Here is a 47511-nt window from a genome sequence, read left to right on the forward strand (position 1 = left end):
CTCGGAGAGCCGGTCCACCACCGGGGACTCCGGGTCCCGGCGCCGGGCCAGCTCGGCCCGCAGGATGTCGATCCGGCCCTGGAGCAGCCGCCGTACGTACGACAGATCGGCCTCGTCCCGCTGCGAGTCGCGCCGCACCGCCCGCAGCTCGGCGAGGCTCAGCGCGGGCAGGTCGGGTGTGGGGGCGGCGGGCAGCTCGGGGCTGTCGACGCGCTGCACCGGCGTCCGGGACAGGCCGGGCAGCCCCGTGCTCGGCGTGTGGTTCATGGGATGCGCGTGCGTATCCATGGGCTGTGTACCGTCCCCTCGACCGGACCGACGCCGTGCGCCCCTGGCGCACCACGTGGAAGCATCGTGCCACTCCGGGTGGCCGCTTCGCGCGCGTTGCCCCATATCCGCCCCGGATGGGGGGTTCGGGAGGGCGTCCGAACGGGTAGGGGCGGCACGGCATGATGACCGTATGCGTGCAGTGGTGCAGAGAGTGGACGGCGCGAGCGTCGTCGTGGAAGGCGAGACGGTCGGCGAGATCAAGGGCGAGGGCCTGTGCGTCCTCGTCGGGGTCACGCACGAGGACACGAAGGAGAAGGCGGCCCAACTGGCCCGCAAACTCTGGTCGATCCGGATGCTCGGCGACGAGAAGTCGTGCAGCGACATCGACGCGCCGCTGCTGGTGATCAGCCAGTTCACGCTCTACGGGGACGCCCGCAAGGGCCGCCGGCCCACCTGGAACGCGGCGGCGCCCGGCCCGGTCGCCGAGCCGCTGGTCGACGAGGTCGTGGCGCAGCTGCGGGCGCTGGGCGCGACGGTGGCGACGGGCCGGTTCGGGGCGCAGATGCGGGTGTCCCTGACGAACGACGGCCCGTTCACCGTCCTGCTGGAGATGTGACCCGGCAGGTCAGGGCTCGACGACTACTTCCTGGGCGGCGGCCGTGGTCTCCGCGATCAGCTCCGCGTCGACCGGCACGTTCCGCTTCACCAGGGCGAGGGCGATCGGGCCCAGCTCGTGGTGGCGGGCCGAGGTGGTGACGAAGCCGATCTTGCGGCCCTCGGGGCCGTCCGACGCGAGCCGCACCTCGGCGCCGTGCGGCGGCAGGTGCACCTCGCTGCCGTCGAGGTGCAGGAAGACGAGGCGCCGCGGCGGCTTGCCCAGGTTCTGGACGCGGGCGACGGTCTCCTGGCCCCGGTAGCAGCCCTTCTGGAGGTGGACGGCCGAACCGATCCAGCCCAGCTCGTGCGGGATGGTGCGGTGGTCGGTCTCCAGGCCGACGCGCGGCCGGTGCTGCTCGACGCGCAGCGCCTCGTAGGCGAGCAGGCCCACCGCCGGGCCGTTGTCCGACGCGTACGACTCCAGGTCGGCGCGGGGCAGGAACAGGTCGCGGCCGTACGCCGTCTCGCGCACCGCCACACCGTCCGGCACCGGGGCGATGGAGCCGGCGGGCAGGTGGACGACGGCGAACTCGTCGGTGCGGTCGGCGACGTCGACCCGGTAGAAGAACTTCATCGACTCCAGGTACGCGAGGAGCTCCTCCCCCGTGCCGGGCTCGATGTGCGCCCAGGTCGTCGTGCCGTCGTCGACGAGGTACAGGGCGTGCTCGATGTGCCCGTTCGCGGACAGGATCAGGGCCTCGGTGGCCTGGCCCGGCGGCAGGTCGCTGACGTGCTGGGTGAGCAGCAGGTGCAGCCAGCTCAGCCGGTCGTCGCCGGTCACCGTGATGACCCCGCGGTGGGAGAGGTCGACGACGCCCCGGCCGTCGGCGAGGGCCCGCTGCTCGCGGAACAGGTCGCCGTAGTGCGCGGCGACGCCTTCGTCCCGGCCCTCGCCGGGAACGGCGCCGGGCAGGGTCAGCAGGGGGCTGCTCGTGGAATGTCGCTGCATGGTCACACAGACTACGACGACGGCCCGGACCCGCTTATTCCTGCGGGTCCCCCGGATCCTGGGCGGCGGCGCGGGCCGCGCAGTCGCGGCAGCGGCCGAAGATCGCGAAGTGCTTGAGGTCGGTGTCGAAGCCGTGCTCGGCGCGCAGCTTGGCGGTGAAGTCCTGGGCCGCGTCGACGTCGACCTCGATCACGTTCGTACAGTCGCGGCACACGAGGTGGATGTGGTGGTGGCGGTCGGCCAGGTGATAGGTGGGGGCGCCGTGCCCGAGGTGGGCGTGGCTGACCAGGCCGAGCTCCTCCAGGAGCTCCAGGGTCCGGTAGACCGTCGAGATGTTGATCCCCGACGCCGTCCTGCGCACTTCGCACAGGATGTCGTCGGGGGTCGCGTGCTCCAGGGTGTCGACGGCTTCGAGGACAAGCTGACGCTGCGGCGTCAGCCGGTAGCCGCGCTGCCTCAGGTCGCTCTTCCAGTCGGTGCTCACCACACCGCCGAGTGTAAGACCTGGCCGCCGAAGACCTGGAGGTCCTACTTGAAGAAGGCGATGCCGTCGTCGGGCATGTCCGGGAGGTTGCGGGCCATCTCGGCGACGTCCTCCGGCGAGACGACCTTCTTGAGCTGGGCCGACATGTAGGGGCGCAGCGGGACCTCGGGGGTCGCCTTCTCGCCGACCCACATCAGGTCGCTCTTCACGTAGCCGTACAGACGCTTGCCGCCGCTGTACGAGCCGGAGGCCGCCGTGCGGGCCACCGCGTCCGTGACCAGGTCGATCTGCGGCTTCTTGTCGGCCAGCTCGCCGTACCAGACCTCGACGACGCCGTCGTCGCGGACCATCACGACCTCGACCTTGCGGTCCTTGTCGATCCGCCAGAAGCCGGACTCGGTCTCGAGCGGCTTCACCTTGTTGCCGTCCTGGTCGAGGATCCAGGTGCGCGAGTGGTACTCGAGGAAGTCCCGCCCGTCGTGGGTGAAACTGACCTCCTGGCCGAAATTGGCCTTCTCGGCGCCGGGGAAGTCGGTCACGCCGGCTCCCGCCCAGTTGCCCAGGAGGAAGACGAGCGGAACGAGCTCGGGGTTCAGGTCGGACGGGATCTCGATCATGATCTGGGGCTTTCCTCGAAGGGGGTCAGCGCTGGCCCTGGTACAGCTTCTTCACGGTCAGACCGGCGAAGGCGAGGACGCCCACGCAGACCAGGACGAGCAGAGCGGAGAAGAAGGCCTCAAGCACGGGTGCTCCTCGGTGAGCGGCACTAGCGGACTAGCGAACGTAAGCGGACAGAGCCGGACCCCACTCTATCCGTGCGGGATCCGGCTCTCTCGGCGAGGTCGGCTGCGCCGTCAGCCGAGCAGTTGGTTCTGCAGGGCGACCGTCTGGTGGAAGGGGACGGCCGGGGTGTGCCCGTCGTCCGACTGCACGACCAGGGCCATCACGTCACCGGCGTCGATGTACGCGAAGCGGACGCGCTCCTTGCCGTAGGGGCGCTGCTCGCCGAAGACCCGCAGATAGGTGAAGCGGACGGCGGTGGTGTTGTTCCGGAGCGCGTGGTCCGGGTCGACGCGCTCCACGCCGGCCGGGAGCGCCCCGCTGCTCGTGAGGGTCCTGCGGTAGTCGCGGGCGAAGGCGCCCGTGTTGAAACGCAGCAGGTAGACACGGGTGCGGGTGCCGTCGGGCATGGTCCAGCCCCGGGCGGCGACATGGCGCAGGCCGCCGTCCTTCAGGTTCTCGGCGAGCTCGCGGCGGTGGTCCTTGTCGTACTCCGCGAGGTACCCGTCGGTGTCGAGCCAGCCGTCGCGGCCGGTGAGCTTCCGGTCGGCGGTGGCGCCCTTCGGGGCGGGCAGCACCAGGGCGCGCAGGTCGGCGAAGTGCTCCTCGCGGAGGTTCTCCTCGGCGAACGGCGCGGGGGCGCCCTTCGGGAGCGGGGGCCGCTCGATCCGCGGGTACTCCCAGCGGCCGTCGCTCTCGGTGGCGAGTCCGGGCAGGTCGCCCCGGTCGCTCTCGACGACCCCGTACGCGCTTGCGGCTACGGCGGCGGCGAGGACGAGCACGGCGGCGGTCCAGCGCAGGACGGCGCGCAGGACACGGCGGTCCTTCTTCGGGGCGGGCGCCTCGGAGTTCTCGGCGGGCACCAAGGGGATCTCGGAGTTCTCAGGGGTCTCGGTGAGGTGGGTCATACGAGTTCCCCCCGGGAGGAGATGTGGTCGAGCTGCCGGGCGAGGAGGTCGGCCACGGCCTTGGTGTCGAGGGACTTGGGGCCGTACGCGGTGACGGAGACGAGCAGGTCGTCCTCGTACGCGCTGCAGGTCAGCAGGTCGAGGCCGTCCTTGCCCTCTCGGGGCGCGAGGAAGCAGTCCGCGTTGCGGTGGCCCTTGATCTTCGGGCCCTTCTTGAAGACGCCGAGGGCGCGCAGGAACTCGGACTGGAAGTCCTTCAGGCCCCGGCCGACCTGCCGGTTGCCGATCTCGGCGAGCCGGGTCTCGATGACGAGGTCCTCGTCCTCGGAGGCGTAGCTGCGCAGCGCGAGGCCCTTGAGCCGCAGCTTGTCTACGGCCTTGCGGCGCTCCTCGCGCTGGCGGGCCGGGAGGTCGTCGGAGCCTGCCTTGAAGCGGTCGACCGCGTCCTGGCCGGTGATCACGTGGTCGTTGCCGAACTCGTCGATGTCCGGCCCCGGTACGTATCCGTCGGGGACGGGCAGGAGGCGTTCGCGCAGGTCACCGCCGGGGTGGCGGCCGGCCCGCTGCTTCGGTTCCTTCGCGTCGCCCCACACGGTGGTGGGGGCGGTGCGGTCGGCGTCCCGCACGGTGACCGCGGTGAAGCCGACACCGCCGGCGACGGCGAGCAGCACGACGCCGGCGACCAGGACGGTGGTCCACCGGCGGCGGCGAGGCGCGGGCCGGTCCTGGATCTCGGGCACCTGCTGCATCTCAGGTCCCTGCGGCATCTCGGGCTCCTGCGGTATCTCGTCACTCACAGGCGCTCCAACTGCCGCTCGGCCAGGCTCATGACCGTCTTCATACGGATGGGTCTGGTGTCGTAGATCTGGATGTCCAGGGCGATGTCGCCGCGCACGGCGAGCGCCCGGGCCGAGTACATCGGTACGTAGCCGGGCTGGCTCTTCGGGTGGTCGGACACGAAGGCGCGTCCGTTGGAGCTGTGCGGGATCGGCTCGCCCGCGTTGCCCGCCCATTTGTCGCCCGGCATGTAGGCGAGCTGGCCCTCCAGGAAGGAGAGGGAGCCGCGTTCCTCGGCGTCGCGGAACTGGACGAGCTGGACCGAGGTCGTGGCGTTGCCCTTCTCCCAGACGGTGACGGCGGCCCGGCGGAAGCCCTCGTCGGACAGCTCGCCGAACATCGGTCCCGGCTTCTCGAAGAAGTACTCGGCGAAGTCGTGCTGGTCGACCCAGCCCTGCTGCGCGTCCGACTTCCGGGTCCCGGCGGGTCGGGGCACGAGCAGTCGCCGCAGGTCGCCGTCGGTACGGACCCGGTGGTCGGCGGACGCGGACAGCGGCGCGGGCGCCTTGCCCTGGCGGGCCTGGGCGATCTCCGGCTGGGCGAGCGGCGGCAGCGGATCGGGGTCGCGCTGCACCTGGACGGCGTAGCCGGTGCAGACGCCGGCGACGACGCCCAGTACGGCGGCGCAGGCGATCAGGGCGACGGTGCGGCGGGAACGGCGGCCCGGCTTCTTCTCGGCGGCCGGCTCACCGGGTGGCGCCCCGGGCTCGGCCGATGGTGCGAGTACGTCTTCCAACGGGTCCCCCCAGGAACTCGAGGCGCGGATTCCGTATCCGCGCGCACAGGAGACCCGCGACAACTCCTCGGGGTTGCCCGTCAGTCGATCACGAAACAGCCACGTTCCAGCAGCTCAGCGGCGAGGTTCAGGGGCGGCGCTTCTTGCCGTCCAGTTCGTCCCACCACTCGTCGGACTTCTGGTCGCCGGACGGGTCGTCCCACCAGCGGTCGTCGGGGCCGCGCCGGTTGGCGACCATGGCGGCGAAGGGCGGGATGACCATGGCGACCACGCACATGGCGACGGCGGCCGGTACCGACCAGAGCCGCACGACACTCCAGGCCAGGACGAAGAGCGCGATACAGACGCCCATCATGGCGAAGTAGATGTGCTTACGCCGCGCGAGCATGTTTCCAGCGTAGATCGTGCGGGGGCCGGGGCCCAGCCCTGAAAAGCGCCGCTTCACCCCAGGCCGGCGGACGGAGTCCGACGCAGCGGCCCGAAGCCTGCGAAGCAGTGCGAGAGCCGCAGAAAGAAGGCGCGATGTGCTTACGCCGCGCAAGCATGTTTCCAGCGTAGTCCCGGTGGAGCGGGCTCGGGCATGCCGGAGGGCCGCACCCCGTACCAGTGGCGTCCAACCCCCTGGGGTGCGGCCCTCCGGCCGTCAGGTGATCGCTCAGACGGCGATCGCGACCTCCGCGAGACCGCCGGTCTGCGCGACGACCGTGCGGTCGGCGGTGCCACCGGGGATCAGGGCGCGGACGGTCCAGGTGCCCTCGGCCGCGTAGAAGCGGAACTGGCCCGTGGCGGAGGTGGGGACCTCCGCGGTGAACTCGCCGGTCGAGTCGAGGAGACGGACGTAGCCCGTCACCGGCTCGCCGTCGCGGGTCACCTGGCCCTGGATGGTGGTCTCACCGGGCTTGATCGTCGAGGCGTCGGGGCCGCCGGCCTTCGCTCCACACATACTGAACTCCTTGAGAGGTAAAGGCCGTTGGTTACTTGTTGGCGCCGAGCTCGATCGGCACGCCGACGAGGGAGCCGTACTCGGTCCACGAGCCGTCGTAGTTCTTGACGTTCTCGACGCCGAGCAGCTCGTGCAGCACGAACCAGGTCAGGGCCGAGCGCTCACCGATGCGGCAGTAGGCGATGGAGTCCTTCGCCAGGTCGACCTGCTCGGCGGCGTAGAGCTCCTTGAGCGCGTCGTCCGACTTGAACGTGCCGTCGTCGTTGGCGTTCTTCGACCACGGGATGTTGCGGGCGGACGGGACGTGGCCCGGACGCTGCGACTGCTCCTGCGGGAGGTGCGCCGGGGCGAGCAGCTTGCCGGAGAACTCGTCGGGGGAGCGCACGTCGACGAGGTTCTGGGTGCCGATCGCGGCCACGACGTCGTCGCGGAAGGCGCGGATCGAGGTGTCCTGGGCCTTGGCCTTGTACTGGGTGGCCGGGCGGTTGGGGACCTCGGAGCCGTCGACCAGGTCGCGGGAGTCGAGCTCCCACTTCTTGCGGCCGCCGTCGAGGAGCTTCACGTCCTGGTGGCCGTAGAGCTTGAAGTACCAGTAGGCGTAGGAGGCGAACCAGTTGTTGTTGCCGCCGTAGAGGACGACGGTCGTGTCGTTGGCGATGCCCTTCTTCGACAGCAGCGCCTCGAAGCCGGCCTGGTCGATGAAGTCGCGGCGGACCGGGTCCTGGAGGTCGTCGGTCCAGTCGATGCGGATCGCGTTCTTGATGTGGTTCTTGTCGTACGCCGACGTGTCCTCGTCGACCTCGACGATCGCCACGTTCGCGTTGTCGAGGTTCGCCTCGACCCAGTCGGCGTCTACCAGGACGTCGCTGCGGCTCATGCTGTATTCCTCCGGGGCAGTTGCGGGGGCATGCGGAAGGGGTGTGCGGGGGTGCACGGATGACCCCGAGTCGTCTCGAGGGGTCCGGGGGGAAAGCGGGGATTCGGCGGCGTCGCCGCACGGCCCGCTCAGACGGTGCGACAGAGCATGGCGGCGACGCGGCACAGGTCCACTGCCCGCCGCTTCGTGAATTCCGCCTGTTGCATCATGCGTCCGATCGTAAGGACGCTCAGGGCCGCCTGTCACCGGTGTATCGGATTATGAGACGGGATCATCCACTATCTGGGATGTGAAACGCCCCGGAGGCGCTCGCGCGGGCCTCCGGGGCGGGGAGTCTTCCCTGCTCTTCTACTGTGCGGACGGCGCCGTCTCGCATCGCGGACAGGCGCCCGATTTCCCCTCGTTCGAACGGCTATCCGACCAGCTATCCGGTGAGCTGGCCGGCGAGCTATCCGATGAGCTACCCGATGAGCTTCAGGTCCGAACCCTTCACGGTGATCTCGACGCCGTCCGTGACCGCCTCGACCTTGTCGAGCTCGATACCGGCCGGCAGGTCGTCGATCGCCTGCTGGAAGTCGGTCACGGCCCGCACCCGCCCCTCGGCCATGTCGAACGCGCCGACCTTCGGCAGGCTGTCCGCGCGGGCCGAGACCTTGCCGCCCTTGACCTGCACGGCGCTCATGACGGTCGGGTGCAGCGTGCCGAGCGGGGTCTTCACCGCGAGCAGGACCTTGATCTTGTCGCCGCCCCCGTAGGACAGGCCGTCGATCTTCGCCGTGATGCCGGGCGCGACCGGCGCCGGGTCCTGCTTGCGGACGGCCTTGAGCAGCTCGTCGTAGGAGACGCGGGCGGTGCCCGTGGCGGAGTCGGCGGTGGCCGAGGTGTAGCCGCTGTCGAAGGTCACGCCGTGCATCTCGGCGTTCAGGTCCGCGATGCGGATGGTGCCGCTGCCGCTCTTGGCCTCGTAGTCCTTGATGCCGATCTCGACGTCGTCCAGGGAGCTGCCGGCGATCTGGGTGAGGAACGGGAAGCCCTTGATGGACACGGTCGGCGTGCTCGCCAGGCCCTCGCTCGTGCGCACCTTGTCGGCCGCCTCGTCCTCGGCCAGGTTCACCGCCACCCGGTCGGCGATCACGAAGAGGCCGCCGAGGATGACGACGATGATCAGCAGTATTCGCAGTGCGCGCATGGCCCGGAAGCTCCCCCATGGTCTGGCGTCCCCCGGCTGCCTTCGGTGTCCCCCGCGCCGGAAGTGGTTCCTGCCGCGAGCGTACGTGCCGGTAATGAGAAGACGGCGGGCTCCGGCCGACTTGTTCCCAACTTGTCGATCAGAGCCCGCCGCCGTGGTGCGCGGGAGTCGGCGCGGTCAGCCCAGGGCGCGGCCCAGCAGGTAGACGGCCGGGGCGGCCGCGGCCAGCGGAAGCGCGACGCCCGCCGTCATGTGCACGAACTTCGACGGGTAGTCGTACGAGGCGACCCGGTGGCCGATCAGGGCGCAGACCCCGGCGCCGAGGCCGAGCAGCGCGCCGCCCGTGCCGAAGCCGGTGAGGGCGCCCGCCGCGAGGCCGCCCGCGGCCGCGGCCATCAGGGCGACGACGACGGACGCGGGCGTGGGCAGCGGCAGGGCGCGGGCCACGACGGTCGCCGCGACGGCGATCCCGCCGACCGTCACCGCGTCGGGGAGGGCCGCGAGGTGACCGGCGGCGACGATCGCGAGGGCCGCCGAGACGACGGTCGCCATCAGGCCGTACATCCGCTCGTCCGGGTCGGCGTGCGAGCGGAGCTGGAGGACGAGGGTGAGCAGGACCCAGACGCCGAGGGTGCCGAGGATCGCGGCGGGCCCGTGCTCCCGTCCCGCCGCGAGGAGCGCGACGTCGGCGACGACGCCGCCGAGGAAGGCGAGGGCGATGCCCTGCCGGGCGGGCCACATGCCGTTCAGCCGGAACCAGCCGGCGGCCGTGACGGCCTGGAGGAGCAGCAGCGGCACGAGCAGCGCGTACGGGCCGACGGCGGCGCCGCCCGCGAGCAGCAGCCCGAGCGCGGCGGTGAGTCCGGCGGGCTGCATGCCGGGCTCGATGACCGGCGAGCGGCCCTCGGCGCGGGCGCGCTGGGCGTCGGTGACGCGGGTGTTGCCGGTGACGGTGGCGCGGCCGTAGGCGGGCTCCCCGGAGGCGGACTGCGCGGGCGCGGGTTCGGCCTGCGGCTGCGGCTGCGGCTGCGGCTGCGGCTGCGGCTGGGCCTGCGCCGGCGCCTGCGCGCGGACCGGCGGCAGGACCTCCGTCATCGGGTCCGGCTGAGGCTGCGCGTACGGCTGAGCCTGCGGCTGCGGCTGCCCGTACGACTGCTGCTGCGCGTACGACTGCTGCTGCGGCTGCTCCTGGTACTGCGGCTGCTGGGCCTGCGCGTACTGCTGTTGCCCCGCGTCGTACTGCTGCGGCGGCAGGTACGGCTGCTGCGCGGGCTGCACCTGGGTGTCCCAGGTCTGGCCCTGCCACTGCTGGGTGGCGTCGGCGGCCTCGGGCTGCGGCGCGTACTGCTGCCCGTGGGCCTGCTGCCCGTACGGGTCGTACTGGTTGTTGCTCATCGGGGTCACCCTCCTGCGAACGGCGGGAGCACCTCGACCGTGCCGCCCTCGGCCAGCCGTACCGTCTCATGATCCCGGGTGCCGACGGGGTTCCCGTCGACGAGGAACGAGGAACGCTGCAGGACACGCACCAGGTCCCCGGGGTGTCGTGTGCGGACCCCGGCGAGCGCGTCGGCCAGGGTGTCGGCGTCGTACGGTTCCTCCGCGACTCCGGCGGCCGACTTGGCCGCCGCCCAGTAGCGGATCGTGCCCTGTGCCATGGAGACGGCTCCCTTCGTGTGTCCTGCGATGTGTCCTGCGATCCGGTCGGCGTCCTATTCTGCGGCACCCCCGGCACCGGCCTTCGCCGCCCAGTCCCCGATCCGGGCGAGCAGCTCGTCGCTCGCCGCGTGCTCGGCGTGCCCCATGCCGGGCTCCAGCCACAGCTCGGCGCTCCCGCCGGAGGCCTCGGCCAGCATCCGCGGGTGGTCGACGGGGAAGTACGGGTCGCTGTCGCCGTGCACGACGAGCAGTGGCGTCGGCGCCAGCAGGGGCACCGACTCGACGGGCGAGAGCGGCACCGGGTCCCAGTCGCGGGGGTGGATCCGGGTGCGCAGCCCGAGGCGGCTCACCATCCGGCCCGTGGGACGGGTGACCGCCCAGTGGACACGGCGCATCGGGGCGGTGCCCCGGTAGAACCAGCGGGCCGGGGCGCTCACCGCGACCACTCCGTCGGTGTGTGCCTCCGTGCGCCCCCGGTACATCGCCGCGTGCCGCAGGACGACGGAGCCGCCCATCGAGAAGCCGACCGTCACCACGCGGGTGTGCCCGAGTGAACGGGCCCAGGCCACCGCCGCCGCCAGATCGAGCACCTCGCGGTCGCCGACCGTGGACCGCCCGCCGGACCGCCCGTGCCCCCGGAAGGAGAACGTGATCACGGCCGCACGCTGGGCGAACAGCGCCGCGGCGCGCCGCACGTGGGGCCTCTCCAGATCGCCGGTGAAGCCGTGCGCGAGCACGATCGCGAGGTCGGTGCCGGGCGCCGGACCGGGCTCGTAGGCGGCGTCGATCGCGACCGCGTCCTGTGTCCGCAGGGTCGCGCGACGTGACGGTTCAGTGACCGGTCGCACAGAAGATCCGTCTTCGTCACCTGCCGGACGCCGATTCATGTGGGCTATTCTGCTGGACAGAGGACTCGGGCAATGCAGCCCCCGAGTCCTTTTGTGCGTTCTGGAGCGTTGTATACGAACGACGCTCATCACACCGGACGCGCACGGGCCCGGGGCGCGGGCCCGACCGAGTACGCAAGTACGCGCAGTACGAAGCAGTGCCGCAAACGTCCTCGCAGGGACCGAGGAGGAACCAGACGTTATGGGCGAGCGAACCGTGCACGAAGACAGGACGACCCGGGCGGGTGGAGCGCGATGAGCTCTCTGCTGCTCCTCACCAATGCCCTTCAGCCGTCGACGGAGGTGCTCCCCGCCCTCGGCCTGCTCCTGCACAACGTGCGGGTGGCTCCGGCGGAGGGCCCGGCCCTCGTCGACACCCCCGGCGCCGACGTGATCCTCATCGACGGGCGCCGTGACCTGCCACAGGTCCGCAGCCTGTGCCAGCTCCTGCGCTCCACCGGGCCCGGCTGTCCGCTGGTGCTCGTGGTGACCGAGGGCGGCCTCGCCGCCGTCACCGCCGACTGGGGCATCGACGACGTCCTGCTCGACACCGCGGGTCCCGCCGAGGTGGAGGCACGGCTGCGGCTCGCGATGGGCCGCCAGCAGATCGTCGCCGACGACTCCCCCATGGAGATCCGCAACGGCGACCTGTCGGTGGACGAGGCCACCTACAGCGCGAAGCTCAAGGGGCGGATCCTCGATCTCACCTTCAAGGAGTTCGAGCTCCTGAAATACCTCGCGCAGCACCCGGGCCGGGTCTTCACCCGCGCCCAGCTGCTCCAGGAGGTCTGGGGCTACGACTACTTCGGCGGCACCCGCACCGTGGACGTGCACGTACGGCGGCTGCGGGCCAAGCTGGGCCCCGAGCACGAGTCCCTCATCGGCACCGTGCGGAACGTCGGCTACCGGTTCGTCACCCCCGAGAAGCCCGACAAGGGCGAGAAGCCGGCGAAGAAGACGGAGCAGCAGACCGAGCAGCAGGCGGAGCCGAAGGGCGAGCCGGTCCGGGCCGACTCCTAGGTTCGGGGCTTACGCCCTGCCCAGGAGAGGTTCCATCCGCGTAGACTCCGCGCGTGGCCAAGGTGACTCGGGACGACGTTGCGCGACTGGCGGGTACTTCGACCGCCGTCGTGTCCTACGTGATCAACAACGGACCCCGGCCGGTCGCCCCGGCCACGCGCGAGCGGGTGCTCGCCGCGATCAAGGAGCTGGGGTACCGGCCCGACCGGGTCGCCCAGGCCATGGCCTCGCGGCGCACCGACCTCATAGGCATGATCGTGCCGGACTCGCGCCAGCCGTTCTTCGCGGAGATGGCGCACGCGGTGGAACAGGCCGCGTCCGAGCGCGGAAAGATGGTCCTGGTCGGCAACTCCGACTACGTGGCCGACCGCGAGGTGCACTATCTGCGGGCCTTCCTCGGCATGCGGGTCTCCGGCCTGATCCTCGTCAGCCACGGTCTCAACGATCTGGCGGCCACCGAGATCGAGGCGTGGGACGCCCGCGTCGTGCTGCTGCACGAGCGCCCCGAGGCGATCGACGACGTCGCCGTCGTCACCGACGACCTGGGCGGCGCCCAGCTCGCCACCCGCCACCTCCTGGAGCACGGGTACCCGTACGTGGCCTGCCTCGGCGGCACCGCCGAGACGCCGTCCGTGGGCGACCCCGTCTCGGACCACGTCGAGGGCTGGCGGCGCGCGATGGGCGAGGCCGGCCTGTCGACCGAGGGGCGGCTCTTCGAGGCCCCGTACAACCGCTACGACGCGTACCAGGTGGCGCTCGAGCTGCTCGCCGGGCCCGACCGGCCGCCGGCGATCTTCTGCTCCACCGACGACCAGGCCATCGGCGTGCTGCGGGCCGCGCGTGAGCTGCGCATCGAGGTGCCGGGCGAGCTGGCCGTCGCCGGGTTCGACGACGTGAAGGAGGCGGGGCTCACCGATCCGCCGCTGACCACGGTCGCCTCGGACCGCTCGGCGATGGCGCGGGCCGCCGTCGACCTCGTGCTCGACGACTCGCTGCGGGTCGCGGGGTCGCGGCGCGAACGGCTGAAGCTGTTCCCGTCCCGGCTGGTCGTGCGGCAGTCCTGCGGCTGCGAGTAGCCGCGCGCTCCTGAGCCCCGACCCGTCTTCACATCGGTCTTTATATCGGGCAAACAGGCTTCTGCCGGGACTCTCAGGGAGCACTCAGACAGCTCTCATGTCGGCGTCGCACGCTGAATGACATGACCGAGAGCTTCCGCCCCAGCGGCGAGTACCAGCACGAGTACCCCCAGGGCTCCTCCTACGGCGCCTACCCGCCCCCGCCGGCCCACGCGCCGGACGCGGCGGCCACGGCGGCCCCCGAGGCGCCGCGGCGGAAGCGGCTGCGCGGCCCGGTCGGACTGCTGGCGGCCGTGGCGGTCGCTGCGGCGGCCGTCGGCGGCGGCACCGCGTACGCCTTCCAGGAGCTGACCGGCAGCGACACCGCCGCCTCCAGCTCCACCAGCACCACCGTCGTGCCGAGCAGCCAGCGAGGCACCGTCGCCGGGGTCGCGCAGGCGGTCAGCCCGTCGATCGTCGAGGTCAACGCGGAGCTCAGCTCCGGATCCTCGACCGGCTCGGGCGTCATCCTCACGGGTGACGGCGAGATCGTCACCAACAACCACGTCATCGCCGGGGCCTCCTCCGTGAAGGTGCGCACCAGCGACGGCAAGACGTACACGGCGGAGGTCGTCGGCACCGACGCCAAGAAGGACCTCGCGCTGATCAAGCTGAAGAACGCCTCCGGCCTCAAGACCGCGACGCTCGGCGACTCCTCCGGCGTGAAGGTCGGCGACCAGGTCGTCGCGATCGGCTCCCCCGAGGGCCTGACTGGCACCGTCACCAGCGGCATCGTCTCCGCGCTCGACCGCGACGTCACCGTCTCCACCGACGAGGGACAGCAGCAGCAACAGCAGCAGGGCGGCGGGGACGGCAGCTGGCCCTTCGAGTTCGGCGGCAGGGAGTTCAACGGCGACACCGGCTCGTCCACGACCACGTACAAGGCGATCCAGACCGACGCCTCGCTCAACCCGGGCAACTCCGGCGGCGCGCTGATCGACATGAACGGCAACATCATCGGCATCAACTCGGCGATGTACTCCAGCGCCCAGGACGCCGGTTCCTCGTCGAGCGCCGGCAGCGTCGGCCTCGGCTTCGCGATCCCCGTCAACACCCTCAAGGCAGACCTCGACACCCTGCGCGCGGGCGGCACGAACAGCTGACCGCCGCGTCCCGTCCATCGCAGGAGGACCCCATGGCTTCCCCCGTCCACCCGCACCCCGCGACCGCCCACGGCCCCGCGGACACCGGCCTCGCGCTCGCCGTCGCCGCCGCCCTGAACCCACCGGCCACCCGCGCCCCCGAACTCGTCCCGACCACGACGAAGACGAAGGCCAAGACGAAGACGCAGGCGCAGGCAAAGGCCGCGCGCCGTGCCGCACGCGAGCGGCGGGCCGCCGTGCGAGGCTGAAGGCCCGTCCGTACGCCCCTCTCCCACCGACAGGAAAACGCAGCCCATGAGCCCCGCCGACGGCGACCGTGACGACCGGCACCGCATCCTCATCGTGGACGACGAGCCCGCAGTGCGGGAGGCGCTCCAGCGCTCCCTCGCCTTCGAGGGGTACGCCACCGAGGTCGCCGTGGACGGCGCGGACGCCCTGGAGAAGGCCGCCGCGTACCGGCCCGACCTCGTCGTGCTCGACATCCAGATGCCGCGCATGGACGGACTGACCGCGGCCCGCCGGCTGCGCGCCACCGGCTCCACCACCCCGATCCTGATGCTGACCGCGCGCGACACGGTCGGCGACCGCGTCACCGGGCTCGACGCGGGCGCCGACGACTACCTGGTCAAGCCGTTCGAGCTCGACGAGCTGTTCGCGCGGGTGCGGGCACTGCTGCGGCGCAGCGGGTACGCGGCGGCCGGCGCCGCGGACGACTCCGACGTGCTGTCCTTCGGCGACCTGCGGATGAACCCGGCGACCCGCGAGGTGACCCGGGGCGAGCGGACCGTGGAGCTGACCCGCACCGAGTTCACGCTCCTGGAGATGTTCCTGGCGCACCCGCGCCAGGTCCTGACCCGCGAGCAGATCCTCAAGGCCGTGTGGGGCTTCGACTTCGAGCCGTCCTCCAACTCCCTGGACGTGTACGTGATGTACCTGCGCCGCAAGACGGAGGCCGGCGGCGAGCCGCGGCTCGTGCACACCGTGCGGGGCGTGGGCTACGTGCTGCGGTCGGGCGGGGCCGAGTGAGCGGGTGGCTGCGCCGGCTGCGCGGGCTGCCCCTGCGCTCCCGGCTCGCGCTGCTCGTCGCGGGCGCGGTGGCGGCGGCGGTCGCGGCGGTCGCGGTCACCTGCTGGTTCATGACGCGGGCCCAGCTCCAGTCGCAGATGGACTCCTCGCTGAAGGGGACCAAGGTCGACAACGGCTATGTGTCGCAGCTGACCGCCGCGTGCCTGGGCAACGTGACCCAGGCCCCGTCGCCGGTCGGCAACTACACGGTGCAGCTGGTGACGGCCTCCGGCCGCACCTGCACCGGCCCCGGGCAGACCCCGATCGCCGCCGAGACGGCCGACACCCAAGTGGCCTCCGGAGAGCGCGACTTCACCCTGCACTCGGCGGACAACGAGAAGGGCGAGGCCCAGCGCGTCTACACGTACCGGCCTCCGCCCGGCGCCGCCGGACTGCTCCAGGACCGGTACGCCGTCTCCATCGCCCAGCCGTTGAGCGAGATCGACCGGCCGCTCACCTCGCTGGCCTGGATCCTGCTCCTCGTCGGCGGCATCGGCGTGCTCGGCGCGGGCGCGGCCGGCCTGTGGGTCGCGCGCACCGGGTTGCGGCCCGTCGACGAGCTGACCGACACCGTCGAGCACGTGGCCCGCACCGAGGACCTCACCGTGCGCATCCCCGTCGAGGGCGACGACGAGATCGCCCGCCTGTCCGCGTCGTTCAACTCGATGACCGCCTCGCTCGCCGCGTCCCGTGAACTCCAGCAGCAGCTCATCGCGGACGCCGGGCACGAGCTGCGCACCCCGCTGACCTCCCTGCGCACCAACATCGAGCTGCTCACCCGCAGCGAGGAGACGGGCCGCGCCATCCCGCCCGACGACCGCAGGGCGCTCCTCGCCTCGCTCAAGGCGCAGATGACCGAGCTCGCCGCGCTCATCGGCGACCTCCAGGAGCTGTCCCGGGGCGGCCTGACCGCGGACGACGCGCCGCTCAAGGTCGTCTCGCTGCACGACACCGTGCGCAGTGCGGTCGAACGGGCGCGGCTGCGCGGCCCCGAGCTGACCGTGAGCGCGGAGCTCGCGCCCTGGTACGTGCGGGCCGAACCGGCGGCGCTGGAGCGGGCGATCGTGAACCTGCTGGACAACGCCGTGAAGTTCAGCCCCGAGCGGGGCGCGGTCGAGGTCCGGCTGATGCGCGGGGCGCTCACCGTGCGGGACCACGGCCCGGGCATCCCGGACGAGGAACTGCCGTACGTCTTCGACCGGTTCTGGCGCTCGCCGACGGCGCGGGCGCTGCCCGGTTCGGGGCTCGGCCTTTCGATCGTGGCGCGCACGGTGGAGGCGATGGGCGGCGAGGTCGCGCTCGCGGCGGCGGACGGCGGCGGCACGGTCGCCACGGTCACGCTGCCGGGGGCCCCGGCGCCGCCGCCCGAGCTGCCGTAGGCGGTCAGCCGCCGACGCTGAGGCCGGCGCCGGACAGCTCGACGCGGATGCCGTCCTTCTCGACGGACACGTCCCGCAGGCGTACGTACCCGTGGTCGCGGGGCAGTTCCGGCAGCCGGAACGCGAGGGAGAGGCGGTCCGCGAGGGCGGGGCGGGTGAGCCGGGACAGGCTGTCGAGCAGGGACGGATCGAGCCCGACCTTCTTCAGCAGCCAGGGATGGTCGAGCGCGATGTCGATCAGGTTCATGCGCATCAGCTGGTGCACGAAGCGGGGCGAGCCGGTGAGCTCGGCGAGCTTCGTGTCGCTGCGCAGGGCCGCGCGCACCGCCCGGTCGGGCACGCCGACGCGGTGCATGAGCGCGGGGATGGACAGCAGCCGTTTGGCCTTGTCGGTCTCGGCGGTGACCCGGGCGACCGAGCGGCGGCTCAGGTGCAGGCCCTGGGAGGTGCCGGTGCCGGGCCGGTAGGTGGCGAGGTCGCCGATGCTCAGGCTCATGCCGTCGATGTCCGTGCTGATGCCGGTGGTGCCCAGGCGGCGGATGGTGGCGTCGGCCCGGACCTTCAGGTCGTGTCCGGCCACGGGCAGGATGCCGCGGGCCAGGACCTTGTCGCGGCCGTGCCCGGTGAAGGTGACCTGGGAGGCGCCCAGTTCGCGGTTCATGTCGGCGAAGCTGAGCAGCACCTCGCCGTTCATGGCGTCGGCCTGCGCGCCGCTGATGCCGGTCAGGCCCTCGCCGGTGATGCGGACGTCGCGCACCGTCGCGGAGACCTCGGCGAGGGTGACGCGGTCGGCGGCGACGTCGGGGACGGTGATCTTCATCTCGTCGACGCGGCGGTCGGCGAGCTGGGTGAGGAAGGGGAAGCCCTCGATCTCGACCTCGGGGGCGGCGGTCAGTTTCATCTGCCGCTTCAGCTGCTGGGCAGCCTCGTGCTCGGCGTAGAGCAGGGCCCAGCGGTCGGCGAGCGTGAGGAAGGCGGTGAGGACGAGGACGGCGATGACGCCCTTCGCCGCGAGGGACAGGCCCGCGAAGCGGTTGCGGCGGCGGCTGCCGCGCCGGTGGTTGGGCGGCGTCCAGTCCGTGTCGTCGGGGTCGTCGGGCTCCTCGTGCAGGAACTCGTCCAGCGGGTTCCCGGCGAGGGCCGCGAGCTCGTCGTACGGGTTCGCGTACGCGCGCGGGTCCGGATCCGAGGGAACCGATTCGGTGAGCGGCCCATCAAAGGGGGTGCGGCCGTCAGATATGTGGTCGTCAGCTATGCGGTGGGGGGTACGCATCGGGTGATTCCACCACACAACCCCACCCTTCGCGCAAACAACCTTCACCCCGCGCGAGTGGCCCACGGCGAAGAGCCGTGAGCCACTCGAACATGCCCCAAGAAGCGCTGTGCCGCGCCTACTTGAGGATGGTGACGCGGTCCGCCTTCGGCGGGGCGATCGGGTTCTGCGCGGAGGAGTTCGCGGTCAGGTAGTCGCCGAACGCCTTGAGGTCGTCGGCGCCGACGAACGGGTTCCTGCCCTGGCCGAGCGCCTTGAAGCCGTCGCCGCCGCCCGCGAGGAACGCGTTCATCGCGACGCGGTAGGTGGCCGCCGGGTCGATGGCCGCACCGTTCAGCTTGACCGTGTCGACGACGAGCCGGGCCGCGCCGGTCTTCGTCATGTCGAGCGTGTACGTGAGCCCGGCCGACGGCTGAAGCACCCTCGGCGAGGCCTCGTTGGAGCCGCTGACCTGCTGCTGGAGCGCCTCGATCACCTGGGCGCCGGTGAGGTCGGCGAGGTTGACCGTGTTGCCGAACGGCTGCACGGCGAAGGCCTCGCGGTACGTCACGACGCCGTCGCCCTCGCTGCCGCTCGCCTTGTGGACGAGGTCGGAGCGGACGCCGCCCGGGTTCATCAGGGCCAGCGAGGTCTTCGGGTCGAGGGACTTGCCGTAGGCGAGCTGCGCGTCGGCGATCAGGTCGCCGAGCGGCTCCTCCGGGGTCTTCGCGCCCCGGCCCAGGATGTCGGCGGAGATGTGGCCGACGGGCCGGTTCGCGACCGGCGCGGCCAGCTTGTCCCAGCGGCCGATCAGCTCGGTCATGTCGGCGGCCTTGGGCTGGGTGCGGGCCACGACGTGGTTCGCGGACTTCACCGAGGTCCGCACGATGTCCTGGGTGCGGCGGTCGTAGGTCAGCGTGGTGTCCGTGTAGACCTTGCCGAACGAGGACGCGGAGGTGACCATGCGGGGCTTGCCGGACGGGTCCGGGATCGTGCACACGTAGGCCTGGTGGGTGTGGCCGGTGACGAGCGCGTCGACCTTCGGGGTGATGCCCTTGGCGATGTCGACGATCGGACCGGAGATGCCGTCGCCGGCGCCCGGGGAGTCGCAGTCGTAGTTGTAGTCGCCCGAGGCCGGGGCGCCGCCCTCGTGGATGAGCGCGACGATCGACTTCACGCCCTGCTTGTCGAGGATCTTCGCGTACTTGTTGACGGTCTCGATCTCGTCGTGGAACTCGAGGCCCTTGACGCCGTCGGCGGTCACGATGTCCGGCGTGCCCTCCAGGGTGACGCCGATGAAGCCGACCTTCACGCCCTTGTTCTTCCACACCCAGTAGGGCTTGAGGATGGGCTTGCCGGTCTTCTCGTCCGTCACGTTGGCGGCGAGGTAGGGGTAGTCGGCGCCCTCGAAGGTGCGGCCGCCCTCGTAGCAGCCGGCGTCGGGGTGGCAGCCGCCGTTCTGCAGCCGGGCCAGCTCCTCGGCGCCCTCGTCGAACTCGTGGTTGCCGACGCTGGTGACGTCGAGGTCCAGCTTGTTCATGGCCTCGACGGTGGGCTCGTCGTGGAACAGGCCGGACAGCAGCGGGCTGCCGCCGACGAGGTCACCGGCGGCGGCGGTCACGCTGTACGGGTGGCCCTGGCGCGCGGTGCGCAGGGACGAGGCGAGGTACTCGACGCCGCCCGCGTCGATCGCCTTCGAGGTCCCGTCGGGCTGCTTCTCGGTGACCTGCCCGGAGGAGCCGGCCGGGGGCTCCAGGTTGCCGTGGAAGTCGTTGAACGAGAGCAGCTGGACGTCCTGGTAGCGGCCCTGGCCCTGCCGGTCCCGGTCCTGCTGCGTGGCCCCTGCGGGCAGCGCGGCGACCAGCGCGCCGGCGGTGGCGAGCGTGGCGGTCGCGGCGAGCGCTGCTCTGATCCGGCGTCCCGGCCGGTTCCTTTTCACGGGCATGTGTCCCCCCTGCGATTGCGGTGTCCGCGACGCTCCTGCGCGACGACGGTGACCCGGGGCAGCCTAGAGTCAACGCGCGTAGCGCGACAGGGGGTTGCAGGTTACAAGCCCGTTGCCCTTCTCCGGGGCGGGGCGGCCCGTACCCTCGTAGTCATGACCACGGACTCCGTAAACGCCAGCGATCCGGCCGTTCCGGGCCGAGCGATCGACACCCTGTCAGCTCTGTCCGCCGGGCAGGCGGACGAGGTTCTCGCCCTGCTCGCCGAGGCCGCCAGGACCGACGGCCAGCAGGCCGTGTCGGAGCAGGGGCGGTTGCAGCTGCGGGGCGGCGAGCGGGAGGGCGTGCGGCATCTGCTGCTGACCGTCGGCGGGGAGCTCGCGGGCTACGCGCAGCTCGAGGACACCGATCCGGTCGAGGCGCCGGCCGCCGAGCTGGTCGTGCGTCCGGCGCACCGCGGGCACGGGCACGGGCGGGCGCTGGGCGCGGCGCTGCTCGCCGCGTCCGGGAAGCGGCTGCGGGTGTGGGCGCACGGCGGGCACAGCGCGGCGCGGCACCTCGCGCAGGTGCTCGGCCTGACCCTGTTCCGTGAACTGCGGCAGATGCGGCGTTCGTTGAGCGACCTGGCGCTGCCGGACCCGGTGCTGCCGGCGGGTGTACGGATCCGTACGTTCGTGCCGGGGCAGGACGACGCGGCGTGGCTCGCGGTGAACGCGGCGGCGTTCGCGCACCACCCCGAGCAGGGCTCGCTGACCCAGCGGGACCTGGACGACCGCAAGGCGGAGCCGTGGTTCGACCCGGCGGGCTTCTTCCTGGCGTTCCAGGGGGACGAGCTGGTCGGCTTCCACTGGACGAAGGTGCACGCCGCGGAGCGGATCGGCGAGGTGTACGTGGTCGGTGTGGCGCCGGGGAACCAGGGCGGCGGGCTCGGCAAGGCGCTCACGACGACGGGGCTGCGGCATCTCGCGGCGGCCGGTCTGCCGACGGCGATGCTCTATGTCGACGCGGACAACAAGGCGGCGGTGAGTGTGTACGAGCGGCTCGGCTTCAGCACGTACGAGACGGATCTGATGTACCGCACAGAGTCCTGACCTGGGGTTTCACCCAGAGCTAAGACCCAGAGGGGCCGGTGTCGCTTGACGCCGGCCCCTTTCTTGCATCACCCTTTCACTACTTGATTAGTGAAAGTAGGGAAAGGGGGTACGACGTGGCAGGAGACACGGGGCCCGTCATCGAGTTCCGCATCGACCGCTCCAGCGGCGTCGCCACCTATCTGCAGATCGTCCACCAGACCGAGCAGGCTCTCCGGCTGGGCCTGCTGGAGCCCGGGGACAAACTGCCCACCGCCCGCGAGGTCGTCGAGGCGACGGCCATCAACCCGAACACGGTGCTGAAGGCCTACCGCGAGCTGGAGCGCTCCGGACTCGTCGAAGCCCGCCGCGGCCTGGGCACGTTCGTCCGCAGGTCACTGGGCTCGTCCCCCGCCGACTCGCCGCTGCGAGCCGAGCTGGAGGACTGGACGAGACGCGCGAAGGAGGCAGGGCTCGACCGCGAGGACGTGGCCGCCCTGTTCGGCAGCGCACTGGACGCACACTTCCGCACCGCGCAGGCCGGCACGACCACCGGCACCGAGCGCACCACAAGCACCACGAGCAGCACCGAGGGGACAGCATGACCACGGCCATCGAGGCGACCGGCCTCGTCAAGCGCTACGGGCGGCGAGGCATCGCCGCCCTCGACCACTGCGCGTTCCGGCTCCCGGCCGGCCGCGTCAGCGCCCTGGTGGGGCCCAACGGCGCCGGAAAGTCCACCCTGCTCGCCATCGCCGCCGGACTCCTGCGCCCCACCTCCGGCCGGGTCACCGTCCTCGGCGGCGCCCCCGGCGAGCACCGCGCCAAGGTCGCGTACCTGTCGCAGGACAAGCCGCTGTACCCGCAGCTGACCATCGCCGACACCCTGCGCCTGGGCGCCGAGCTCAACCCCGGCTGCTGGGACGCCCCGTACGCCGCGGGCATCGTCGCGCAGGGCGACCTCGACCCGAAGGCCCGCATCCGCTCGCTCTCCGGCGGCCAGCGCACCCGCGTCGCCCTCGCCCTGGCCCTCGGCAAGCGGCCCGAGCTGATGCTGCTCGACGAGCCGATGGCCGACCTCGACCCGCTCGCCCGGCACGAGCTCATGGGCACCCTGATGGCCGACGCCGCCGAGCACGGCACCACCGTCCTCATGTCCTCGCACATCGTCGCCGAGCTCGCCGACGCCTGCGACCACCTGCTCCTCCTGGGCGGCGGCCGCATCCGGCTCGGCGGCGGCATCGACGACCTGATCGGCGCCCACAGCCTCGTCACCGGCCGCGGCGACCTCAGCGGCCACACCGTCGTCGAGTCCCGCGCCTCCGGCCGCGGCATCACCGCGCTGATCCGCCGCGACGGCGCGCTCGGCGCCGGCTGGGCCGTCCAGGAGCCCTCCCTGGAGGAACTGCTCCTCGCCCACCTGCGCTCCCCCGACGCCCCGGCCCTGCTCACCCCGAGCACCGGCCCGGCCCCCGCCCCGCTGACCCCGGAGGTGTCCGCATGAGCGCCCCCGCCCCCGCTCCCGCTTCCACTTCCGAGAAGGACACCGCCCGCGTCCGGCGCACCCTGCCCGGCCCCGACGGCCTCGTCTGGACGACCCTGCGCCTGCACCGCACCGCCCTGTGGGCCTGGACCGGATACGTCGCGATCAGCCTCGGCCTGCTGCTGTGGCTGTGGGGCCCGGGCTCGTCCGAGGTCATGCGCGCCTTCGACTCCCTCGGCTACGAGGGCGCCTTCGAGGCCAACCGCCACGACCTCGGCTGGGGCTTCTACCTCAGCTTCGACTCCCTCTTCTACGATCCGCTGTCCTGGGCCCGCATCGCCGCGGTCGCCGTCGCCGTCTTCGCGGCCGGACCGCTGATCACGCGCGAACTGGAGTCGGGCACCGTCCAGTTGGCCTGGACCCAGTCCGTGTCCCCGGCCCGCTGGCTCGCCGCGAAGCTCGCCGTGCCCGCACTGTTCGTCACCGCCGGCACCACCCTGATCGTCGTCCTGTACCGCCTGGTCTGGGACGACCGCAACCACCTGCTCGTCGCCGGTATCGGCCCGCGCGACCTCGCCTTCTCCGTCGGCCCCGCGACCGTCGCCAACGCCCTGTTCGGCCTCGCCTTCGGCGTCCTCGCCGCGCTCGTGCTGCGCCGCACCCTGCCCGCGCTCGCCGTCGCCGGCATCGGCACGTACCTGGTCGGCGCGTTCCGCGGCAACTCCTGGCCCTTCCAGGGCCGCCACCAGACGCCGGAACTGCCCGTGCACAGCCGGGCCGTCACCTCCACCGGCGCCGAGATCCGCGACCCCGGCTGCACCACGCAGGCCTGCCTGGACCGGCACGACATCACCGGGTTCACCCGCCACTACCTGCCCTCGCCCGACTACTGGCCCCGCCAGCTCGCCGAGACGGGCCTCCTCCTCACCCTGACCGCCCTCGCCGTCGCCGCCGCGTTCCTCGTGCTGCGCCGCTACCAGCCCCGCCGCAAGGAGGCCTCCGCATGAGCGCCCTGACCTTCTCGCCCCGCACCGGCCTGACCTGGACGGTCCTCAAGCTGCACCAGATCGCGCTGTGGCTCTGGGTCGCCTACGTGGCGCTCTGCGCGGGCGTCCAGCTGTGGCTCATCGGCCCCGGCACCTCGGGGCTCGGCATCGCCGGGCGCTGCGTCGCCGGCGTGGCCAACTCCTGCGTCGCCCAGGGCCCGACCGCGGGCGCCTACCACTTCGCGACCCTCACCGTCGACGTCACGCTCGCCGCCGTACCGCTCGCCGTCGCGCTGTACATCGGCGGTCTCGTCCTCGGCCGCGAACTGGAGCGCGGGACCGCCCAGTTGACCTGGTCGCAGTCCGTCACCCCGGTCCGCTGGCTCACCGCGAAGCTGGCCCTCCCGGCACTGGCCCTCACCCTCGGCACCGGCCTCCTCATCGCCCTGCGCCAGGCCGTCGTCGCCCGGGCCCCCGGCCTCACCGACAACCAGTGGTACGCCGCCGGCTCCTTCGACACGCTCGGCACGGTCGCCGTCGCCCTGCCCCTGCTGGGGCTGGCCTGCGGGGCGCTCGGCGCGCTGCTGCACCGCCGGGCCCTTCCCGCCGCCGCGACCTCCGGAGTACTCCTCCTCGTCCTCTCCACCCTCCTCGGACAGCTCCGCCCGCACCTGTGGACCACCCGCACGGTCACCGGCTCCGTCGAGCAGGGCTACCGCTTCTTCGCCGGCCAGCTCACCGGTGAGGGCGCGATCACGGGATCCGGGGCGCGGGTCGAGGACCCGATGTGCGTCGACGACCGCGCCTGCCTCACCGAGCACAACATCACCGGCTTCTACCGCGAGGGCCACCCCCCGGCCCACTTCTGGCCCATGCAGCTGATGGAGACGGGCGTCGTCCTGGCCGTGGTCTCGGCCCTGACCTACGCGGCCTTCTGGCTCCTACGGCGCCGGGTCCCGTCTGCCAAGTAGCGTCGATTGCGGCCTCTCCGCCCCTAGAGGCTGAACGGCGAAGCCGTTCGCCTCTAGGGGCGCGGGGAACTGCGCGACCAGCCCCCACCGGGCCCGCACCCGGCGACGAACCCCTCGAAGTTACGGCGCGTGCGGGCCAGCCCCAGATATCCCGCACGTCATGTCGCCGTAACCAACGATTCAGACGACCTTGCGACCCTCACGAAATGCAACCCCCCGCACCCGTTCCCGACCGCCCGACGGATTCCAGCGCGCCCCCGCGCGCCCTCGCGCGGAAGAATGGGCGCATGAGCCAGCCGAACGCCGCCCAGGACCAGTCGTCCCCCAAGGCCCAGCCCTCCGTAGGCTCCCTCGCCGCCCACCGCCCGCATCCCGTCGCGGCCGGTGACTTCGACGCGAAGCTCGCCGGGATCGTCGCCGACATCGATGCCGATCCGGACGACTACGAGGAGGACTACAGCGGCCGCGCGGAGGGCGACGAACTCCCGCAGGGACGTTTCCTGGACCGCGAACGCAGCTGGCTGGCGTTCAACGAACGGGTCCTGGAGCTCGCCGAGGACCCGAACACCCCGCTCCTGGAGCGCGCGAACTTCCTGGCCATCTTCGCCTCGAACCTCGACGAGTTCTTCATGGTGCGGGTCGCGGGACTCAAGCGCCGCATCGCGACCGGCGTCGCCACCCGCTCCGCCTCCGGCCTCCAGCCCCGCGAGGTCCTGGAGCTGATCTGGAACCGCTCCCGCGAGCTCATGGCCCGGCACGCCGCCTGCTACCAGGAGGAGATCGCCCCGGCGCTCGCCGACGAGGGCGTCCACATCGTCCGCTGGCACGAGCTGACGGAGAAGGAGCAGGCCCGGCTCTACACGCTGTACATGCAGCAGATCTTCCCGGTTCTGACCCCGCTGGCCGTCGACCCCGCGCACCCCTTCCCGTACATCTCGGGCCTCTCCCTGAACCTCGCGGTCGTCGTCAGCAACCCGGTCTCCGGCCACCGCCACTTCGCCCGCGTCAAGGTCCCGCCGCTGCTGGCCCGCTTCCTGGAGGCCTCGCCGCAGCGCTACGTACCGATCGAGGACGTGATCTCGGCGCCCCGGCACCTGGGCGAGCTGTTCCCCGGCATGACGATCGAGGAGCACCACATGTTCCGCGTGACGCGGAACGAGGACCTGGAGGTCGAGGAGGACGACGCCGAGAACCTCCTCAAGGCGCTGGAGAAGGAGCTCATGCGGCGCCGCTTCGGCCCGCCGGTGCGCCTGGAGGTCGAGGAGACCATCGACTCCGAGGTCCTCAGCCTCCTCGTACGGGAGCTGAAGATCAGCGAGTCGGAGGTGTACCCGCTGCCGGGGCCGCTCGACCTGACCGGCCTGTTCGCGATAGCGGGCCTGGACCGGCCCGAGCTGAAGTACCCGAAGTTCGTCGCGGGCACGCACCGTGACCTCGCCGAGGTCGAGTCCGCTTCGGCGCCCGACATCTTCGCGGCGCTGCGCGGCCACGACGTGCTCCTGCACCACCCCTACGACTCGTTCTCCACGTCCGTGCAGGCGTTCCTGGAGCAGGCGGCCCAGGACCCGGACGTCCTCGCGATCAAGCAGACGCTGTACCGGACCTCGGGCGACTCACCGATCGTCGACGCGCTGATAGAGGCGGCGGAGGCGGGCAAGCAGGTGCTGGTCCTCGTCGAGATCAAGGCCCGCTTCGACGAGCAGGCCAACATCAAGTGGGCCCGCAAGCTGGAAGAGGCCGGCTGCCACGTCGTCTACGGCCTCGTCGGCCTGAAGACACACTGCAAGCTGTCGCTCGTCGTGCGCCAGGAGGGCGACACCCTCGTCCGCTACAGCCACGTCGGCACCGGCAACTACCACCCGAAGACGGCCCGGCTGTACGAGGACCTCGGCCTGCTCACCGCGAACCAGGACGTGGGCGCCGACCTGTCCGACCTGTTCAACCGGCTGTCCGGCTACTCGCGCCGGGCCACCTACCGCCGCCTCCTGGTCGCCCCGCGCTCGCTGCGCACCGGCCTGGTCACGCGGATCGAGCAGGAGGTGCAGCACCACCGCGCGGGCCGCCCGGCCTACGTCCGGATCAAGGTCAACTCGATGGTCGACGAGGCCGTCATCGACGCCCTCTACCGGGCCTCGCAGGCGGGCGTGCCCGTCGACGTGTGGGTGCGCGGCATCTGCGCGGTGCGCCCCGGCGTCGCGGGCCTGTCCGAGAACATCCGGGTCCGCTCGGTCCTCGGCCGCTTCCTGGAACACTCGCGGGTCTTCGCGTTCGGCAACGGCGGCGACCCCGAGGTCTGGTTCGGCAGCGCCGACATGATGCACCGCAATCTCGACCGCCGGATCGAGGCCCTGGTCCGCGTCGACGACCCGGCGCACCGCGCGGCCCTGAACCGGCTGCTCGAAACGGGGATGTCCGACACCACCGCCTCCTGGCACCTCGGCCCGGACGGCGAGTGGACCCGCCACGCGACAGACGCGGACGGGCGGCCCCTGCGCAACGTACAGGAGATGCTCATAGACGCCCGGAGGCGCCGGCGTGGCACAGCAACACCTTGAGTCCAGCGAGGCGTACGGGACGGACGCCGTGCTCGGGGCCCATCTGCGGAACCGGGCGACCGACTTCCTGCGTGCGCTGCGGCAGCACCGCGAGAGCGGCGCGGCCGGCGACACGGCGGACGCGGCCCGCGCCCTGCGCCGCGCCGCCCGCAGGATCAGCGGCACCCTGCACACCTTCCGGCCGCTGCTCGACGCCGAGTGGTCGGACGCCCTGCGGCCCGAACTGGCCTGGCTGTCCGGCACGCTGGCCCACGAGCACGCGTACGGGGACCGGCTCGCCCGGCTCGCGGAGGCCCTGCACCGGCTGACCACCAGCACGGTCGCGCCCCCGGCCCAGCGCGCCGAACCCGGGACGCCGGCCGCGCCGCCCGGCCGGGAGACCCTCGCGCTCGGCGCGGCGAAGGCGGCCGCGCTCCTCGACCGCCAGCTGACCCTGGCCAGGACGCGGGCACACAGCACGGCCCTCCAGGCGCTCGGCAGCTCCCGCTTCCACGCGGTGGCGGACAGTGTCGCGGTGCTGGCCAGCGAGGTGCCGCTGTCCGGCGCGGACGCCCCCCTCGACCGGTTCGCGGCCGAGGCGGAGGCCCGGCTCACGGAGGCGGTCGCGGGGCTCGGCGGACGGCCCCCGTACAGCCAGTACGACTCGGGCTCGGACACGCCCTGGCACCACGTCCGGCTGCTGCTGCGCCTGCACCGCTACGCCCTGGAGGTCGTCCCGGGCCCGCCGGCCGACGCCGTACGCCTGTCGTCGGCCGCGCACGCCCTGAACGCCCACCGGGATGCCGCCGAGGCGGCCGCCGCCGCGTCCCAGGCGGCCCGCACCCCGCGCATCGCCCCGCCGACCGCGTACGCCCTGGGCGTGCTGCACGCGGACCAGCGGCATCAGGTGGAGGCGGCGCGGGAGGCGTTCCTGGACGCGTGGCGGCGGGAGCCGGTGAGCACGCCGTGAGCGTGTACGGGGACGACGGCGCGCTCCTGGCCGCGGGCTGTGTCCTGTGGCGTCGCTCCTCGGGCGCCTCCGGCGTGCAGGTCTGCCTCGTCCACAGGCCTAAATATGATGATTGGTCGCACCCGAAAGGCAAGCTCAAGCGGGGTGAGACGACGCTGGCCTGCGCGCTGCGCGAGGTGCGGGAGGAGACCGGGTTCGCCTGTGTGCCCGGCGCTGTGCTGCCCGAGGTGCGCTATCTCGCCCAGGGTGTCGCGAAGCGGGTCAGCTACTGGGCGGCCGAGGCCACGGAGGGCGCTTTCACGCCGAGTCGCGAGGTGGACCGGCTGGTGTGGCTGGCGCCCGCGAAGGCCCGCGACAAGCTCACCCAGCCCCGCGACCGCAGGCTCGTCGACGCCCTGCTGAACTCGCTCGACGTAATCACTCCGTGACCTCACCGCACCGCCCGCTGAGGTTCACCCGCCGTTCACTCTCGCCCTTCGGCCGCTTCACCTGATCTGCCTAATTTCGGCCTTGTGCGGTGAGCCCCCCGGCAACGGGGAGCACGCCATCGCTCGACTGAAAATCCGCAGACTTTCGCACGCCGCCAGACGACACGCGGCCGGCGGCTCCTGGAAGGAACATCCGAAAGTGAAGCTTCAGCGCAAGAACCGGCTCCGCGCCCTCTCCCTCGGCGCTCTCGCCGTCACTGGCGCCCTGGCCCTCACGGCGTGCGGCTCGGACGACACGGGCAACGGCGGGAACAGCAACGCGCCCTCCGCCAAGGCCGGCAACATCAAGTGTGACGACGCCAAGGGCCAGCTCCTCGGCTCCGGCTCCTCGGCCCAGGCCAACGCGATCGACGCCTGGCGCAAGGCCTACTCGCAGGCCTGCTCCGGCGTGCAGATCAACTACAAGCCCGACGGATCGGGCGCCGGCATCGAGGCCTTCAACCAGGGCCAGGTCGCCTTCGCCGGTTCCGACTCCCCGCTGAAGCCGGAAGAGGTCGCCGCCTCCAAGAAGGTGTGCAAGACCGGCCAGGGCATCGACCTGCCGATGGTCGGCGGCCCGATCGCCGTCGCGTACAACCTGGACGGCGTCGACAACCTCGTCCTGGACGCCCCGACCCTCGCCAAGATCTTCGACTCGAAGATCACCAAGTGGGACGACGCGGCGATCAAGAAGCTGAACCCCGACGCGAAGCTCCCGTCGACGAAGATCCAGGCCTTCCACCGCTCCGAGGAGTCCGGCACCACGGACAACTTCACCAAGTACCTCGGCGCCACGGCCAAGGCCGACTGGAAGTACGAGCACGGCAAGGCGTGGATGGCCAAGGACGGCCAGTCCGCCCAGGGCTCCTCCGGTGTCGCCCAGCAGGTCAAGCAGACCGCCGGCGCCATCGGCTACATGGAGCTCTCCTACGCCAAGGGCATCAACACCGTCGACATCGCGACCGGTGCCGCGACCCCGGTCAAGGCCACGACGGACAACGCCTCGAAGGCCATCGCCGACGCCAAGATCGTGGGCTCCGGCAAGGACCTCTCCCTGGAGCTGAACTACGGCACCAAGGCCGAGGGCGCCTACCCGATCGTCCTCGTCACGTACGAGATCGCCTGCGACAAGGGCAACAAGGCCGAGACCCTGGCCGCCACCAAGTCGTTCCTCACCTACATGGCGAGCGACGAGGGTCAGGCCTCCCTGGCCGACCTGGGCTACGCCCCGATCCCGGCCGAGATCAACGCGAAGGTCCGCGAGACCGTCGCCGGCCTCAGCTGACCCCGAGTGCGGGCCGGCCGGACCTGAGCGTCCGGCCGGCCCGCACCGTCCGGTGCACCGCCGCCAGAAGTCCCCGCCGAACCCACCTGAACCCCGGGTGACCAGGGACTTCGCAGACCGGAGAATCCCATGGACATAACCACGCACTCCCCCGCGCCACCCGCGCCCACCGATCGCCCGACACCCCCGCAGCACAAGCGCGCAGCCCGCGGCGCCACCCGCCCCGGCGACCGGATCTTCCTCGGTCTCTCGCGCGGCTCCGGCATCCTGCTGTTGGTGATCATGGCCGCGATCGCGGTCTTCCTGACCTACCGTGCCTCGCTGGTCCTCTCGAAGAACGAGGGCAACTTCCTCACCACCTTCGAGTGGAACGCGACCGGCACCCCGCCCGTCTTCGGCATCGCCGTCCTCGCCTTCGGCACCATCGTCACCTCGGTCATCGCCATGGCGATCGCGGTCCCGGTGTCCGTCGGCATCGCGCTGTTCATCACGCACTACGCGCCGAAGAAGCTGGGCGGCCCCATCGGCTACGTCGTCGACCTGCTCGCCGCCGTGCCGTCCATCGTGTACGGCCTGTGGGGCGCCCTGTTCCTGGTGCCGCACATGCAGGGCCTGTTCGGCTGGCTCGACCAGTACTTCGGCTGGACCGGGATCTTCGAGTGGCAGGGCGGCGCCCCGCGCACCCTGCTCACCGTCGGCATCCTGCTCGCGATCATGATCCTGCCGATCATCACGAACGTCTCCCGCGAGGTCTTCCGGCAGGCCCCCCTGATGCACCAGGAGGCGGCCCTCGCCCTCGGCGCGACCCGCTGGGAGGTCATCCGCATGTCGGTGATCCCCTTCGGCCGCTCCGGCGTGATCTCCGCGTCGATGCTCGGCCTCGGCCGCGCGCTCGGCGAGACGATGGCCGTCGCCACGGTCCTCTCCCCCGACTTCCTGATCCACACCAGCCTGCTCGACCCGGGCGGCGGCACGTTCGCGCAGAACATCGCCGCGAAGTTCTCCGAGGCCAACGACCAGGGCCGCGACGCCCTGATCGCCTCGGGTCTGGTCCTCTTCGTCATCACCCTGCTGGTCAACGGCGCCGCCCGGCTGATCATCGCCCGCCGCAAGGAGTACTCGGGGGCCAACGCATGAGCCACGCGACCGTAACTGTGAAGCGCCCCGACTCCCTGAGCGCCGCGCGACTGCCCCGCTGGTCCCCCTGGGCCATCGCGGTCGGCTCGGTCGCCGCGGGCTGCGCGATCGGCCTCGGCGCCGGCCTCGACAGCCGCATCCAGTGGGGCCTGCTCGCCGCGCTCCTGTTCGTCCTCGTCACGTACGCGCTGGCCGCGAAGGTCGAGGGCACCCGCCAGGCCAAGGACCGCGTCGCGACCAGCATCGTCTGGGTCGCGTTCGTCCTCGCCGTGATCCCGCTCGCCTCCCTCGTCTACGAGACGGTCAAGCGCGGCATCAAGGTCCTCGACCCGTACTTCCTGAGCCACTCCATGGGCTACGTCACCAGCATGGAGACGGGCGGCGGCATCTACCACGCCATCCTCGGCACCCTGGAGCAGGTCGGCATCGCCACCGTGATCTCGGTGCCGATCGGCCTCCTGACGGCGATCTACCTGGTCGAGTACGGCCGCGGCAAGCTCGCCAAGGCGGTCACCTTCTTCGTCGACGTCATGACGGGTGTCCCGTCGATCGTCGCGGGCCTGTTCATCCTGTCCTTCTGGATCCTGATCCTCGGCTTCGGGTTCTCCGGCTTCGCCGGCTCGATGGCCCTGTCGATCCTGATGATCCCGGTCGTGGTCCGCTCCACCGAGGAGATGCTCAAGCTCGTCCCGAACGAGCTGCGCGAGGCCTCCCTCGCCCTCGGCGTCCCGAAGTGGCGCACCATCCTGAAGGTCGTCCTGCCGACCTCGATCGGCGGCATCACCACCGGCGTGATGCTCGCGGTCGCCCGTATCGCGGGAGAGACGGCCCCCGTGCTGCTCCTCGTGTTCGGCAACCCGCTGATCAACGGCAACCCCTTCGAAGGCCCGCAGGCCTCGCTGCCGCTCTACATCTACGAGCAGTACGCGAAGAGCGGCGGCAACGAGGCCGCGTACGACCGCGCCTGGGCGGCCGCCCTGGTCCTCATCGCCTTCATCATGATCCTCAACCTCGTGGCCCGCGGCATCGCCCGCTGGAAGGCCCCGAAGACGGGCCGCTGACGCGGCTACTCGAAGCACTCAGCGACTCGAACCCGGAAGTAGTGAACCAGTCATGGCCAAGCGAATCGACGTAAGCGGACTCACCGCCTACTACGGATCCCACAAGGCGATCGAAGACATCTCGATGACCGTCGAGCCCCGCTCGGTGACGGCCTTCATCGGCCCCTCCGGCTGCGGCAAGTCGACGTTCCTGCGCACCCTGAACCGCATGCACGAGGTCACCCCCGGCGGCCGCGTCGAGGGCAAGGTGCTGCTCGACGACGAGGACCTGTACGGGTCCGCCGTCGACCCGGTGGCCGTGCGGCGCACCGTCGGCATGGTCTTCCAGCGCCCCAACCCCTTCCCCACCATGTCGATCTTCGACAACGTGGCGGCGGGCCTGCGCCTGAACGGCAAGTACAAGAAGTCCGAGCTGAACGAGATAGTCGAGCGGTCCCTCAAGGGCGCGAACCTCTGGAACGAGGTCAAGGACCGTCTGAACAAGCCGGGCTCCGGCCTCTCCGGCGGTCAGCAGCAGCGTCTGTGCATCGCCCGCGCGATCGCGGTCGAGCCGGACGTCCTGCTCATGGACGAGCCCTGCTCGGCCCTGGACCCGATCTCCACCCTCGCCATCGAGGACCTGATCGGTGAGCTGAAGGAGCGCTTCACGATCGTCATCGTGACGCACAACATGCAGCAGGCGGCCCGTGTCTCGGACCGCACCGCCTTCTTCAACCTCGCGGCGGTCGGCCAGCCCGGCAAGCTCGTCGAGATCGACGAGACGGAGCGCATCTTCTCCAACCCGTCCGTCCAGGCCACGGAGGACTACATCTCGGGCCGCTTCGGCTAGGCCCGACTCCCCCCGACCCCTCGTGGTGCTGCATGGCGGTGCCACCACGAGGACAGAGAGAAGCCCCGCCCCCTTGCGAGGGGGCGGGGCTTCTCTTCGTCGGGTGCCGGGATCAGCCGAAGGCCAGCCAGATGATGCCGTACGAGCCGGCGGCGACCAGCGCCGCGGCGGGCATCGTGATGAACCAGCCCAGGATGATGTTCTTGGCGACGCCCCAGCGGACGGCGTTGACGCGCTTGGTGGCGCCCACACCCATGATCGCCGAGGTGATGACGTGCGTCGTCGAGATCGGCGCGTGGAACAGGAACGCCGAGCCGAACATGATCGAGGCGCCGGTCGTCTCCGCGGCGAAGCCCTGCGGCGGGTCCAGCTCGATGATCTTGCGTCCCAGGGTCCGCATGATCCGCCAGCCACCGGCGTAGGTACCGGCGGACAGCATGACGGCACACACGATCTTGACCCAGACGGGGATCGGGTCGTCGAAGGTCTCGTGGCCGCCGATGACGAGGGCCATCACGACGATGCCCATCGTCTTCTGGGCGTCCTGCAGACCATGGCCGAGCGCCATGCCGGCCGCCGAGACGGTCTGCGCGATACGGAAGCCGCGCTTGGCCTTGTGCGGGTTGGAGCGCCGGAAGAGCCACATGATGAGGGTCATCACCAGGTAGCCGACGACGAGACCGATCACCGGCGAGGTGAACATCGGGATGACGATCTTCTCCCACACCCCGCTCCAGTAGACGGTGGTCCCGCCCGCGAGGGCGGCACCCACCATTCCGCCGAACAGGGCGTGCGAGGAGGAGGACGGCAGACCGAAGTACCAGGTGACCAGGTTCCAGATGATCGCGCCGACGAGGGCGGCGAACAGGATGCCCATGCCCTTGTCGCCGACGGGCGTCGCGATGATGCCCTCACTGACCGTCTTGGCGACACCGCTGCCGAGGAAGGCACCGGCGAGGTTCATCACCGCGGCCATGGCCAGTGCCGCGCGAGGCGTGAGCGCACGCGTGGAGACGGACGTGGCGATCGCGTTCGCCGAGTCGTGGAAGCCGTTCGTGTACGTGAATCCGAGCGCGACGCCGATGGTCACGATCAGGGTGAAGGTGTCCATGAGCCGGCCTCAGGACTCCTTCACGGCGATGGTCTCCACCGTGTTGGCCACGTGCTCGAAGGCGTCGGCCGCCTCTTCCAGCACATCGACGATCTGCTTGAGCTTCAGCACCTCGATGGCGTCGTACTTGCCGTTGAAGAGCGTCGCGAGCAGCTTGCGGTGGATCTGGTCGGCCTGGTTCTCGAGGCGGTTGACCTCGATCCAGTACTCGGTGAGGTTGTCCATCGTGCGCAGGTTCGGCATGGCCTCGGCGGTCAGCTCGGCCGCCCGGGCCAGGACCTCGATCTGCTGCTCGACGCCCTTGGGGAGTTCCTCGACCTGGTAGAGGACGACCAGGTCGACGGCCTCCTCCATGAAGTCCATGATGTCGTCGAGGGACGAGGCGAGGTTGTAGATGTCCTCGCGGTCGAACGGCGTGATGAACGAGGAGTTGAGTTGGTGGAAGATCGCGTGGGTGGCGTCGTCACCGGCGTGTTCGGCTGCCCGCATCCGCTCCGCGATCTCGGCCCGGGCGGAGGAATCCGCCCCGAGCAGTTCCATCAGGAGCTTCGAGCCCGTGACGATGTTGTCCGCGGACGCGGCGAACATGTCGTAGAAGCTCGTCTCCCTGGGGGTCAGACGAAAGCGCACAAGGGGTCCTCGGGGTGCTCTGGATTCGGTCAGGCTGATGCTAGGCGCATCATCCGGCCACGGCTAACCGGCGTTACCCCAGTGTCGCCCATCAGGCACAGTGATCGGCACGGGGCCCGGCCAAGCCGCCACAGGCCCGGAAAATCCGGTACTGTATACCCACCAGGGGTATACGGACGGCAGCATCACACGGGAGGTCGGACACGGTGACGACGGAGACCACGGACATGACGAACACGTCACACGCCGAGCAGCCGGTCGAGCCCGCGGGCGAGATCGTGACCGACCACGACCGCGGTATCCACGGGTACCACCACCAGAAGGCCGAGCACCTCAAGCGCCTGCGCCGCATCGAGGGCCAGATCCGGGGCCTGCAGCGGATGGTCGACGAGGACGTCTACTGCATCGACATACTCACCCAGGTCTCGGCCTCCACGAAGGCCCTGCAGTCCTTCGCGCTGCAGCTCCTGGAGGAGCACCTGCGCCACTGCGTCGCCGACGCGGCGGTCAAGGGCGGCGACGAGATCGACTCGAAGGTCGAAGAAGCCACGAAGGCGATCGCCCGCCTCCTGCGCACCTGAGACGCGCCCCGGGCCCGTGCGGGCCCGCACGGGCCCGGGGTGATCAGCCGCTTCGCCGATCGGAGTCGTCGGGCCGCGCCTCGGCGACCCGCAGCACCTCGTCGATCCGGTCCGCGCTGAGCCGCTCCTCCACGGCGGACGCCGCGATGATCAGCTCACCGCACAGCTCGATCTCGGCGAGGGCGACGTGGTCCTGCACCGCCGTACCGGCCGGGAGCGCCACGCTCATCACCTCTTCCCTGTCGCCGAAAACCGCCCGGCCGTCGCCGGACAGCTCCCAGGGTAGGGACCGGGCGGTTTCCCGGGCATGGCACGGAAGAACCATTTCCGCCACCCCGCCGGGCCAGGGCGGTCCCCTCTACTTCTCCGCGACCTCGCCCGAGAAGATGTCGCCCCGCGCCGGCAGCCGCACGCCCGCCTTCGTACCGAAGTCGTGGAGCAGCGTCGTCGAGGACACCACCGCGTTCCGGCGGCCGCGGTCGCCGTGCCGGTCCCCGTCGAAGGTGAAGCGGTGCCTGACCTTGCGGATCAGCCCGCCCTCGTCGAGGTAGACCTCGAAGGTCACCGGCTCCTTGCTGAACCCTTTCGCCGCGGCGGCGAGCGTCGCCCTCGTCCCCGCGGACGCGGCAGCGGCGGCCGCCGCGAGGTCGATCCGCCCCCGGTAGTGCCGGGTGGGCACGCCCGCGACGTCGATGTCCCCCACGTACGTCACGTCCCGCGCCCCGCGCAGCAGCTCGGCGGCGGCCAGCGGATCGGTGGCGCCGCCGGTGACCAGGTTCCCGTCGTCCAGCGAGGCGGTGTCGACACGCACCCACTTGTCGGCGGGCACGCCCGCGCCCCGGTTCTTCATGTAGAGGGCGCCGGGGGCGAGGAGTTCGGTGATCGGCCGGTGCTCCTCGGCGCCGGCCGCGTCCTGCGGCAGCCGCACCTTGAGCCGGCCCCTGCCCGCCCGGTAGTCGTAGACGCCGGCGCCGCGGATCGTGACCCGGGTCCCGCCGCTGGCCATCTCCATCGAGGTCGTCGCCTCGGAGCTGCCCTCGCGCACCAGCCGGTCGGCGGCGCGGTGCACGGCCTGGGTCGGATCCGCGTTCCGGTCCCCCGCCTCGGCTCCGCCGCCGCAGCCGGCGACCCCCGTCACGATCCCCGCCACGGCCACGGCCGCCGCCGCGGTCCTCACCCGGCGCCCGTGCTGCTGCACCACCATCGCTTGCCTACCCCCAAGCCTGTCCGTGCGTGTGCGGGCCGCTGTCGACCGGTTAACGACGGGTAGGGACGGCCGTCACGCGAACGGGGGGTATACACATGCGCCCGCTACCGTGGCCGTGTGGCGCACGAGGAGACACAAGAAAAGAACGGACACACGGCGACGGTCGTGGAGCAGGGTCGTTTCTGCCTGGCCCGCTGCACCTGCGGCTGGCGCGGCCCGGCGCGCAGGGCCCGCAGCAGGGCCCGCACGGACGCGGAAGAGCACACCGCGGAGCACAGCGGTGCACACGCCGGGGAACATCCCGGGGAACACACCAGGGAACCCTGACGGAACCCAGCGCCTCCGCTTCTCGTCTCCTGTGAGGAACAAGGGGGTCGGTATGGAACGGCGCGGCTTCATCGCGGCATCGGCGGCAGCACTCGCGACGGGGGTCACCGCCGCCTGCACCTCGGGCGGTGGCGGCACGGCCTCCCGCACCGCCACCACACCCATCCGCTCCCGCACCGCGAGCGCCGACACCTCCACGCGGGCCGCCGCGGACCTCGCGGGCCTGGCCCGGGACCTCGACGGCGGGCTCGTGCGGCCGGGCCAGGCGGACTGGGCGGCGGCCCGGCAGCTCTACAACACGCGCTACGACTCCCTGAAGCCGACGGCGGTCGCGTACGTCGCGGGCGCCGACGACATCCGTACGGTCCTGGCGTACGCCCGCTCCCGCAAGGTGCCGCTCGCGATACGCAACGGCGGGCACTCGTACGCCGGTTGGTCCTCCGGCGACGGGCGGATCGTGCTCGACGTGTCGCGGATGAGCTCGGTGCGCTCCTCGGGGAACAGCGCGGTGATCGGCGCGGGCGCCAAACTGATCGACGTGTACCGGTCGTTGGCCGCGAAGGGCGTCACGATCCCGGCGGGCTCCTGCCCCACGGTCGGCATCTCCGGCCTCACCCTCGGCGGCGGCCACGGCGTCGTCTCCCGCGCCTACGGCCTGACCTGCGACAGTCTCACCGGCGCGACCCTGATCACGGCCGACGGCAAGCAGCTGACCGCCGACGCGACGACGAACAAGGACCTGTTCTGGGCGCTGCGCGGCGCGGGCAACGGACAGTTCGGCGTCGTCACCGAGCTCCGCTACAAGACGCATCCGGCGCCGCAGGCCGTCTCCGCGTTCATGACCTGGCCGTGGGCCAAGGCCGCCACGGTGCTCAAGGCCTGGCAGCGCTGGGGTCCGGACCAGCCGGACGAGATCTGGTCCTCGCTGCACATCGCGGGCGCGGTCGGGGGCGGCCCGACGATATCCGTCGCCGCGTTCTCCCTCGGCTCGTACACGGAGCTGCAGAACGCGGTCGACCGGCTCGCCGACGGCCCCGGCGGCCCGGGCCCCGCACTCTCCGTCTCGCTCAAGCGGCGCTCGTACGAGGAGTCGATGGAGGTGTACGCGGGCTGTTCCTCGTTCGGCTCGGACGAGCTGTGCCATCTGCCGGGTTCGACGCCGGGCCGCTCGCCGCGGGGCGCCCTTCAGCGCGAGACGTACGCGGCGCACTCGGACTTCTTCGACCGCTCGCTGTCGGACGCGGGGGTGCGCACGCTGCTGCGGCAGCTGGAGCGGGTCGCGGAGGGCGCGGGCTCGGTGGCGCTCACGGCGCTGGGCGGTGCGGTGAACCGGGTGGATCCGACGGCGACGGCGTTCGTGCACCGCCGCTCGCGGATGCTCGCGCAGTACATCGTGTCGTGGCGGCCGGGCACCTCCGGAACGGCGGCGCGGGGCTGGCTGAAAAAGACCCATGACGTGATGCGCCCGTACGCGTCGGGGGCCGCCTACCAGAACTACACGGACCCGACGCTGGCGAACTGGAAGCAGGCGTACTACGGGCCGGCCGTGGCCCGGCTGGCGACGGTCAAGCGGCGGTACGACCCGACGGGCTTCTTCTCTTTCCCGCAGTCGCTGTAGCTGTAGCTGTAGCTGGGCCGGTTAAGCCGCCAGGTCCCGTTCCGCCGCGGGGTCCCGGGACTCGGGGAGCTCGACCGCGCCGGGCTCCGGTGTCGCGGGCCTCGGCGCCCACACGAGCCGGCCGAGCCGCCCGGTCCGTCCGATCGCGCGGGCGAGCGGGGTCAGCACGGCGGAGGCGAGCGGGGAGAGCAGCAGGGCGACGGCGGTGCCGAGCGCGAAGCCGCCGATGACGTCGGTCGGGTAGTGGACGCCCATGAAGACGCGGCAGAAGCCTTCGAGGACGGCGAGGCCGATGCCGACGAGGCCGAGCCTGCGGTTCGCGACGAAGAGGGCGGCGCCCATGGCCATCGCGAGGGTGGCGTGGTCGCTGACGAACGAGAAGTCGTTCTTCCCGTTGATGAGGACGGTCAGTCCCTCGTGATCCTTGAAGGGGCGGGGCCGCTCGACGAAGCCGCGGATCGGCACGTTCACGAGGATGGCGACGGCGGCGGCGAGCGGGGCCCAGACCACGGCGGCCACGGACGAGGCGGCGTCGTCGAGGGTGTCGCGCCTGCGCGCGCCCCACCAGGACCACAGCACGACCAGGACGAGGCCGAGCAGGATGCCGTACTCGCCGACGAACTCCATGAGCCTGTCGGCCCAGCCGGGCGTCGCGTCGGTCAGTCCGTTGATGTCGTAGAGCAGCGTGACGTCAGGGTTCGACCCGGAACTCTCGATCGCCTCGAGTCCAGCCATAGCTCTGCGGCCCCTTCGTCTTCAGCCACCCCCGTGGTCGTTGTCTTCGGTCGAGCAGTTGTGATGCGGTCCCGCCCATTGTGCGGCGGTTCTGCAAGAGGAACGCACGCCCCCGCTCCTTACGTTCCACACTCCACCGAATGATCACGCAGACGTTATCGAAGAGAGACAGAAAACCGCAGCTCAGGGCCAGGACTTTACGGAGAGTTCCGGCCGTGTCCGGCGCGGGGTCACACCTCGGGCGAAGCGGTCGGCAGCGCCTGCGCGCCGTCCTCGGTGACCCGCGTCGCACCGAAGTAGTCCGGGGTGTCGACCGGGTCGAAGCGGATCACGGCACCCGGCCGCGGCGCGTCGATCATGTAGCCGCCGCCGACGTAGATGCCGACGTGCCGGATCGCCCGGCTGTTGCCGAGGTCGTCGGAGAAGAACACGAGGTCGCCCGGGAGCAGTTCGTCGCGCTTGGGGTGCGCCCCCGCGTTGTACTGGTCGTTGGCGACGCGCGGCAGCCGCACGCCCACGGTCTCGTACGCGGCCTTCGTCAGCCCCGAGCAGTCGAAGCGCCCGCCCTGGTCGGCCGTGCCGTTGCCGCCCCACAGATAGGGGGTGCCGAGCTTCTTCTGCGCGTAGGAGATGGCGGCGGCCGCCTGCCGGGACGGATCCACCCGGCCGACCGGCCGCGCGAAGCTCTTCTGCAGGGTCGTGATGGTCTTCACGTAGTTCTGCGTCTCGCGGTAGGGCGGCACGCCCTTGTACTTGATCACCGCGTACGCGCCCGCGTTGTAGGAGGCGAGCATGTTCTTCGTCGCGTCGCCCGGCACGTCCTTCACGTAGGAGGCGAGCTTGCAGTCGTACGAGGCGGCCGAGGGGATCGCGTCGTTCGGGTCCCAGATGTCCTTGTCGCCGTCGCCGTCGCCGTCGACGCCGTGCGCGGCCCAGGTGCCGAGGATGAACTGCGCGATCCCGTACGCCTTCGCGGGGCTCTTCGCCTTCGGGTTGAAGCCGCTCTCCTGGTAGAGCTGCGCGGCGAGCAGCGCCGGGTTGATCGCGGGGCAGAGATTGCCCCACTTCTGCACCAGTGGCTGGTAGGCGGTCGGCACGGAGCCCTTGGCGAGCCCGACGGCGCCCTTGCCCACCCCGTTCACGAGGCTGCCCGCGGCCATGTACGTACCGACCACGAGCAGGGTCACGAACGCGGTGCCCCCGGCGGCGGCCGATCCCGCGACGATCCACGCCTTACGCACCGTCAACCGCCCTTCACCCCACGGGAGTCACCAGCCGCCCAGTCTAAGCGGGAGGTGGCCCCGGAACCGGGACACATTCCGGCATATTCAGGCCGGTCCGCGTCCCGGCTCGGCCAATCGCCTGCCGGGGGCCCGACGGCGCCCCTACAGTTCCGGCGTGGACCAGTTGATCACCTCCGACCCGACGCACATGGGCCCGTACCGGTTGATCGGCCGACTCGGTGAGGGCGGCATGGGACTGGTCTATCTGGGCCGCTCCGAGGCCGGCCGGACCGTCGCCGTGAAGGTCGTCCAGGCCGAGTTCGCCGCGAACCCGGAGTTCCGGCGCCGCTTCGCCCGCGAGGTGGCCGCCGCCCGGCGCGTCGGCGGGGCGTGGACGGCGGACGTGCTCGACGCCGACACGGACGCGGCGCTGCCGTGGGTGGCGACGCAGTACATCCCCGGCCCGGACCTGACGACGGTCGTCGGCAAGGACTTCGGCCCGCTGCCCGAGGACTCCGTACGCGTCCTCGCGCACCGGCTCGCGGCCGCGCTGCAGGCGGTGCACGACGCGGGCCTGATCCACCGTGACCTGAAACCGTCCAACGTCCTGGTGACGGTCGACGGACCGCGCGTCATCGACTTCGGCATCGCCCGCGCCCTGGACACCCTCACCGGCGACAGCCTGCACACCCGCACCGGCATGCTGATCGGCTCGCCCGGCTTCATGTCGCCCGAGCAGGTGCGCGGCCTCGAACTCACCCCGGCCAGCGACGTGTTCTGCCTCGGAGCGGTCCTCGTGCACGCGGCGACGGGCCGGCTGCTGTTCGGCGCGGGCGAGTCCGGGCTGAACGCGCACCTCTTCCGCGTCGCCGAGGAGGAGCCGGATCTGACGGGCGTGCCCGCGTCCCTGGTGGACCTCGTCCGCGCGTGCCTGTCCAAGGACCCGGCCACGCGGCCCTCCCTGCGCGAGATCGCGGACGCGACCGTTCCGGCGGGCGACGGCGAATGGCTCCCGGGACCGGTCCTCGCCCAGCTGGGCCGGCACGCGGCCCAGCTCCTCGACTACGCCCCGGCGACGCCGCCTCAGGCGCCGGTGCCGACCCGGGTGGACCCGGCCCCGAGCGTCCCGGGGCAGTTCGGAGCACCGCCAGCGCCCGCTTCTGTTCCCGCTTCTGTTCCCTCGACTCCGCCGCCGCCCGCGTACGCGCCGACGGTGGCGGCGGGTCCCTCGGTCCCGCACCCGCGGCGCTGGTGGGGGCTCGCGGTCCTGGCGCTGGTCCAACTGCTCGTGCTGGGCGGCCAGGTCGCGACGGCCGTGGGGTCGAACGCGGCGAGCGACCTCGGCCTGGCGGCGGACACGGAGCAGTGGCTGTTCCTCGGCAGCGACCTGGCCTTCACCGGCCTCCTTCTCCTCGGCGGCCACCTGGCCGACCTGGTGGGCCGGGGGCGCGTGCTCGTCATCGGCCTGACCGGCTTCGCGCTCGCCTCGGCCGTCTCCGGGGCCGCCGCCGACGGCACGATGCTGCTCGCGGCGCACATCCTCCAGGGCGCCTGCGCCGGGCTCGTCTCCCCGGCCGCCCTGGCCCTCGTCTCAGTCAACTTCCCCGAACCGAAGGCACGCGGGCGGGCCTTCGGCGTCTACGCCACGGTCGCCGGCGGCGGCACGCTCCTCGGCTACCTGTACAGCGCGGCCCTGACCCAGTACGCGTCCTGGCGCCTCTTCTTCTACTGCGGCGCCCTTCTCGCCGTACTCGCCCTGCTCGGCACGGCCAAGCTCGTCCACGACCGGCCGCGCCGCACCGTCCCCCGCTTCGACCTGCCGGGCGTGCTGCTCGGCTGCGGCGCGGTGACGGCCCTCGAGTACGGGCTCTGGAACGCGCTGGCCCCCTCGGACGACTCCCCGGTCCTGCTCCCGCTCCTCGGCGGCGGCGCGCTGCTCCTCGCCTTCGTCTGGCGTCAGGTGAAGGCGGCGGATCCGCTGATCCCCGCGTACGTCCTCACGGACCGGGGCCGCCTGACCGCCCTGGCCGGCCTCCTCCTGGCGGGCCTCGCCACGTCGTTCCTGCCCGGCCTGATGACGTGGCGCAGCATCGCCCTCTCCCCCTCCTCTTCGGGGTACGACCCGATGGATATCGCGCTGGCCGTGCTGCCGGTGCCCGTGGCCGCGCTGCTCGGCGCCACGCAGATCTCCGCCCGTCTCCTGCACCGTGTCGCCCCGCGGATCCTCGCCGCATCGGGCCTCACGCTCGCCGCGGCCGGCCTCGTGATCCTCGCCCTGCTGGACGCGATGAACTCCCACCCCGGCCGCACCGCGCTCCCGGCCACGATCGTCATGGGTCTCGGCCTGGGCCTGGCCCTCGTACCGCTCTACGCGGTCGCCACCGACGGAGTCGAGACGGCGGACGCGGGCGGGGGCGCGGCGGCGGCCGTCACGCTGGCCACGCTCGGCGCCTCACTGGGCTGGACCGTGTTCACCGCGGTCCGCGCCTCCACACTGGCCGCCCACCTCGAGGACTCCCTGTCGTCCTCTTCCTCCGACCCTGCCGTGCTCTCCCAGGTGAAGGAGGGCGTGATCCCGACGGTGTCCTCGCTGCCCGCCGCCATCCGCCCGGCGGTGACCTCGGCGATCCAGGCCGGCCTCGAGCAGTCCGTCCTCTGGCTTGCCGCCCTCACCTTCCTGGGGGCGCTGCTCACCGGCTTCCTGCTCCGCCCGGCCCGCCCCCGGCCGGTCCCGGCTGCGCCGCCCCAGCCCCTGGCCGGGGTCTCGTACCCTCCGCACCCGTACGCCTAGTCACTCACTCACTGAACCGACTCCGCGCGGGAGCCGGCGCCCGCCGCGCCACCAGCTGCTCGGCGCGATCACGCATCGCGCCGAGGACGGATTCGGGCTGGGTGACGATGTAGAACTCGCCGTCGGCGGCCTGCCGGAAGATCGTCTCGGCGGCCTCCTCCGGGCTGATGGCCCGCTCGTGCACGCGGAACATCGCCTCGCGCTCGGCCTCGGCGGCGCCCCGGTCCCCGCCGTCGACACCGCGGGCGTCATCGAAGATCCGGGAGGCAACGGCCCCCGGCAGCACGGCACTCACCCGCACATGGCTGCCCCCGGCCAGGGCCACTTCCTGATGCAGACACTCGGTGAGTGCCAGCACGGCGTGCTTGCTCATGATGTACGGCGTCTGCAGCGGCCACGCCCGGACGGCCCCGATGGAGGCGAGATTGAGCACCCAGGCCGGCTCACTCTGCGCGAGCAGGTGCGGCATGAAAGCGCGCACCCCATGAAAGACACCATTCACATTGACGGAGACAACCCGCTCCCACCCACTCACCGGAACGTCCCACAGGTACCCGAACTGCTGCACCCCGGCGTTGTTGACGAGCATCCGCACGGGCCCGAACTCCTCGACGACCCGATCGGCAAGCCCCTGCACGGCCTCGGCATCGGACACATCGACGACGGCTGCCGACGCCCGCCCTCCCTCCCGAACAATCCCGGCGCAGGTCTCCTCCACCGCCTCCGCATCGACATCGACATCGGCGAGCACGACCCGCATCCCGAGCGAGAGCGCGGCGTGCCGACCCAGCCCGGCCCCGATCCCGGCTCCGGCGCCGGTGATGACGGCGGTACCTCCTGAAAACACCTCGACCGACGCGCCCATAGCCCCACCCATCTCCCGACCCGAGCCTTCGACTTCCTCTCCCCTCCCTACCGCCCGGGGCGGCCCGGAAGCTCCCCGCACATCTCACTCAACGGGAGTGCGGAGGGGGCGGGGCGGAGAATGCTCAACCATGAGCAGCAACGCGATCGAATCCCAACTGCGGGCGTGCGGGCTCCAGCTCGTGGAACAGCCCGCTGCCTGCCCCACCACACCGACACCCCGCGAGGCCTTCCACCTGGCGGTCGGATTCACGACGTCCCCGTCCGCGAGAATCCCGAAGCGCTCCCCGGACGCGACCGAGCGGACCACTCAGACCTGGTTGTCCCACGCCCGCTCGACCGGCGTGATCGCCGAGGACGACGACACGTTCCTCGTATCCGCCACCATCGACGGCCCCTGGCTACGCGTACGCCTGCCCCGGCCACCCTTCTCCCTGGCCCCCTTGGCGGATCCCCAGGGAGACATCGAGTTCACGGCCCGCTCGCACAGCGGCGACCGCATCTGCGCGATCAGCACGGACGACGGCGAGTACTGGATCATCACCCATCGACTCGGAAAGAGGGGTTGAACCGACATGCGGTGGACATCGCTCCTGCACAACCCGGAAGGCATCACGGCCGTCTACCAAGGCACCCCGCCGGATCTCCGTAGCGTCCGCCTGCACGAAGCGGCACTCATGACGGAGGGCCCGACGCTGAAGCTACGCCTCGATCTGCCCGCATACCCTGCCCGGCCCCCCAGGAAGTGGGCGGATCAGAAATTCAATACCGTGCAGGTAGAGATCTCGTTCAGTGGTCTCCACTCCATCTCGTTGACCGGGTTCGCGACCGACATCACCGCTGACGTCTCCCTCACGGAAGGGGAAGCCGGAATCACCGTGAACGTCGCCTCTCCCGTCTTCCGGCTCCAGGCGAATTCCACGACGGCCCTCATCTCGAGAGTGACCGCGTACGCCGACGAGCACGGAGGTCCCGGCGCCGACGCCCCAGGGCCACGGACCACCGCCTGATGAAGCCCGACACACCTATCGGCCGACTCGATCAGGCGTTGGACCGACTCACCTGGCCGGCCACGCGCCAAGTCGAGCATCTCCGACGCTGGGGCGTCGGGCCCGATGAGCTGGCGCTGGAGTTCGACGACGCCTACCGCATGGTTCCGGCCCTCGTCTCGCGGGGCACGCTGCCCGACGACGTGGGCACTCGGCTGCGGGAGGTCGACTCGCTCCTGGCCGAGATGAGCGACGGCACGGACACGGCGTGGACGGACGAAGCCATGACACGGTCACCGATGTGGGACCGGCTGCGCCGCGCCGCTCAAGAGGCCCTGGAAGCTCTGCGCACAAACCGGATGACGTGATCCGCCTTGACCATCGACGCAAGCCGGCTCGATGAGCTGCTCAGTGCCGGGGTACGGTCCGGAAAGGCACCTCGTGAATTGTCGGAAGCCATAGGAGAGTGCGCCTCGATCGAATCCGGAGAGGTTGATCGAGACAACTTGGGCGCCCGCCTCGTCCTCGATGCGCCAGAAGTGCCGGATCCCGGCCTGGGCGTACTTGAAGGGCTTCAACGAGCGGTCCCGGTCGGCGGACTCCTCCGAGACCACTTCGACGACCAGGGAGACATCGGCCGGCGCGTACCAGGTCCGGTCGGGATCGTAGGCCTCCGTGGTGACCAACATGCCGGGCTCAGGGCGGCTCTTCTTGTCCAGGCGGACCGTCATCTCACGCTCCGCCTCGTAGAGCGGCAAGCAGTCCTGTTCGGCCGGGAGCCCCACGTGCCGTACCAGGCAGTCATTCACGAGGCGGCGCTCCACATGCGCTTCGGAGGCAGGGAAGTCGCCCGGCAGCAGCTCCAGCGCCTGCTGAAGATCGGCGAGCACCCCAACATCGCGCTCCACGTCATCCCGTTCGACGCCGGCGGCTACCCCGGGTCCGGACAGCCCATCTACTACGTGGACGGGGCCGTCCCCGAACTGGACACCGTGCAGCTCGACCAGTCCCACGGCCCCGCGCTGCTCGACGCCGAGTGACAGTTGGCCAAGTACCGCATCGTCCTCGACCGACTGCTCGCACTGAGCCTCGACGAGACCGAATCCCGCACGCTGATCCAGCACGTCCTGCACACCATTTGAGAGGGCACGGAAGCATGCAGATGACCTGGCAGAAGTCGTCCTACTGCGGAGAGGGCGAGTCCTGCGTCCACGTCTCCGCGTCCCCCGACGCCATACACATGACCGAGTCCAGCGACCCCACCGGCACCGTACTCACCACCACCCGCGCCGACTTCGGGCAATTCGTCCGCATCCTCAAGGACGAACCCATCACCGAGTCGCCCTTCGACGTCTCCGTAGCCGCCGAGGACACCGACCTCCTCCACATACGCACCAGAGCCGTCCCCAAGAAGGTCGTCACCACAACCCGCGCCCAGTGGAGCGCCTTCGTACTCGGCGTACGCGCAGACGAGTTCGACCACTTCGCTGCGCCGCCCCACTGACTCATGACGACCCGCCACCACGACCTGCCCGGCGCCCTCGCGCCCTACCGCCTCGTCTGGCTGGCCCTCTGGGCCGAGGCCACGCCCCAGCAAGAGGCTGAACTCACCGAGCACTTTCGCGCGGCGCTCGAACGTCACGGCACGGTGATGGTGCACGCCCGAGGGCCGTTCCAGCGCACCCCGGAGATGCTGCACTTCGACATCGACATCACGCCGAACGGTTCGGCCCCCGACTGCCTACAGGCTCTCGGGTTCACCCGAGACGAGGAGTTCGGCGGCTGGAACGACGAATGGGAGCGGCCGGTCCATGGCGGGGTCTTCCTGCATTCCGCCGTGTACGGCGCCCAGGCCGGCGAGAGGGAAGCCGCCGCCGCGCCCCGCTTCGAGACGGGCGACGTGGTCCGGGTCAGTGACTCCGCCGAGGCCCGGCGGCTCGGCCTAGCAGGCACGGAAGTGATCGTGGGGCACCCGGACTACGACGGCGACACCGTTCCCGCCCACAGAACTTGGCACTACGACGTCCACGTGGATGGGCAGGATGAGACAGAGAGCCTTCACGAGGCGGACCTGCAACCCACCGGCCGGCGCGTACAGCTCTACGGCAACCGGATCACGGTCGGCCCGGACGGATCTCCGATCCAGCCGGCCGACCGCTCCAAGGATCTATAAGGAGACCTCGATGCCCGACTCCCTCACCTGGCACAAGTCCTCCTACTGCGCTCAGGGCAACTCCTGCGTCCACGTCGCAGTCTCCGCCGACCGCATCCTCGTAGCCGAGTCCGGCGACTCGACCGGGGCGGTCCTCACCACCGGCCTCCCTCAGTGGAACGCCTTCGTACTCGGCGTGCGCGCAGACGAGTTCGGCCACGTCGCCCCGGCTACCGGGATCTATTCGCAGCGCTCCGGCCTTCAGGCCGGGGGTGAAGCGAATCTGCCGGTGTGACGCGGAGCGTCACCGTAAGCGGTCCGGCGGAGCCGGACGGAGGTGTGTTACCTGTGGCGCGGAGCGCCGCGAGGCTTGTCCCGGCGGAGCCGGGCACAGCTCACCCTGGCCGGTTCTGCTGCTCGATGTACTGCCTGACCACGGA

General features: G+C 71.3%; 53 protein-coding genes and 1 pseudogene (1 of these 54 cut by a window edge). 30 read left to right on the forward strand and 24 right to left on the reverse strand.

From position 1 onward, the window contains the following. Positions 1-267: the start of an ABC transporter substrate-binding protein gene (locus ACIBTU_RS34215; RefSeq protein ID WP_399130568.1), read on the reverse strand. Its footprint begins 300 nt before the window's first position; the window shows 267 of its 567 coding nt (coding positions 1-267); its start codon is at positions 265-267; its stop codon lies off the left edge, out of view. 193 nt (positions 268-460) lie between these two features. Between ACIBTU_RS34215 and dtd the strand changes: the two genes are divergently transcribed. Further along, a complete protein-coding gene (gene dtd / locus ACIBTU_RS34220) occupies positions 461-886 on the forward strand; it encodes a D-aminoacyl-tRNA deacylase (protein ID WP_399130569.1) in 426 nt (141 codons plus the stop codon). Between the two features lie 9 nt (positions 887-895). On the opposite strand, the gene ACIBTU_RS34225 is transcribed toward dtd, so the two are convergent. The 13 genes from ACIBTU_RS34225 to ACIBTU_RS34285 form a co-directional block, all read right to left on the reverse strand. After that, positions 896-1876, reverse strand: coding sequence for a YgfZ/GcvT domain-containing protein (locus tag ACIBTU_RS34225; RefSeq protein WP_399130570.1), 981 nt, complete (start codon positions 1874-1876; stop codon positions 896-898). Between the two features lie 34 nt (positions 1877-1910). Beyond that, positions 1911-2363: a Fur family transcriptional regulator gene (locus ACIBTU_RS34230; RefSeq protein ID WP_399130571.1), complete on the reverse strand. Its 453-nt coding sequence runs from the start codon at positions 2361-2363 to the stop codon at positions 1911-1913. 41 nt (positions 2364-2404) lie between these two features. After that, the gene (locus ACIBTU_RS34235) at positions 2405-2977 is read right to left on the reverse strand and encodes an FABP family protein (RefSeq protein ID WP_399130572.1); all 573 of its coding nucleotides are present in this window, start codon (positions 2975-2977) and stop codon (positions 2405-2407) included. A 237-nt stretch (positions 2978-3214) separates the two neighbouring features. Next, the gene (locus ACIBTU_RS34240) at positions 3215-4048 is read right to left on the reverse strand and encodes a hypothetical protein (RefSeq protein ID WP_399130573.1); all 834 of its coding nucleotides are present in this window, start codon (positions 4046-4048) and stop codon (positions 3215-3217) included. Continuing rightward, on the reverse strand, positions 4045-4845 hold the full coding sequence (locus ACIBTU_RS34245; RefSeq protein WP_399130574.1) for a hypothetical protein: 801 nt from the start codon (positions 4843-4845) through the stop codon (positions 4045-4047). Before ACIBTU_RS34245 ends, ACIBTU_RS34240 begins: the two co-directional genes overlap by 4 nt. After that, positions 4842-5621 (reverse strand): hypothetical protein, encoded by a 780-nt coding sequence (locus ACIBTU_RS34250; RefSeq protein WP_399130575.1) that lies wholly within the window; start codon positions 5619-5621, stop codon positions 4842-4844. The genes ACIBTU_RS34245 and ACIBTU_RS34250 overlap by 4 nt, the downstream gene beginning before the upstream one ends. A gap of 127 nt (positions 5622-5748) precedes the next feature. Next, complete coding sequence (locus ACIBTU_RS34255; RefSeq protein ID WP_399130576.1) at positions 5749-6009, reverse strand: DUF3099 domain-containing protein; 261 nt, start codon at positions 6007-6009, stop codon at positions 5749-5751. A 267-nt stretch (positions 6010-6276) separates the two neighbouring features. Next, complete coding sequence (locus tag ACIBTU_RS34260) at positions 6277-6564, reverse strand: DUF1416 domain-containing protein (protein ID WP_030784848.1); 288 nt, start codon at positions 6562-6564, stop codon at positions 6277-6279. A 31-nt stretch (positions 6565-6595) separates the two neighbouring features. Next, positions 6596-7441 (reverse strand): sulfurtransferase, encoded by an 846-nt coding sequence (locus ACIBTU_RS34265; protein WP_399130577.1) that lies wholly within the window; start codon positions 7439-7441, stop codon positions 6596-6598. A 460-nt stretch (positions 7442-7901) separates the two neighbouring features. Beyond that, complete coding sequence (locus ACIBTU_RS34270) at positions 7902-8630, reverse strand: DUF2993 domain-containing protein (RefSeq protein ID WP_399130578.1); 729 nt, start codon at positions 8628-8630, stop codon at positions 7902-7904. Between the two features lie 177 nt (positions 8631-8807). Further along, on the reverse strand, positions 8808-10025 hold the full coding sequence (locus ACIBTU_RS34275) for a hypothetical protein (protein WP_399130579.1): 1218 nt from the start codon (positions 10023-10025) through the stop codon (positions 8808-8810). A 5-nt stretch (positions 10026-10030) separates the two neighbouring features. Beyond that, positions 10031-10285, reverse strand: coding sequence for a MoaD/ThiS family protein (locus tag ACIBTU_RS34280; RefSeq protein WP_399130580.1), 255 nt, complete (start codon positions 10283-10285; stop codon positions 10031-10033). A 54-nt stretch (positions 10286-10339) separates the two neighbouring features. Further along, positions 10340-11173, reverse strand: a complete 834-nt coding sequence (locus ACIBTU_RS34285) for an alpha/beta hydrolase (RefSeq protein WP_399130581.1) — start codon at positions 11171-11173, stop codon at positions 10340-10342. Between the two features lie 255 nt (positions 11174-11428). On the opposite strand from ACIBTU_RS34285, the gene ACIBTU_RS34290 reads away from it, so the two are divergent. The 6 genes from ACIBTU_RS34290 to ACIBTU_RS34315 all read left to right on the forward strand — a co-directional run bounded on the left by ACIBTU_RS34290 (position 11429) and on the right by ACIBTU_RS34315 (position 16855). Further along, positions 11429-12193, forward strand: a complete 765-nt coding sequence (locus ACIBTU_RS34290) for a response regulator transcription factor (RefSeq protein WP_399130582.1) — start codon at positions 11429-11431, stop codon at positions 12191-12193. 53 nt (positions 12194-12246) lie between these two features. After that, positions 12247-13269 carry a LacI family DNA-binding transcriptional regulator gene (locus ACIBTU_RS34295; RefSeq protein ID WP_399130583.1) on the forward strand — a complete coding sequence of 341 codons (1023 nt, stop codon included), beginning with the start codon at positions 12247-12249 and terminating at the stop codon, positions 13267-13269. Between the two features lie 122 nt (positions 13270-13391). Further along, positions 13392-14411: a S1C family serine protease gene (locus ACIBTU_RS34300; RefSeq protein WP_399130584.1), complete on the forward strand. Its 1020-nt coding sequence runs from the start codon at positions 13392-13394 to the stop codon at positions 14409-14411. A gap of 32 nt (positions 14412-14443) precedes the next feature. Then, on the forward strand, positions 14444-14659 hold the full coding sequence (locus ACIBTU_RS34305; protein ID WP_399130585.1) for a hypothetical protein: 216 nt from the start codon (positions 14444-14446) through the stop codon (positions 14657-14659). 46 nt (positions 14660-14705) lie between these two features. Beyond that, complete coding sequence (locus ACIBTU_RS34310) at positions 14706-15437, forward strand: response regulator transcription factor (RefSeq protein WP_399130586.1); 732 nt, start codon at positions 14706-14708, stop codon at positions 15435-15437. After that, positions 15434-16855 (forward strand): sensor histidine kinase, encoded by a 1422-nt coding sequence (locus ACIBTU_RS34315; protein WP_399130587.1) that lies wholly within the window; start codon positions 15434-15436, stop codon positions 16853-16855. The genes ACIBTU_RS34310 and ACIBTU_RS34315 overlap by 4 nt, the downstream gene beginning before the upstream one ends. 4 nt (positions 16856-16859) lie before the next feature. On the opposite strand, the gene ACIBTU_RS34320 is transcribed toward ACIBTU_RS34315, so the two are convergent. Next, a complete protein-coding gene (locus tag ACIBTU_RS34320) occupies positions 16860-18128 on the reverse strand; it encodes a DUF2993 domain-containing protein (RefSeq protein ID WP_399130588.1) in 1269 nt (422 codons plus the stop codon). A 118-nt stretch (positions 18129-18246) separates the two neighbouring features. Then, entirely contained in the window at positions 18247-20052 is a 1806-nt protein-coding gene (locus ACIBTU_RS34325) for a bifunctional metallophosphatase/5'-nucleotidase (protein ID WP_399130589.1), read from the reverse strand. 153 nt (positions 20053-20205) lie between these two features. Here ACIBTU_RS34325 and mshD point away from each other — a divergent pair, with 153 nt between their 5' ends. The 12 genes from mshD (at position 20206) to pstB (ending at position 32843) form a co-directional block, all read left to right on the forward strand. Beyond that, on the forward strand, positions 20206-21141 hold the full coding sequence (gene mshD / locus ACIBTU_RS34330; RefSeq protein ID WP_399130590.1) for a mycothiol synthase: 936 nt from the start codon (positions 20206-20208) through the stop codon (positions 21139-21141). Between the two features lie 116 nt (positions 21142-21257). Continuing rightward, the gene (locus ACIBTU_RS34335) at positions 21258-21725 is read left to right on the forward strand and encodes a GntR family transcriptional regulator (protein ID WP_399130591.1); all 468 of its coding nucleotides are present in this window, start codon (positions 21258-21260) and stop codon (positions 21723-21725) included. After that, complete coding sequence (locus tag ACIBTU_RS34340; RefSeq protein ID WP_399130592.1) at positions 21722-22624, forward strand: ABC transporter ATP-binding protein; 903 nt, start codon at positions 21722-21724, stop codon at positions 22622-22624. Before ACIBTU_RS34335 ends, ACIBTU_RS34340 begins: the two co-directional genes overlap by 4 nt. Continuing rightward, the gene (locus tag ACIBTU_RS34345) at positions 22621-23610 is read left to right on the forward strand and encodes a hypothetical protein (protein WP_399130593.1); all 990 of its coding nucleotides are present in this window, start codon (positions 22621-22623) and stop codon (positions 23608-23610) included. The genes ACIBTU_RS34340 and ACIBTU_RS34345 overlap by 4 nt, the downstream gene beginning before the upstream one ends. After that, positions 23607-24560, forward strand: a complete 954-nt coding sequence (locus tag ACIBTU_RS34350) for an ABC transporter permease (protein ID WP_399130594.1) — start codon at positions 23607-23609, stop codon at positions 24558-24560. The genes ACIBTU_RS34345 and ACIBTU_RS34350 overlap by 4 nt, the downstream gene beginning before the upstream one ends. Before the next feature lie 287 nt (positions 24561-24847). After that, positions 24848-27115, forward strand: coding sequence for an RNA degradosome polyphosphate kinase (locus tag ACIBTU_RS34355; RefSeq protein ID WP_399130595.1), 2268 nt, complete (start codon positions 24848-24850; stop codon positions 27113-27115). Then, positions 27096-28064 (forward strand): CHAD domain-containing protein, encoded by a 969-nt coding sequence (locus ACIBTU_RS34360; protein ID WP_399130596.1) that lies wholly within the window; start codon positions 27096-27098, stop codon positions 28062-28064. Before ACIBTU_RS34355 ends, ACIBTU_RS34360 begins: the two co-directional genes overlap by 20 nt. Continuing rightward, positions 28061-28492: an NUDIX hydrolase gene (locus tag ACIBTU_RS34365; RefSeq protein WP_399130597.1), complete on the forward strand. Its 432-nt coding sequence runs from the start codon at positions 28061-28063 to the stop codon at positions 28490-28492. Before ACIBTU_RS34360 ends, ACIBTU_RS34365 begins: the two co-directional genes overlap by 4 nt. A gap of 199 nt (positions 28493-28691) precedes the next feature. After that, the gene (pstS, locus tag ACIBTU_RS34370) at positions 28692-29816 is read left to right on the forward strand and encodes a phosphate ABC transporter substrate-binding protein PstS (RefSeq protein WP_399130598.1); all 1125 of its coding nucleotides are present in this window, start codon (positions 28692-28694) and stop codon (positions 29814-29816) included. A 129-nt stretch (positions 29817-29945) separates the two neighbouring features. Then, entirely contained in the window at positions 29946-30953 is a 1008-nt protein-coding gene (pstC, locus tag ACIBTU_RS34375; protein WP_399130599.1) for a phosphate ABC transporter permease subunit PstC, read from the forward strand. Beyond that, the gene (pstA, locus tag ACIBTU_RS34380; protein WP_399130600.1) at positions 30950-32014 is read left to right on the forward strand and encodes a phosphate ABC transporter permease PstA; all 1065 of its coding nucleotides are present in this window, start codon (positions 30950-30952) and stop codon (positions 32012-32014) included. Before pstC ends, pstA begins: the two co-directional genes overlap by 4 nt. A gap of 52 nt (positions 32015-32066) precedes the next feature. Beyond that, on the forward strand, positions 32067-32843 hold the full coding sequence (gene pstB / locus ACIBTU_RS34385; protein WP_399130601.1) for a phosphate ABC transporter ATP-binding protein PstB: 777 nt from the start codon (positions 32067-32069) through the stop codon (positions 32841-32843). Positions 32844-32955: 112 nt separating this feature from the next. On the opposite strand, the gene ACIBTU_RS34390 is transcribed toward pstB, so the two are convergent. Both ACIBTU_RS34390 and ACIBTU_RS34395 read right to left on the reverse strand, forming a co-directional pair. After that, positions 32956-33954: an anion permease gene (locus ACIBTU_RS34390; RefSeq protein ID WP_399130602.1), complete on the reverse strand. Its 999-nt coding sequence runs from the start codon at positions 33952-33954 to the stop codon at positions 32956-32958. Positions 33955-33963: 9 nt separating this feature from the next. Continuing rightward, entirely contained in the window at positions 33964-34584 is a 621-nt protein-coding gene (locus ACIBTU_RS34395; RefSeq protein ID WP_111665497.1) for a DUF47 domain-containing protein, read from the reverse strand. Between the two features lie 227 nt (positions 34585-34811). Here ACIBTU_RS34395 and ACIBTU_RS34400 point away from each other — a divergent pair, with 227 nt between their 5' ends. Beyond that, on the forward strand, positions 34812-35165 hold the full coding sequence (locus ACIBTU_RS34400) for a metal-sensitive transcriptional regulator (RefSeq protein ID WP_223206029.1): 354 nt from the start codon (positions 34812-34814) through the stop codon (positions 35163-35165). Between the two features lie 43 nt (positions 35166-35208). Here ACIBTU_RS34400 and ACIBTU_RS34405 read toward each other — a convergent pair whose 3' ends face one another. Continuing rightward, on the reverse strand, positions 35209-35394 hold the full coding sequence (locus ACIBTU_RS34405) for a hypothetical protein (RefSeq protein WP_399130603.1): 186 nt from the start codon (positions 35392-35394) through the stop codon (positions 35209-35211). A 129-nt stretch (positions 35395-35523) separates the two neighbouring features. Next, positions 35524-36369 (reverse strand): hypothetical protein, encoded by an 846-nt coding sequence (locus ACIBTU_RS34410; RefSeq protein ID WP_399130604.1) that lies wholly within the window; start codon positions 36367-36369, stop codon positions 35524-35526. 120 nt (positions 36370-36489) lie between these two features. On the opposite strand from ACIBTU_RS34410, the gene ACIBTU_RS34415 reads away from it, so the two are divergent. Next, positions 36490-36699, forward strand: coding sequence for a hypothetical protein (locus ACIBTU_RS34415; protein WP_399130605.1), 210 nt, complete (start codon positions 36490-36492; stop codon positions 36697-36699). A gap of 52 nt (positions 36700-36751) precedes the next feature. Next, entirely contained in the window at positions 36752-38317 is a 1566-nt protein-coding gene (locus ACIBTU_RS34420; protein WP_399130606.1) for an FAD-binding oxidoreductase, read from the forward strand. A 21-nt stretch (positions 38318-38338) separates the two neighbouring features. Here the strand turns inward: ACIBTU_RS34420 and ACIBTU_RS34425 are convergent, their stop codons facing one another. Together ACIBTU_RS34425 and ACIBTU_RS34430 are read right to left on the reverse strand one after the other, a co-directional pair. Continuing rightward, on the reverse strand, positions 38339-39052 hold the full coding sequence (locus ACIBTU_RS34425) for a phosphatase PAP2 family protein (RefSeq protein ID WP_399130607.1): 714 nt from the start codon (positions 39050-39052) through the stop codon (positions 38339-38341). Between the two features lie 230 nt (positions 39053-39282). Continuing rightward, positions 39283-40293 carry an NlpC/P60 family protein gene (locus ACIBTU_RS34430; RefSeq protein ID WP_399130630.1) on the reverse strand — a complete coding sequence of 337 codons (1011 nt, stop codon included), beginning with the start codon at positions 40291-40293 and terminating at the stop codon, positions 39283-39285. Positions 40294-40450: 157 nt separating this feature from the next. Here ACIBTU_RS34430 and ACIBTU_RS34435 point away from each other — a divergent pair, with 157 nt between their 5' ends. Next, positions 40451-43066 carry a bifunctional serine/threonine protein kinase/MFS transporter gene (locus tag ACIBTU_RS34435; protein ID WP_399130608.1) on the forward strand — a complete coding sequence of 872 codons (2616 nt, stop codon included), beginning with the start codon at positions 40451-40453 and terminating at the stop codon, positions 43064-43066. 4 nt (positions 43067-43070) lie between these two features. Here the strand turns inward: ACIBTU_RS34435 and ACIBTU_RS34440 are convergent, their stop codons facing one another. Continuing rightward, complete coding sequence (locus ACIBTU_RS34440; RefSeq protein WP_399130609.1) at positions 43071-43931, reverse strand: SDR family NAD(P)-dependent oxidoreductase; 861 nt, start codon at positions 43929-43931, stop codon at positions 43071-43073. Between the two features lie 130 nt (positions 43932-44061). Between ACIBTU_RS34440 and ACIBTU_RS34445 the strand changes: the two genes are divergently transcribed. The 3 genes from ACIBTU_RS34445 to ACIBTU_RS34455 are packed head-to-tail and all read left to right on the forward strand — an operon-like array spanning position 44062 to position 45287. Further along, positions 44062-44499, forward strand: coding sequence for a hypothetical protein (locus ACIBTU_RS34445; RefSeq protein WP_399130610.1), 438 nt, complete (start codon positions 44062-44064; stop codon positions 44497-44499). Between the two features lie 6 nt (positions 44500-44505). Then, entirely contained in the window at positions 44506-44940 is a 435-nt protein-coding gene (locus ACIBTU_RS34450; protein WP_399130611.1) for an Imm50 family immunity protein, read from the forward strand. Between the two features lie 38 nt (positions 44941-44978). Further along, a complete protein-coding gene (locus ACIBTU_RS34455; protein ID WP_399130612.1) occupies positions 44979-45287 on the forward strand; it encodes a hypothetical protein in 309 nt (102 codons plus the stop codon). A gap of 126 nt (positions 45288-45413) precedes the next feature. Here ACIBTU_RS34455 and ACIBTU_RS34460 read toward each other — a convergent pair. Next, positions 45414-45665 (reverse strand): annotated as a pseudogene (locus tag ACIBTU_RS34460) (Uma2 family endonuclease); the annotation flags it as partial. Positions 45666-45683: 18 nt separating this feature from the next. Between ACIBTU_RS34460 and ACIBTU_RS34465 the strand changes: the two are divergent. From ACIBTU_RS34465 to ACIBTU_RS34480, 4 genes are all read left to right on the forward strand, one after another. Then, a complete protein-coding gene (locus ACIBTU_RS34465; protein WP_399130631.1) occupies positions 45684-45959 on the forward strand; it encodes a Scr1 family TA system antitoxin-like transcriptional regulator in 276 nt (91 codons plus the stop codon). A 122-nt stretch (positions 45960-46081) separates the two neighbouring features. Then, a complete protein-coding gene (locus ACIBTU_RS34470; RefSeq protein ID WP_399130613.1) occupies positions 46082-46423 on the forward strand; it encodes a DUF397 domain-containing protein in 342 nt (113 codons plus the stop codon). 3 nt (positions 46424-46426) lie between these two features. Continuing rightward, entirely contained in the window at positions 46427-47092 is a 666-nt protein-coding gene (locus tag ACIBTU_RS34475) for a hypothetical protein (protein ID WP_399130614.1), read from the forward strand. A 10-nt stretch (positions 47093-47102) separates the two neighbouring features. Further along, positions 47103-47366 (forward strand): DUF397 domain-containing protein, encoded by a 264-nt coding sequence (locus tag ACIBTU_RS34480; RefSeq protein WP_399130615.1) that lies wholly within the window; start codon positions 47103-47105, stop codon positions 47364-47366. Positions 47367-47511 lie beyond the last annotated feature (145 nt).

The sequence above is a fragment of the Streptomyces sp. NPDC050145 genome (genome assembly GCF_044460245.1).
Lineage (GTDB): Bacteria > Actinomycetota > Actinomycetes > Streptomycetales > Streptomycetaceae > Streptomyces.

What these genes read in the sequence shown, in the direction of transcription:
- dtd (WP_399130569.1), top strand. Translation starts at nt 461, where the DNA reads ATGCGTGCAGTGGTGCAGAGAGTGGACGGCGCGAGCGTCGTCGTGGAA.
- ACIBTU_RS34225 (WP_399130570.1), bottom strand. Translation starts at nt 1,876, where the DNA reads ATGCAGCGACATTCCACGAGCAGCCCCCTGCTGACCCTGCCCGGCGCC.
- ACIBTU_RS34235 (WP_399130572.1), bottom strand. Translation starts at nt 2,977, where the DNA reads ATGATCGAGATCCCGTCCGACCTGAACCCCGAGCTCGTTCCGCTCGTC.
- ACIBTU_RS34240 (WP_399130573.1), bottom strand. Translation starts at nt 4,048, where the DNA reads ATGACCCACCTCACCGAGACCCCTGAGAACTCCGAGATCCCCTTGGTG.
- ACIBTU_RS34255 (WP_399130576.1), bottom strand. Translation starts at nt 6,009, where the DNA reads ATGCTCGCGCGGCGTAAGCACATCTACTTCGCCATGATGGGCGTCTGT.
- ACIBTU_RS34260 (WP_030784848.1), bottom strand. Translation starts at nt 6,564, where the DNA reads ATGTGTGGAGCGAAGGCCGGCGGCCCCGACGCCTCGACGATCAAGCCC.
- ACIBTU_RS34265 (WP_399130577.1), bottom strand. Translation starts at nt 7,441, where the DNA reads ATGAGCCGCAGCGACGTCCTGGTAGACGCCGACTGGGTCGAGGCGAAC.
- ACIBTU_RS34270 (WP_399130578.1), bottom strand. Translation starts at nt 8,630, where the DNA reads ATGCGCGCACTGCGAATACTGCTGATCATCGTCGTCATCCTCGGCGGC.
- ACIBTU_RS34275 (WP_399130579.1), bottom strand. Translation starts at nt 10,025, where the DNA reads ATGAGCAACAACCAGTACGACCCGTACGGGCAGCAGGCCCACGGGCAG.
- ACIBTU_RS34280 (WP_399130580.1), bottom strand. Translation starts at nt 10,285, where the DNA reads ATGGCACAGGGCACGATCCGCTACTGGGCGGCGGCCAAGTCGGCCGCC.
- ACIBTU_RS34285 (WP_399130581.1), bottom strand. Translation starts at nt 11,173, where the DNA reads ATGAATCGGCGTCCGGCAGGTGACGAAGACGGATCTTCTGTGCGACCG.
- ACIBTU_RS34290 (WP_399130582.1), top strand. Translation starts at nt 11,429, where the DNA reads ATGAGCTCTCTGCTGCTCCTCACCAATGCCCTTCAGCCGTCGACGGAG.
- ACIBTU_RS34300 (WP_399130584.1), top strand. Translation starts at nt 13,392, where the DNA reads ATGACCGAGAGCTTCCGCCCCAGCGGCGAGTACCAGCACGAGTACCCC.
- ACIBTU_RS34305 (WP_399130585.1), top strand. Translation starts at nt 14,444, where the DNA reads ATGGCTTCCCCCGTCCACCCGCACCCCGCGACCGCCCACGGCCCCGCG.
- ACIBTU_RS34310 (WP_399130586.1), top strand. Translation starts at nt 14,706, where the DNA reads ATGAGCCCCGCCGACGGCGACCGTGACGACCGGCACCGCATCCTCATC.
- ACIBTU_RS34320 (WP_399130588.1), bottom strand. Translation starts at nt 18,128, where the DNA reads ATGCGTACCCCCCACCGCATAGCTGACGACCACATATCTGACGGCCGC.
- ACIBTU_RS34325 (WP_399130589.1), bottom strand. Translation starts at nt 20,052, where the DNA reads ATGCCCGTGAAAAGGAACCGGCCGGGACGCCGGATCAGAGCAGCGCTC.
- mshD (WP_399130590.1), top strand. Translation starts at nt 20,206, where the DNA reads ATGACCACGGACTCCGTAAACGCCAGCGATCCGGCCGTTCCGGGCCGA.
- ACIBTU_RS34340 (WP_399130592.1), top strand. Translation starts at nt 21,722, where the DNA reads ATGACCACGGCCATCGAGGCGACCGGCCTCGTCAAGCGCTACGGGCGG.
- ACIBTU_RS34345 (WP_399130593.1), top strand. Translation starts at nt 22,621, where the DNA reads ATGAGCGCCCCCGCCCCCGCTCCCGCTTCCACTTCCGAGAAGGACACC.
- ACIBTU_RS34350 (WP_399130594.1), top strand. Translation starts at nt 23,607, where the DNA reads ATGAGCGCCCTGACCTTCTCGCCCCGCACCGGCCTGACCTGGACGGTC.
- ACIBTU_RS34355 (WP_399130595.1), top strand. Translation starts at nt 24,848, where the DNA reads ATGAGCCAGCCGAACGCCGCCCAGGACCAGTCGTCCCCCAAGGCCCAG.
- pstC (WP_399130599.1), top strand. Translation starts at nt 29,946, where the DNA reads ATGGACATAACCACGCACTCCCCCGCGCCACCCGCGCCCACCGATCGC.
- pstA (WP_399130600.1), top strand. Translation starts at nt 30,950, where the DNA reads ATGAGCCACGCGACCGTAACTGTGAAGCGCCCCGACTCCCTGAGCGCC.
- pstB (WP_399130601.1), top strand. Translation starts at nt 32,067, where the DNA reads ATGGCCAAGCGAATCGACGTAAGCGGACTCACCGCCTACTACGGATCC.
- ACIBTU_RS34390 (WP_399130602.1), bottom strand. Translation starts at nt 33,954, where the DNA reads ATGGACACCTTCACCCTGATCGTGACCATCGGCGTCGCGCTCGGATTC.
- ACIBTU_RS34400 (WP_223206029.1), top strand. Translation starts at nt 34,812, where the DNA reads ATGACGAACACGTCACACGCCGAGCAGCCGGTCGAGCCCGCGGGCGAG.
- ACIBTU_RS34405 (WP_399130603.1), bottom strand. Translation starts at nt 35,394, where the DNA reads ATGAGCGTGGCGCTCCCGGCCGGTACGGCGGTGCAGGACCACGTCGCC.
- ACIBTU_RS34410 (WP_399130604.1), bottom strand. Translation starts at nt 36,369, where the DNA reads ATGGTGGTGCAGCAGCACGGGCGCCGGGTGAGGACCGCGGCGGCGGCC.
- ACIBTU_RS34420 (WP_399130606.1), top strand. Translation starts at nt 36,752, where the DNA reads ATGGAACGGCGCGGCTTCATCGCGGCATCGGCGGCAGCACTCGCGACG.
- ACIBTU_RS34425 (WP_399130607.1), bottom strand. Translation starts at nt 39,052, where the DNA reads ATGGCTGGACTCGAGGCGATCGAGAGTTCCGGGTCGAACCCTGACGTC.
- ACIBTU_RS34440 (WP_399130609.1), bottom strand. Translation starts at nt 43,931, where the DNA reads ATGGGCGCGTCGGTCGAGGTGTTTTCAGGAGGTACCGCCGTCATCACC.
- ACIBTU_RS34445 (WP_399130610.1), top strand. Translation starts at nt 44,062, where the DNA reads ATGAGCAGCAACGCGATCGAATCCCAACTGCGGGCGTGCGGGCTCCAG.
- ACIBTU_RS34450 (WP_399130611.1), top strand. Translation starts at nt 44,506, where the DNA reads ATGCGGTGGACATCGCTCCTGCACAACCCGGAAGGCATCACGGCCGTC.
- ACIBTU_RS34470 (WP_399130613.1), top strand. Translation starts at nt 46,082, where the DNA reads ATGACCTGGCAGAAGTCGTCCTACTGCGGAGAGGGCGAGTCCTGCGTC.
- ACIBTU_RS34475 (WP_399130614.1), top strand. Translation starts at nt 46,427, where the DNA reads ATGACGACCCGCCACCACGACCTGCCCGGCGCCCTCGCGCCCTACCGC.
- ACIBTU_RS34480 (WP_399130615.1), top strand. Translation starts at nt 47,103, where the DNA reads ATGCCCGACTCCCTCACCTGGCACAAGTCCTCCTACTGCGCTCAGGGC.